The 57,671-nt window shown below is 41.4% G+C and carries 54 protein-coding genes and 3 pseudogenes (1 of these 57 running past the window's edge); 21 read left to right on the forward strand and 36 right to left on the reverse strand.

The window, feature by feature from the left end; genetic code table 11:
• Window positions 1-190: 190 nt before the first annotated feature.
• A pseudogene (locus SLS51_RS12780) lies at window positions 191-484 on the forward strand (Rpn/YhgA-type helix-turn-helix domain-containing protein); the annotation flags it as partial.
• A gap of 220 nt (window positions 485-704) precedes the next feature.
• On the opposite strand, the gene SLS51_RS12785 reads toward SLS51_RS12780, so the two are convergent.
• From SLS51_RS12785 to SLS51_RS12815, 7 genes are all read right to left on the reverse strand, one after another.
• Complete coding sequence (locus SLS51_RS12785; protein ID WP_323838987.1) at window positions 705-947, reverse strand: hypothetical protein; 243 nt, start codon at window positions 945-947, stop codon at window positions 705-707.
• A gap of 744 nt (window positions 948-1,691) precedes the next feature.
• Window positions 1,692-3,014 (reverse strand): MFS transporter, encoded by a 1,323-nt coding sequence (locus SLS51_RS12790; protein WP_323838989.1) that lies wholly within the window; start codon window positions 3,012-3,014, stop codon window positions 1,692-1,694.
• Between the two features lie 308 nt (window positions 3,015-3,322).
• Window positions 3,323-4,933, reverse strand: coding sequence for an AMP-binding protein (locus SLS51_RS12795; protein WP_323838991.1), 1,611 nt, complete (start codon window positions 4,931-4,933; stop codon window positions 3,323-3,325).
• Window positions 4,926-6,092: an MFS transporter gene (locus SLS51_RS12800; RefSeq protein WP_323838993.1), complete on the reverse strand. Its 1,167-nt coding sequence runs from the start codon at window positions 6,090-6,092 to the stop codon at window positions 4,926-4,928. The genes SLS51_RS12795 and SLS51_RS12800 overlap by 8 nt, the downstream gene beginning before the upstream one ends.
• 24 nt (window positions 6,093-6,116) lie before the next feature.
• Window positions 6,117-7,481 (reverse strand): Gfo/Idh/MocA family oxidoreductase, encoded by a 1,365-nt coding sequence (locus SLS51_RS12805; RefSeq protein ID WP_323838994.1) that lies wholly within the window; start codon window positions 7,479-7,481, stop codon window positions 6,117-6,119.
• Between the two features lie 369 nt (window positions 7,482-7,850).
• Window positions 7,851-9,317 carry a nucleotidyltransferase domain-containing protein gene (locus SLS51_RS12810; protein ID WP_323838996.1) on the reverse strand — a complete coding sequence of 489 codons (1,467 nt, stop codon included), beginning with the start codon at window positions 9,315-9,317 and terminating at the stop codon, window positions 7,851-7,853.
• Between the two features lie 47 nt (window positions 9,318-9,364).
• Window positions 9,365-9,901: a thiamine pyrophosphate-dependent enzyme gene (locus SLS51_RS12815; RefSeq protein WP_323838998.1), complete on the reverse strand. Its 537-nt coding sequence runs from the start codon at window positions 9,899-9,901 to the stop codon at window positions 9,365-9,367.
• Between the two features lie 903 nt (window positions 9,902-10,804).
• On the opposite strand from SLS51_RS12815, the gene SLS51_RS12820 reads away from it, so the two are divergent.
• The gene (locus SLS51_RS12820; protein WP_323839000.1) at window positions 10,805-11,062 is read left to right on the forward strand and encodes a type II toxin-antitoxin system ParD family antitoxin; all 258 of its coding nucleotides are present in this window, start codon (window positions 10,805-10,807) and stop codon (window positions 11,060-11,062) included.
• A complete protein-coding gene (locus SLS51_RS12825; RefSeq protein ID WP_323839002.1) occupies window positions 11,055-11,354 on the forward strand; it encodes a type II toxin-antitoxin system RelE/ParE family toxin in 300 nt (99 codons plus the stop codon). The genes SLS51_RS12820 and SLS51_RS12825 overlap by 8 nt, the downstream gene beginning before the upstream one ends.
• 478 nt (window positions 11,355-11,832) lie before the next feature.
• Here the strand turns inward: SLS51_RS12825 and lsrK are convergent, their stop codons facing one another.
• Window positions 11,833-13,425, reverse strand: coding sequence for an autoinducer-2 kinase (lsrK, locus tag SLS51_RS12830; protein ID WP_323839004.1), 1,593 nt, complete (start codon window positions 13,423-13,425; stop codon window positions 11,833-11,835).
• A 215-nt stretch (window positions 13,426-13,640) separates the two neighbouring features.
• Complete coding sequence (gene lsrR, locus SLS51_RS12835; protein ID WP_323839006.1) at window positions 13,641-14,606, reverse strand: transcriptional regulator LsrR; 966 nt, start codon at window positions 14,604-14,606, stop codon at window positions 13,641-13,643.
• Between the two features lie 392 nt (window positions 14,607-14,998).
• On the opposite strand from lsrR, the gene lsrA reads away from it, so the two are divergent.
• The 6 genes from lsrA to lsrG all read left to right on the forward strand — a co-directional run bounded on the left by lsrA (window position 14,999) and on the right by lsrG (window position 20,867).
• Complete coding sequence (gene lsrA, locus SLS51_RS12840; protein WP_323839008.1) at window positions 14,999-16,534, forward strand: autoinducer 2 ABC transporter ATP-binding protein LsrA; 1,536 nt, start codon at window positions 14,999-15,001, stop codon at window positions 16,532-16,534.
• Window positions 16,528-17,529: an autoinducer 2 ABC transporter permease LsrC gene (gene lsrC / locus SLS51_RS12845; protein WP_323839010.1), complete on the forward strand. Its 1,002-nt coding sequence runs from the start codon at window positions 16,528-16,530 to the stop codon at window positions 17,527-17,529. The genes lsrA and lsrC overlap by 7 nt, the downstream gene beginning before the upstream one ends.
• Window positions 17,529-18,530: an autoinducer 2 ABC transporter permease LsrD gene (gene lsrD, locus SLS51_RS12850; protein WP_323839012.1), complete on the forward strand. Its 1,002-nt coding sequence runs from the start codon at window positions 17,529-17,531 to the stop codon at window positions 18,528-18,530. The genes lsrC and lsrD overlap by 1 nt, the downstream gene beginning before the upstream one ends.
• Before the next feature lie 62 nt (window positions 18,531-18,592).
• Window positions 18,593-19,612, forward strand: coding sequence for an autoinducer 2 ABC transporter substrate-binding protein LsrB (gene lsrB, locus SLS51_RS12855; RefSeq protein ID WP_323839014.1), 1,020 nt, complete (start codon window positions 18,593-18,595; stop codon window positions 19,610-19,612).
• 68 nt (window positions 19,613-19,680) lie between these two features.
• Window positions 19,681-20,556, forward strand: a complete 876-nt coding sequence (gene lsrF / locus SLS51_RS12860; protein WP_323839016.1) for a 3-hydroxy-5-phosphonooxypentane-2,4-dione thiolase — start codon at window positions 19,681-19,683, stop codon at window positions 20,554-20,556.
• A gap of 11 nt (window positions 20,557-20,567) precedes the next feature.
• Window positions 20,568-20,867 carry a (4S)-4-hydroxy-5-phosphonooxypentane-2,3-dione isomerase gene (gene lsrG, locus SLS51_RS12865; protein ID WP_165578497.1) on the forward strand — a complete coding sequence of 100 codons (300 nt, stop codon included), beginning with the start codon at window positions 20,568-20,570 and terminating at the stop codon, window positions 20,865-20,867.
• Window positions 20,868-21,125: 258 nt separating this feature from the next.
• On the opposite strand, the gene SLS51_RS12870 is transcribed toward lsrG, so the two are convergent.
• Window positions 21,126-21,440 carry an antitoxin of toxin-antitoxin stability system gene (locus SLS51_RS12870; protein WP_323839018.1) on the reverse strand — a complete coding sequence of 105 codons (315 nt, stop codon included), beginning with the start codon at window positions 21,438-21,440 and terminating at the stop codon, window positions 21,126-21,128.
• A 661-nt stretch (window positions 21,441-22,101) separates the two neighbouring features.
• Here SLS51_RS12870 and SLS51_RS12875 point away from each other — a divergent pair.
• Window positions 22,102-22,581, forward strand: coding sequence for an Hcp family type VI secretion system effector (locus tag SLS51_RS12875; protein WP_011147363.1), 480 nt, complete (start codon window positions 22,102-22,104; stop codon window positions 22,579-22,581).
• A gap of 222 nt (window positions 22,582-22,803) precedes the next feature.
• Here SLS51_RS12875 and SLS51_RS12880 read toward each other — a convergent pair whose 3' ends face one another.
• From SLS51_RS12880 to SLS51_RS12895, 4 genes are read right to left on the reverse strand one after another with little or no spacing between them, the layout of a single operon-like run.
• The gene (locus SLS51_RS12880) at window positions 22,804-23,166 is read right to left on the reverse strand and encodes a hypothetical protein (protein ID WP_323839020.1); all 363 of its coding nucleotides are present in this window, start codon (window positions 23,164-23,166) and stop codon (window positions 22,804-22,806) included.
• Window positions 23,159-23,518 (reverse strand): hypothetical protein, encoded by a 360-nt coding sequence (locus SLS51_RS12885; protein ID WP_323839022.1) that lies wholly within the window; start codon window positions 23,516-23,518, stop codon window positions 23,159-23,161. Before SLS51_RS12885 ends, SLS51_RS12880 begins: the two co-directional genes overlap by 8 nt.
• Window positions 23,511-23,870, reverse strand: a complete 360-nt coding sequence (locus SLS51_RS12890) for a hypothetical protein (RefSeq protein WP_113041774.1) — start codon at window positions 23,868-23,870, stop codon at window positions 23,511-23,513. Before SLS51_RS12890 ends, SLS51_RS12885 begins: the two co-directional genes overlap by 8 nt.
• Window positions 23,863-24,642, reverse strand: coding sequence for a DUF4225 domain-containing protein (locus tag SLS51_RS12895; RefSeq protein WP_323839024.1), 780 nt, complete (start codon window positions 24,640-24,642; stop codon window positions 23,863-23,865). The genes SLS51_RS12890 and SLS51_RS12895 overlap by 8 nt, the downstream gene beginning before the upstream one ends.
• 583 nt (window positions 24,643-25,225) lie before the next feature.
• Here SLS51_RS12895 and SLS51_RS12900 point away from each other — a divergent pair.
• Window positions 25,226-25,435, forward strand: a pseudogene (locus tag SLS51_RS12900) (AraC family transcriptional regulator); the annotation flags it as partial.
• Between the two features lie 244 nt (window positions 25,436-25,679).
• On the opposite strand, the gene yfcD reads toward SLS51_RS12900, so the two are convergent.
• Together yfcD and SLS51_RS12910 are read right to left on the reverse strand one after the other, a co-directional pair.
• Entirely contained in the window at window positions 25,680-26,246 is a 567-nt protein-coding gene (yfcD, locus tag SLS51_RS12905; RefSeq protein WP_011147367.1) for an NUDIX hydrolase YfcD, read from the reverse strand.
• A gap of 481 nt (window positions 26,247-26,727) precedes the next feature.
• Window positions 26,728-28,605 carry a lipase family protein gene (locus SLS51_RS12910; protein ID WP_323839026.1) on the reverse strand — a complete coding sequence of 626 codons (1,878 nt, stop codon included), beginning with the start codon at window positions 28,603-28,605 and terminating at the stop codon, window positions 26,728-26,730.
• Window positions 28,606-29,502: 897 nt separating this feature from the next.
• Here SLS51_RS12910 and SLS51_RS12915 point away from each other — a divergent pair.
• The 4 genes from SLS51_RS12915 to SLS51_RS12930 all read left to right on the forward strand — a co-directional run bounded on the left by SLS51_RS12915 (window position 29,503) and on the right by SLS51_RS12930 (window position 33,375).
• Complete coding sequence (locus SLS51_RS12915; protein ID WP_323839028.1) at window positions 29,503-29,913, forward strand: type III secretion system chaperone; 411 nt, start codon at window positions 29,503-29,505, stop codon at window positions 29,911-29,913.
• Between the two features lie 69 nt (window positions 29,914-29,982).
• Entirely contained in the window at window positions 29,983-31,518 is a 1,536-nt protein-coding gene (locus tag SLS51_RS12920; RefSeq protein WP_323839030.1) for a hypothetical protein, read from the forward strand.
• A gap of 169 nt (window positions 31,519-31,687) precedes the next feature.
• Entirely contained in the window at window positions 31,688-32,308 is a 621-nt protein-coding gene (locus SLS51_RS12925; protein WP_323839032.1) for a glutathione binding-like protein, read from the forward strand.
• A 152-nt stretch (window positions 32,309-32,460) separates the two neighbouring features.
• Window positions 32,461-33,375, forward strand: a complete 915-nt coding sequence (locus SLS51_RS12930) for a TIGR01777 family oxidoreductase (protein ID WP_323839034.1) — start codon at window positions 32,461-32,463, stop codon at window positions 33,373-33,375.
• Here the strand turns inward: SLS51_RS12930 and SLS51_RS12935 are convergent.
• The 14 genes and pseudogenes from SLS51_RS12935 to SLS51_RS12995 form a co-directional block, all read right to left on the reverse strand.
• On the reverse strand, window positions 33,356-33,940 hold the full coding sequence (locus SLS51_RS12935; protein WP_113041765.1) for a UbiX family flavin prenyltransferase: 585 nt from the start codon (window positions 33,938-33,940) through the stop codon (window positions 33,356-33,358). The two genes, SLS51_RS12930 and SLS51_RS12935, sit on opposite strands and share 20 nt — an antisense overlap.
• A gap of 86 nt (window positions 33,941-34,026) precedes the next feature.
• Complete coding sequence (gene purF, locus SLS51_RS12940; protein WP_323839036.1) at window positions 34,027-35,544, reverse strand: amidophosphoribosyltransferase; 1,518 nt, start codon at window positions 35,542-35,544, stop codon at window positions 34,027-34,029.
• 14 nt (window positions 35,545-35,558) lie between these two features.
• Window positions 35,559-36,065, reverse strand: coding sequence for a colicin V production protein (gene cvpA, locus SLS51_RS12945; protein ID WP_118986360.1), 507 nt, complete (start codon window positions 36,063-36,065; stop codon window positions 35,559-35,561).
• Window positions 36,066-36,266: 201 nt separating this feature from the next.
• The gene (dedD, locus tag SLS51_RS12950) at window positions 36,267-36,950 is read right to left on the reverse strand and encodes a cell division protein DedD (protein ID WP_323839038.1); all 684 of its coding nucleotides are present in this window, start codon (window positions 36,948-36,950) and stop codon (window positions 36,267-36,269) included.
• Window positions 36,940-38,238 (reverse strand): bifunctional tetrahydrofolate synthase/dihydrofolate synthase, encoded by a 1,299-nt coding sequence (folC, locus tag SLS51_RS12955; protein ID WP_323839040.1) that lies wholly within the window; start codon window positions 38,236-38,238, stop codon window positions 36,940-36,942. The genes dedD and folC overlap by 11 nt, the downstream gene beginning before the upstream one ends.
• The gene (accD, locus tag SLS51_RS12960; RefSeq protein WP_323839042.1) at window positions 38,231-39,175 is read right to left on the reverse strand and encodes an acetyl-CoA carboxylase, carboxyltransferase subunit beta; all 945 of its coding nucleotides are present in this window, start codon (window positions 39,173-39,175) and stop codon (window positions 38,231-38,233) included. The genes folC and accD overlap by 8 nt, the downstream gene beginning before the upstream one ends.
• A 102-nt stretch (window positions 39,176-39,277) precedes the next feature.
• Window positions 39,278-39,967, reverse strand: coding sequence for a DedA family protein (locus SLS51_RS12965; protein ID WP_323839044.1), 690 nt, complete (start codon window positions 39,965-39,967; stop codon window positions 39,278-39,280).
• Window positions 39,968-40,013: 46 nt separating this feature from the next.
• Window positions 40,014-40,808 carry a tRNA pseudouridine(38-40) synthase TruA gene (gene truA / locus SLS51_RS12970; RefSeq protein WP_323839120.1) on the reverse strand — a complete coding sequence of 265 codons (795 nt, stop codon included), beginning with the start codon at window positions 40,806-40,808 and terminating at the stop codon, window positions 40,014-40,016.
• A 41-nt stretch (window positions 40,809-40,849) separates the two neighbouring features.
• Window positions 40,850-41,863: an aspartate-semialdehyde dehydrogenase gene (locus SLS51_RS12975; RefSeq protein ID WP_323839046.1), complete on the reverse strand. Its 1,014-nt coding sequence runs from the start codon at window positions 41,861-41,863 to the stop codon at window positions 40,850-40,852.
• A 51-nt stretch (window positions 41,864-41,914) separates the two neighbouring features.
• Window positions 41,915-43,042 (reverse strand): 4-phosphoerythronate dehydrogenase PdxB, encoded by a 1,128-nt coding sequence (gene pdxB / locus SLS51_RS12980; RefSeq protein WP_323839048.1) that lies wholly within the window; start codon window positions 43,040-43,042, stop codon window positions 41,915-41,917.
• A 90-nt stretch (window positions 43,043-43,132) separates the two neighbouring features.
• Window positions 43,133-43,222, reverse strand: a pseudogene (locus SLS51_RS12985) (AraC family transcriptional regulator); the annotation flags it as partial.
• A 132-nt stretch (window positions 43,223-43,354) separates the two neighbouring features.
• Complete coding sequence (locus tag SLS51_RS12990; protein ID WP_323839050.1) at window positions 43,355-43,750, reverse strand: hypothetical protein; 396 nt, start codon at window positions 43,748-43,750, stop codon at window positions 43,355-43,357.
• Window positions 43,751-43,841: 91 nt separating this feature from the next.
• The gene (locus SLS51_RS24135; protein ID WP_369293941.1) at window positions 43,842-44,096 is read right to left on the reverse strand and encodes a colicin Z C-terminal domain-related protein; all 255 of its coding nucleotides are present in this window, start codon (window positions 44,094-44,096) and stop codon (window positions 43,842-43,844) included.
• 8 nt (window positions 44,097-44,104) lie between these two features.
• A complete protein-coding gene (locus SLS51_RS12995; RefSeq protein ID WP_207631884.1) occupies window positions 44,105-44,254 on the reverse strand; it encodes a hypothetical protein in 150 nt (49 codons plus the stop codon).
• A 392-nt stretch (window positions 44,255-44,646) separates the two neighbouring features.
• Between SLS51_RS12995 and SLS51_RS13000 the strand changes: the two genes are divergently transcribed.
• Window positions 44,647-45,561 (forward strand): DMT family transporter, encoded by a 915-nt coding sequence (locus SLS51_RS13000; RefSeq protein WP_323839054.1) that lies wholly within the window; start codon window positions 44,647-44,649, stop codon window positions 45,559-45,561.
• Here the strand turns inward: SLS51_RS13000 and SLS51_RS13005 are convergent.
• From SLS51_RS13005 to SLS51_RS13015, 3 genes are all read right to left on the reverse strand, one after another.
• Window positions 45,542-46,963 carry a sensor histidine kinase gene (locus SLS51_RS13005; protein ID WP_323839056.1) on the reverse strand — a complete coding sequence of 474 codons (1,422 nt, stop codon included), beginning with the start codon at window positions 46,961-46,963 and terminating at the stop codon, window positions 45,542-45,544. The two genes, SLS51_RS13000 and SLS51_RS13005, sit on opposite strands and share 20 nt — an antisense overlap.
• Window positions 46,950-47,627 (reverse strand): transcriptional regulator TctD, encoded by a 678-nt coding sequence (gene tctD, locus SLS51_RS13010; protein ID WP_323839122.1) that lies wholly within the window; start codon window positions 47,625-47,627, stop codon window positions 46,950-46,952. The genes SLS51_RS13005 and tctD overlap by 14 nt, the downstream gene beginning before the upstream one ends.
• Window positions 47,628-47,963: 336 nt before the next feature.
• Window positions 47,964-48,620 (reverse strand): DUF7424 family protein, encoded by a 657-nt coding sequence (locus SLS51_RS13015; RefSeq protein WP_323839059.1) that lies wholly within the window; start codon window positions 48,618-48,620, stop codon window positions 47,964-47,966.
• Between the two features lie 376 nt (window positions 48,621-48,996).
• Between SLS51_RS13015 and SLS51_RS13020 the strand changes: the two genes are divergently transcribed.
• The 3 genes from SLS51_RS13020 to SLS51_RS13030 are packed head-to-tail and all read left to right on the forward strand — an operon-like array spanning window position 48,997 to window position 51,953.
• Window positions 48,997-49,977, forward strand: a complete 981-nt coding sequence (locus SLS51_RS13020) for a Bug family tripartite tricarboxylate transporter substrate binding protein (RefSeq protein ID WP_323839061.1) — start codon at window positions 48,997-48,999, stop codon at window positions 49,975-49,977.
• Between the two features lie 13 nt (window positions 49,978-49,990).
• Window positions 49,991-50,422: a tripartite tricarboxylate transporter TctB family protein gene (locus SLS51_RS13025; protein ID WP_323839064.1), complete on the forward strand. Its 432-nt coding sequence runs from the start codon at window positions 49,991-49,993 to the stop codon at window positions 50,420-50,422.
• Window positions 50,423-50,432: 10 nt separating this feature from the next.
• Entirely contained in the window at window positions 50,433-51,953 is a 1,521-nt protein-coding gene (locus SLS51_RS13030) for a tripartite tricarboxylate transporter permease (RefSeq protein ID WP_323839066.1), read from the forward strand.
• A 234-nt stretch (window positions 51,954-52,187) separates the two neighbouring features.
• Here the strand turns inward: SLS51_RS13030 and fabB are convergent, their stop codons facing one another.
• Window positions 52,188-53,402: a beta-ketoacyl-ACP synthase I gene (gene fabB / locus SLS51_RS13035; RefSeq protein WP_323839068.1), complete on the reverse strand. Its 1,215-nt coding sequence runs from the start codon at window positions 53,400-53,402 to the stop codon at window positions 52,188-52,190.
• 1,242 nt (window positions 53,403-54,644) lie between these two features.
• On the opposite strand from fabB, the gene SLS51_RS13040 reads away from it, so the two are divergent.
• Window positions 54,645-54,851, forward strand: coding sequence for a hypothetical protein (locus tag SLS51_RS13040; RefSeq protein WP_323839070.1), 207 nt, complete (start codon window positions 54,645-54,647; stop codon window positions 54,849-54,851).
• Window positions 54,808-56,850: a bifunctional tRNA (5-methylaminomethyl-2-thiouridine)(34)-methyltransferase MnmC2/FAD-dependent 5-carboxymethylaminomethyl-2-thiouridine(34) oxidoreductase MnmC1 gene (gene mnmC, locus SLS51_RS13045; RefSeq protein WP_323839071.1), complete on the forward strand. Its 2,043-nt coding sequence runs from the start codon at window positions 54,808-54,810 to the stop codon at window positions 56,848-56,850. Before SLS51_RS13040 ends, mnmC begins: the two co-directional genes overlap by 44 nt.
• 74 nt (window positions 56,851-56,924) lie before the next feature.
• On the opposite strand, the gene SLS51_RS13050 is transcribed toward mnmC, so the two are convergent.
• Both SLS51_RS13050 and SLS51_RS13055 read right to left on the reverse strand, forming a co-directional pair.
• Complete coding sequence (locus SLS51_RS13050) at window positions 56,925-57,203, reverse strand: YfcL family protein (protein ID WP_323839073.1); 279 nt, start codon at window positions 57,201-57,203, stop codon at window positions 56,925-56,927.
• Between the two features lie 24 nt (window positions 57,204-57,227).
• Window positions 57,228-57,671 carry the 3' portion of an elongation factor P hydroxylase gene (locus SLS51_RS13055; RefSeq protein WP_323839075.1) on the reverse strand. Its footprint extends 108 nt past the window's final position, so 444 of the gene's 552 nt are visible here — the last part of the coding sequence; the start codon falls outside the window, past its right edge — the gene reads right to left on this strand; its stop codon occupies window positions 57,228-57,230.

Below are 57,671 nucleotides of genomic sequence, written 5' to 3' on the forward strand. Positions count from 1 at the left end.
TTACGGCATGGCGTGAGTTTGGACATTATTGTTACCAGTACCGGACTGAGCCGAGATAAAATTGAAGCGTTAAATTAATCTTCTCTTTTACAGCAAAATGCCGATATTCAAGATCGGCATTTTTGTTCTTATTTAAAATGCTGGCTATACAAGGGACTTTTACGTTTGCCCGGCGAAGCTGAAACCGGTCAGACTGAAACAGCAATCTCCGGAGCATGAAACGATGTTGATGACTATTGCAGAACAGCTTGAACAAAAAGGGCTTGAGCAAGGTATCAAGCAAGGTATTGAGCTAGGTCGAGAGGAAGGTCGAGAAGAAGGTCGAGAAGAAGGCAGAGAGGAAGGCCGAGAGGAAGGTATTGAACTAGGCCGAGAGAAAGGTAAAGTGGAAACGGCTCGTGCCTTATTACGGCATGGCGTGAGTTTGGATATTATTGTCACCAGTACCGGACTGAGCCGGGATAAAATTGAAGCGTTAAATTAATCTTCTCTTTTACAGCAAAATGCCGATATTCAAGATCGGCATTTTTGTTCTTATTTAAAATGCTGGCTATACAAGGGACTTTTACGTTTGCCCGGCGAAGCTGAAACCGGTCAGACTGAAGCAACTTTATCGGGGGCGAAATGACACCCTAAAAATATGGGGAGCGCGGTTAGGTGAGTTGTTTGCAGAAACAAATGATTCGTTCTGTTTCGTTAAAACTTCAATGTTCATGCGCCTGATGTGACCGCTTATTACTGATTTTGACATCTGAACAGAATTCATGACACCCTTTATTGATGAGATCGGCGGTTATTTTATTAATGAAAGCTTGCCGAATACCCTGCTGTTGCCCCAGATCCCCTCCAGAAATGGAATGGGCTGAGGGTTGACCAGAAAAGCTATATATTGGATGATGAGCTATTGATAATTTCAATTTGGTGATGGGTAAGTCATTTGACTTCATTCTGAAATTTCATTCTTAAAATATTATCTGGCGGTAATCGATATTTTGATAAAGTGGTTATTATTATGCGAATACAAGTTAAAAACTCATTTAAATGAATGGCTTTCATTGAATAGTTGTTGTAAATAAATAACTTTCCAAAATAGTGCTCCACTTCGTACAACTCCTTGTGTAGCAAGGGTATATATAGCAGAGTTATGAGTTAGTACGGTCTATCAAGCATCAAATTTGCACTGTTCAGATATTAATCAAATAGACTAACTGTATCGGTATTATGAAATCCTATTTAAACACCCTCCAATTTAAATAATTTAATTTTAAGACACACTATATTTAATTCAAATTTAAAATATAAAAAATAACTTTTTCACTATATATATTTATAACTAAACACCTATAGCCAATTATTTATTAAAATCATAAAAACCAATAGCGGAATTAATTTAAAATTTATGATTGATATTATTTTAAAAATAACATAGATATTAATATTTACAATCCAACATAGTATCAAACATTCTTCACCAATTAATTAACAGCAAAGTATCCCCTCATATTTCAATTATTCAAGATTAACCATTTATACCCGTCATCTTTCAAGTTGCTTCTTTGTTGGCTGCACTCACTCACCCCGGTCACATAGTTTGCTATGCTCCCGGGGATTCGCTCCTTTGCCGCCGCGATGCATCTTGAAATCCATAGGGTATAGAATATATTAACCACTTGTTATTCTTATAAAATTATCTATTTATGCTTTCTATAACTCACATCCTTAAATGTTAATGATAAAGCCGCTAAAATAGCGGGAATGGATAAAATGGCAAAAATAGTGCTATAACTTAATTCAAGCCTAATCAATTCTGCGCCAAATAAAGTACCGAAAATCCCACCAAACCTTCCAAATCCTAACATCCAGGCAACACCCGTTGCCCTACAATGAGTCGGATAAAATTGTGCAGAGATTGCTCCCATCGACGCCTGAGCGCCATTCATCGTTATCCCGGCAAGAAATATAAGAATACTCAATAATAATACATTTTCTTCCTGACCAATAAAAAAGACAAAAATACCAGCCAAGGCATAATTAGTTGCAACTACTTTATGAGGATTAATTCGATCCATTAGCCAACCGGAAAAAACCGTGCTTATTGCGCCGCCCAAAGGAAATAATGCTGTCAATGTTGCCGCCATGCTAATACTGAAACCAACATCGTTCATTAAAAACGGCATCCAACTTGTCAGAACATAAAAAACCAATGCTCCCATGCAATAGGTCATCCATAACATTATCGTCCCAACTAAGAATCGATTGGATAAAACCGTTTTAATTGACGACTTATGTATAATTTCTTCTCCATCAAAGGTAAACTTATTTATATCATTTAAAGTATTGCCGGTCATTTTAGACAAAATTTTTCTTATATTACCTTCTGCCCCCCCTTTCGAAACCAAATACCTAAGTGATTCAGGTAATAGAGAAAAGAGAAATAGCGATAGAAATAACGGCAGAATACCCCCTAAAATCAAAACCCCTTGCCAACCAAAATGTGGAATAATCCATGCGGAAATTACCCCACCCACCGCTGCACCAAGAGGAAAACCACAAAAAACGATATTTATTAACAAAGATCGCCGATTCTCTGGGGCATATTCAGATATTAAAGTTATTGCATTTGACATTGCCGCACCAAGACCCAATCCAGTCAAAAAACGCAAAATAGTTAATGTCTGTATTGAATCTGCAACAGCGGTAGCAAGACTAAGCAGACCAAAAACAGTGACGGAAATTGTCAGCACTGATTTTCGACCAAACCGATCTGCAAGTGGACCGGCAAAAATTGAACCCAACGATAGCCCCAAAAGAGCGGCGCTCATAGCCGGCCCAAGAATAGCACCTTCTACTTTAAAATCATTGGCCACGGCTGGTGCAATATACCCCATTAATACCGTGTCAAAACCATCAATAACAACAATTAAGAAACATAAAATTAATACTTGCCATTGAACTTTCGAGAATTTTTGATTATTAATAACATGTTGGATACTGACTGTTTTAGTGCTATTCATCTTAAATCACCAATGTCATAAAATTCACTCCTCTTAACTATAAAGATAAATTATCAGTTTAATCATAGATGTAAAGAAATTTATTTTCAATGTTTCCTGCGTTAATTTTATTAATATCCACATTATCATCATGAAAAACATATTTGATGTTATTATTTTCAATTTATAATATTTTCCTGAGAGATTTCTATTGCCTGATAGTCATCTCTTTAATTTAAAATCTCTGTTCTCTGAATTCACAGATTAAAATCCATATTAGTAATAACGAAAAACTTGTGATGCTAAAAACCTATCCCACTTTTTGGATCTCAGCAATTCCTAATCAATTGCCTTAATTGCTCTTTTATGATTTTTCCACTCGCATTTCTAGGTAAAGCTAAAAAAGTATATCCTTTAGGGCGTTTATACCGCGCCATTATCGTACAAATATAATTATCCAGTTCATACTCTGTAACTGATGAAGTTTCTTCGAGCTCTATAAATGCATACGGTACTTCACCCCAATGTGAATCTGGCTTTGCTACAACGGCAGCAGCTAAAACACCGGGATAGTTTGACAGTACATTTTCCAATTCCAGACTGGAAATATTCTCACCACCAGAAATAATAATATCTCTCTTTCTATCTACAATTCTGACATAGCCATCATTTTCAACGACAGCCAGATCCCCTGTGAAAAGCCATTGACTTGCTGCATCAAGAGTCACATGCCGATCTGGATCATAAGATGCAACCATATTTCCACGAATTACGAGCTCACCAACAGTCTTTCCATCAAAAGGCACCTGTAATCCCGTATTTTCCTCAATAACACAAACTTGACCTTGTAAATTTGAGACAATGCCTTGACGCATCCTCTTGGATATTCTTGCAGATTTAGAGAGCTTCTCCCAATCACTCTTCTCTTCACACACAACGACCGGGCCATATGTCTCAGTCATACCATAGACTTGCGTTACTGCTATTCCAATGGAATCTAATAGAGAAAACATCATCTCTGTAGGCGGCGCACCTGCGACTAATCCATGAATTTTCTCCTTAAAATGCAGCCCTTGTTTCCGCGCAATAGTACCTAATGCGCAATGGACAATAGGCGCTCCACAATAGTGTGTTACCTTATGCTTCTGCATTAGCAATATCGCTTCTTCTGCGTCAAACTTGCGCATACAGATGTGTGTACCTCCCCGAGCAGTGATAGCCCACGGAAAACACCACCCATTACAGTGAAACATTGGTAACGTCCATAAGAACGTCGGTCGTTTTGGTATATCCCAATCCAGAACATTAGAAATAGAATTAAGAAACACGCCACGGTGAGAATAGACAATAAGTTTAGGTTGTCCACTTGTTCCTGAAGTTACATTTATGCTGATCGCCTCTTGTTCATCTCGTAGAGAAAAAGACAACTCTCCCGATTTATGCGTAGTTATCAGCGATTCATATTGAATAAATTCCCGGTAAGAAATTGATTCTGAAATGACTGCTCCATCCACATCAATAACGATGATCTTTACTTGTTTGTCTAGAGAAACATCATCCAACAGTGAAATAAAGGTTCTATCAATAAACAATACCTTAGGATTAAGTTTTTTAAATATAAAATTTAAAGTATTTGAGTCCGTTCGGGTACTGAGCACATTCAAGATACCGCCTGCCATTGGAACCGCAAAATGTAATTCAAGAAGCTCGTGTATATTGGGTAGAAGCGCGGACACAACTGTTTCTTTACAAACGCCCATTTTTTTCAAAGCTATTGCAAGCCTTTCACACCGAGATGCATATTGGCTCCAAGTCCAATGAGATTCTCCATCTATGACAGCAATATCATCTCCATTACTCAGTATTGCTCGTCTTAGAAATGAAATAGGCGAAAGCGCGACACCATCATATTCACTTAAGAAAAAATTAGAATCAGTCATATTTCTCACTCCCTTTTTTATATATGCTAAAAGCGATTGATATCATGATAAGAAGCAATATAGCGTCGATAATAATTGGTGCATCAACTCCACCAAATTGCTGAGCATATGGTGTTACAGCTTGGCCGACTGCTTGAGCTAAGAAAGTACTTGTTCCTAAGAATCCATAAATTGCAGGTATTTGTTCAACAGGATAAGTCTTCGATATAAACTGATGAAAGGCAGTGAAATAAATGGTACTGCCAAGACCACCCAATAGTAACATTACCCAAAAGCCTAAGTGAGCTGATATCAAAAGAGCACCGCTCGGTTGCAAAAACAAAAGTATAAGAGAGATGACGAATTGTGCCTTTAAAGCTATTTTTCGTAACAGCTTACGCAGTGGTAAAACAAAAAAACCTCCCGCAGCCGCAACAGCAAACGAATAGCCAACCTCTATTGGATTGAATCCACTAGCGTATACAGCAAAGATAGGCCATGAGGCTAACCATAAACCAAGACACATAAATTCCAGATGGTGAACCAGAAGTAACCTCCAATTACGACTAAGGAGTTGAGCTAACGTTATCCGAATATGTTCACGACTATGATTGTCAGTAGATGTAATAGCAGTTTTTTGGGGCAATATTATCAGACACAAGGAATACAGAATTGCTGAGAATAAGAAAACACTATAAAGGTCAAACTTCGCAACGATAATCCCACCTGCCATTGGGCCCGCTAAACGCCCAGCATTTTGGGAAATAACATAGCTATCATTCACCGACTCAAAATTCGGAGATTGGGAAAATCTATTAAGCTGCGTTCGCCAAGATATAATGAATCCTGAAAAAAAAGCCCCTTCCAGCAGTCTGGAACACAATAGTAAACTAACAGGGTTGCTAAAAAGGAATAAACAGATGCTACAAGACATAAGTCCAATTAATGCGCCGGTATATATCTGTAAACAATTTTTAGGTGAGATAAATTGCCCCATAATAGGCTGGAATACCATTCTTCCAATAGCAGTTCCCGATAGGAAGACGGCTGCTTGTGTTGTGGAAAAATCCGTTGTTTCTACAAACAAAGGTATATAACCCACGGCCGCGGTAGCTGCGGCCCAAAAAAGGAAACCTCGAACAAATGTAGTAAAAGGTAGCAGATCTAATTTTCCGTTCATAACTCGGCCTCTACTCTACTTGAACTATTGAGGAACTGTGTTTGTCTTAGAGACCTGTTCATAAACCGCAGCAAGCAATGCAACTGAATTTTCGTGAGTTGATAACTCTGAGTTCGCATCTCCACCACTTAAAAAATCGCGAAGCTGCTCTTTTCTTGCGTGGACATTCAAGCCCGCGCATAGAGGGAGGCTTGGGTTTAACTGTGATAGATCTTTGCGGTTGATTCGTAACACAGTTTGTTCTCCCCTCCGGGTAAACATTGGATGGGTAGCAATAGTTATACTAAAATCTTCCGGTATCGTGTCACCTTCTGTCAGTTTCCGAAAAGAATTCGATACGATGCTAATTGAGCAAAAATGCCCTAGATGAATATTTACGATTTCCTGTCGTATTCGTCCATCGCTTGGAATACTATTCGGCATTATCCTGCCAGTTAAGGTTGTTTCTATCAGATCCATGCTGAAAAACATTCGATGTTGAATACCTTTGGAATAATTTCCTATTACTGAGAAGTCTAACTCACCATAGTCCGACAATTGATGTGCAATTTGATCTTGATTTTTATCCTCTTCCTTAAGGGCATGTGAATAAGTCGTAAATGGTAGAGCTTCCGCTAGCGCATTTGGGCGGACTACCATTGTTTTGACATGTGGTTTCAGGAGGTCTATATCCTGTATTTTTTTATTGTAGAGTGCAAAGCGAGCAACCAGATCTAAATAATGATACCCAGAATAAAATAATACTCCATAACCGTATTTAAGTGGATGGTTTTCCAAATTGAGCATTTCCGATGGAATTACCCACCACCCGCCACCAAAATGAACATGCATTGATGTGATAGGTATTTGGAATGAGCTCATGAATTCAGTTAGAAACTTTTCCACATATCTATATCCAAATTGCATTCGACGTTCACAACTGATTACAAATCTACTGTTGGTTTTTCTCGAAGCAGTCAATAGTTCTGCAAAATCTATCATTAAATTTTCCGCGTTTGACGAATAAGGGGCGGTTATTGGTTTATCCATGAACACGTTCAGTCCATTTTCGGCTGCCCATAGAGCATATACTTTATGAGCTTTTGGTTCAGTGCTCACTATAACAGCATCAGCCTGATAGACTTCTGGAATTGCAGAAAGTAACCTGTAAATTTCGTCTGAATCTGGATAATTTCTGTATTTTTCATCAAGAAATAAGTATGCTCTGGGCTTTAATCCCTTCTCATTTAATGCACAGCGAATTTTCATTTCTCGGCATTTCAAATCAACTATAAGCATAACCTCAATGGTATCGCGGTACTCCAATAGAACATCTAAATATCTATTTAAAAAGTGAGGACCACATCCAAATACGATTAGTTTCCGTACTGGTTTATGCTTTGTTTTCATAAATATAGCTCCTGTGGTCGCAGAATTGGCGCTTTACTGTCAATACTGTCATAGTAATGAGCCAACCAACCAGCAGCACGACTAAAGCAAAGGAGAGCAGTATTCATGTGCGACTTGAATTTCGATTTGGCTTGAGAATAGTTTGGTCTGACAATTGTTGTACTTCAAAAAATTCGTTAATTGATCTTGCCAAAATTTTCGATGTCATGCTCTATTCCTCTTCATAATATATGTTCATTAAACTGACACATTGATTTAAATAGGATTACAATAATCAAATTATTACACTAGCTAATGACGATGTTTGGATACGAATCAATATCTTACTCATCGTAATATGTTTAGCTAAAAGAACTAGCATCATTCCGTCTATAAAATTGACTTCTCGACCTGTACCATATGTAATTTCTCTGCCACTATTTCACATGCGTCAAGTAATGAATAGAATAAATTTTCTAATTCCTCTCGACTTCCAATAAGCAATTTTTGCTTCAGCGTATTCTCACTTTCTTTTAGGTTTTGCGTATACTTAATAATGCCAGTAAGAATTTCGTTGTCTCTGTAATATTCCAAAACCTGAGTTTTCTTTGTTGGATAGAAACCACTTTTTAGGATTTGCAAAGGGCGTAAGCAACCGTGATCGGTAAGTTTCATCATCAGCCCAAGCATATAATGTGCTCGATGTCCATATGTACCAGAAATCAGATAAGAACGAGCTATTTGCCTTATAGTAAATAAATTATTAATAATGCCATATATATCGCTTTTCAATGACGGTTTCATTTCTAAAGCAAGATTCCCATAGACACGCTTAGTTCCATTAATGAGCGCATATGCTCTGAAACTAGGATACTGGTGAACATTCGATTCACTATATACAGAGATGGATAAATCCTTGAACCTAGATTGTGTTGAGCGAATTGCTTCAAGGATAACTGTATCGACCTTATCCACGATAACAATAGAGTCTATATCTGAACCACTTCTCATATCACCTCGGGCAGCACTACCGTGGAGATAAAAGGCTAATAATCTATCTCCAATAAACTGCCTTAAAAGAATAATCACTTGATCAATAATCGGTTGTAATGAAAGAAGATCGTCTACTTTACCCTGTGCTGAAACAATACGTGTCTCCGGGTAAAAGTGCTGCAACAACGTCGAATAGTACTCCGCGATTCCACTTAACCGTGCCGCTGCATCACGAAAAATATTAATATTGGATAAAAGTTCTTTTTCAAACTTTTGCCAAGATATATTGCAAGTGACCAGCCAATTAAGATCTTCTGTTGGTATTTTCAAAACATATGCACTATTTTTGTGAATACAAGATAGTTCCTCCGATTCGAGCAAACGATATAGCCCCAATTCGGCGTAACGCATTGCCCAACCAAGCTGGCGTACTCCCCAAACGTGAGTCTTTGGCGTCAAGTTTCTGAGGTAGTAAAGACGTGCAATATGAGCAACGCTAAAAACTGCTTGTCTATATATATCAAGATTTCTTTTGATATTAGGGAGTACCACATCACTTATTTTTTCCGACCGTAAGAGCCAAGGATTCTTAGTAAATTGCCACATACAATGAGGCGGATAACATGATAACTCACTAATCGTAAGATAATTTAGGGTGAACTCAAAAAACTCCGCCTGAAGGTATCTTAGCGATGTAATACAACCTGTGACGAAATTATCAGGTAAAATCACGTAGAAATGCCTCACACACCGAGAAGAATAATCGGGTTGACGGAGATATGAATCAGTTTCCACAATACCAAGGAGATTCTCTCCAAAAACTTCTAATGCGGACTGAATAAAATAGTCAGTTCTTGCGTCCATATAAATTTACTCTATAAGTATATCAAATCCATAAATCATGCATCGAATCAAGCTACATGCTTTAATAGGTTATAGTCGTAAGCAACAGGGATCTCAATTAAAAACGGTTCATTAAGAAGATATGCCTGTTCCAAGACTTTCGGAAGTTCTTCTGGATTCTTGAGTAAAACAGATTTCATTCCGTTAGCATTCGCCAATAAATGAAATTGAACCGGCCCTAGCTCTGTCATGCCTTTTACCGGTTCTTCACTATGTAAGCCTTGATAATACTTTATTAAACCGAAACAAGAATCTGACAGTACTATGATGATAACTGGCAATTTGTATCTAACAGCTGTTTCCAAGTCTTGACTTGTAGAATGAAAACCGCCATCGCCACAAATGGCTACAACTTTTTCTGAGGGATTACAAAGCTTCGCGGCTAACGCTGCGGGAAGGCCGAAACCAAAACTTCCACACACGTTGGAACAGATGAATCTATTAGGCATATGAGTACGGGTTAATAAACCAGCGTACTGTTTGTGCAAACCGACATCACTGCATAGAATACCACTATCCCCCAAATAGTTGCTGATTACCTTCATAATCCTAGGAATATCAGTCGTTCCAGGCTTAACACTAATTTAAAAATTCAGATATTTTTAATATGTACAGACCATACCAATATTAATCTTCAGCTCTAAAAAGGCTTTTTGTGTGATCCAGCTCATACAAGGAACTTAACTACATAAATATTGTGACAACTGCTCAATCGATTTTTTTGAATTAGCTTATACAAGGTAGCTATTAAAAAGTAGTTTAATTACTTATATCAGTCAAGAAAACTAATTTGATTACTGTCACAATAAGAAATAGTAATAAAGTAAATTTTCAAAACAGTGGACAGCTTAAGAAGAACCTAATCCAACTCCTACCACTTGATTAATAATCAAAAATCCTAAACTTAAATCTTGTTCCTACATGCTTATTCACCCTTGGTTGAATAAAACCAAACAGCTGTGCAATTTCTATATGAAACAGCAACATGCAACTATTTCTATCTAAACCAATCCACAATATGCAAACATCCAGCACCAATACCAAATACAGCAACGGATGATAAAAAACGATGCACAGATTGACCGGGATGAGAATATATTCCGTCTGCAACAGTTGCCGGGTATGGGCCTATTAGCACCTCAGCCCTGATAACTGAACAGTCTTTCCATCAAAAGGCACCTGTAATCCCGTATTTTCCTCAATAACACAAACTTGACCTTGTAAATTTGAGACAATGCCTTGACGCATCCTCTTGGATATTCTTACGGATTTAGAGAGCTTCTCCCAATCGCTCTTCTCTTCACACACAACGACAGGTCATACCATAGACTTGCGTTACTGTTATTCCAATGGAATCTAATAATGAACGTCCTACGTGATGAAATATTTTCGAAGTGTAAGAATATGTCTTATACTATAGAATATTAATTATCTGAATGAGGTGTATTATGGTATCGCGTACAATGACAGTAGATACCGGCGAAGAATTACGTGGTTTTGTAGAAAGCCTGGTTGAATCAGGTTATTACAAAACTAATAGTGAAGTCGTTCGGGAAGGATTACGGTTATTACAAGAAAAACAAGCTGAGTCCAAACTGGAAGCGCTTCGTCAGCTAATTGATGAAGGTGATAACAGTGGCGAAGTTGTAGCATGGGATCTCAATACTTTCCTCACACGTATGAAAAATAAAACACACAATGTCTAGTAAAATATTTTTTCTAAAGCCTAAAGCTGAACAGGATTTAGAAGCTATTTTTGAATACAGTTATCAAGAATTTGGCCTGGAAAAAGCGTATCAATATATCAAGAATATCGACAAGGCTTTTCATACACTTGCTGAAGCTCCCGGGCTGGCCCGGAATTACAACCATGTTCGACTTGGGCTAAAGGCATTCCCGGTTGCTTCACATATTATCTTTTTTCGTTTAATGGCAAATGGGATCACAATTGTAAGAGTCTTACATCAATCTATGGATTATCAACGGCACATGGAATGAATACTGAGGTTTCGCAAAAACCAGCCTGGCAGGAAGGAGGGGGAAGATCAGGATCTCTAATGATCGGGTTTTGAGATTCAATCGTGTAAAAAATCACTTAACGCATGCTGAACATTTGGCATTGGCATCTTGATCGTCATAGTTAAATATAGAGGCTGGCCTAGATAAGTCATTTGCTCTAGGATATCCAAATGAGAAAAAGCTGGATTATTAAGAAGATATGCTTGTTCCAAGACTTTCGGAAGTTCTTCTTTTTGAATTTGTTCCCATATTAAGAAATACAGTCGGTACCTTTCAATTCCAGATCCACATCACAGTATTATTGAAGCAGCCAGACCATGAATACCGGTAAATTCACTGTTATCACAAACCACTACCACGACATCACACAATTTCAGGTATTAAGGGAATACTTGGTGCACAAGTCGCCTATCAGCACGAGCGCACCCAGCAATACGGCAGATTAACTCATTGCAAGCTATAATCCCGGCGCCTTCCATAATGAAGTTGTCAAACCATGATCGACCAACGTTAATTGATCGGCGTATATCGCCTGCCAGTCCTGTTTAGCCTTTTGATACACTTCACAATGTTCAGGATTTGGCTGATATTCATGTTGCCAACGCACCAATTTTTCCCCCGTCGCCCCCATTGCATCATAAAGCCCAACCCCCACTCCGGCAGCAATGGCACACCCCAAAGCGGTCGATTCTTTAACCATCGGCACCCGAACCGGCAACCCTGTCACATCAGATAAAATCTGACTCCATAATTTTCCTTTTGAACCACCACCCGCGAATACCAGTGAATCCGGTTTCACTGCGGAAAAAGCAGAAATCAGATCCAAGTTACAGGCCGAGACAATCGCGGCATTCTCTTCCAATGCACGAAATAGAGTCGCTTTATTGCATTTCTCAGGATCAATGGAAAGGTTAATAAAGGAAGGTGCTGCGTGATACCAAGCTTTAAACCGCATCACATCAGAGAAAATGGGTATGACACCGTAAGCGCCCGCCGGAACTCTGGCCGCCATATCTTCCAGTAAGCTATAAGTATCAACGCCAAGACGCTCCGCCAACAGCTTTTCTTCCGCGCAAAATGCATCCCTAAACCAACGCATGGTTAAGCCAGTAAAGAAACTAATCGACTCCGCCTGAACCATGCCGGGAATAACATGAGGGTTTATCCGTGTATTCATATTTGGGTCAGTGACCGGTGCCGGCAAATTGACAACCTGCTGCCAGAAAGTACCACCGATAACGGCAGTCTGAGCTGGCTTAACAACACCTAAACCAAGACAACCAAGTTGTACATCACCACCGCCCATAATGACCGGTGTGCCAACATTCAGTCCACATTGAGCAGCGGCTTTCTCCGTGATGTAACCTAACAAGGTTCCCGTCTCTTTTACCGGCGAGAGAATATCAGAACGCAATCCGGCCATCTCAAGGAGATCGGGACGCCAGTCACGGCTCACCAGATCCAGCATACCTGTCGTACCCGCATTGGAGGGATCAACAGCCAATTCACCACTGAGCATATTTGCCAGCCAGTCGCTGATCATGGTTAAAGCGGCTGCCTGACGATAGATATCCGGGCGATGATGAGCAAGCCATAACAGACGAGGCATGGCACCCAACGCTAATGTTTGCCCTGAACATCGATACACATCATATTCAAAAGTGCTGTCATACAACGCCTTCAATTCACTCACTTCTTGACTGGAACGCGCATCCACATTAGCACAAGCCCAGATCGGCTCACCATTGCGGTTATAAAGCACGATACCTTCCCGCATAGAGCAAGAAGACACCCCCTGAATAGCACTGGCGGGCAATTGCGCTGTTTTCAGCGCCTGACGAATACATTGGCAAGCAAGTTGCCAGTTCGTCGCTAAATCAAACTCCATTGAACCCGGTACATCAGGTACAGGCTGATGTATCCATTCAGCCTGCCCTGCGGCGATCTGATTTCCTTCAAGATCAAATATCACTGCACGAACACTCCCTGTTCCTGCATCAAGCGCCATCAGATATTTTCCCGATGGATTAGCACTACGGCGTTGATTCATGATGCTATCCTCAGTTCAATTACTTTTTGAATTTATATACCCGTCATCTTTCAAGTTGCTTCTTTGTTGGCTGCACTCACTCACCCCGGTCACATCGTTATCTATGCTCCCGGGGATTCACTCCCTTGCCGCCGCGATCCCTCTTGAAATCCATAGGGTATAGCTTTACCTCAAATTTTTTCTGCTTACTTTCACGGATAGAATAAATACAGGGTTCAGCGCAGCAAATTCAGCATGGCTCTGGCAGTCTGCTCTTCCGTCACCAGTCCATTGATATATTGGCCATTCAGCGCAGCAATAATGGCTTCCGCTTTCTCTTCCCCTCCCGCAACACCAATCACTGTCGGGATGGTTTTCAGTTCTGGCATGGAGATACCAATCAGCTCCTGATGAATCTGCATATCCTCCACCAGTTCACCATTAGCGCGCATAAAATAGCCAAGGATATCGCCCACAGCGCCTTTCCGACCAAACATGAGCTGTTCACCACCACTGATATAACCAGAACGCATAATTGTCGCCTGCTGTTGCTGATTAACTGCACCAATACCAACGATAGCAATATCAGCCGCACAAGCCGCTAGCAAAACATCTCGGACGCTGCTCTCCTGACGAAATGTTTCAGCAACCTGAGCAGTGGAAGCACGTAATGGCGCGGGGATAATATTGATTGAGCAGGCGGCATCCAGTTGACCAATACCGGTCATATAAGGACCGACACCACCGGATAGTGTGACTAACCTAATTTGTTGTGATGAGATAAAACCACTTAAATGCTGCAATGCGCACATGGTGGTTTCACCAAATCCCACGGCCAATAATTGCTGCGGTTCAATCAATGCCATCAGCAAATGTGCCGCACCAACCCCTAATCTGGCACTAAGATTCATATTCGCCAGTGCAGGCAAAACGCGCACCTGTTTCAAAGAGAAATGTTTTTGCAGGGTATCTTCCAGCACCAAACACCCCTCGTAACGAGAGTTAATTTGTACCCGAATGACGCCTGATTGCCGCCCTTTCTCCAGTAATCTGGAGACTTTTAACCGGCTCAAACCAAGCAAATCGCCGATGTCACCTTGTGTCAGGCCATCGTGATAGTAAAACCATGCAATACGCGCAAGCAGCTCTTCTTCACTCATGCTATTACCCGGACTGGTGTCCTCAGACGATATACCCGTCATCTTTCAAGTTGCCTCTTTGTTGGCTGTACTCTCTCACCCCGGTCACATAGTTCCCTATGCTCCCGGGGATTCGCTCCCTTGCCGTCGCGATCCATCTTGAAATCCATAGGGTATATATTTTTCTCTTTAGCTGATTTTTCTTTCACTGATTTTATCGACATAACCACTTTCTTTTATCCGCACTCAACAGATAACCATTAAAACGTGTAACACGCCAGAGTTTTACCGCAAAAATTTGAACACAATTCAATGAATATATAAATTTTTCACAAAGTATGATTTAAATATTGCCAAGATCACAATTTAACAGCTACCATGTTGAACAATTGTTTTTTTAATACATAAATGTTCATTTTGTTTGCCTCCGCACCTGCATGTAAGAGGATGCCGCGATGTTACATAACAACACCGCAGTACCACCACTATTAGAAGTCAGTGGCATCAGTAAGCAATTTTCCGGCGTAATGGTACTGAAACATATTGATTTTACTCTGTTTCCAGGGCAAATACAGGCTCTGTTAGGGGGTAATGGCGCGGGCAAATCAACACTGATGAAGATTATTGCCGGTATCGAACAGCCGGATAAAGGCACGCTCAAGATTAGCGGTAATCATGTTAGCCATCTTAATCCCACGAAAGCCCATCAACTCGGTATTTATCTGATACCACAAGAACCATTGCTATTTCCGAATTTGTCTGTACAGGAAAACATCCTGTTTCGTTTGCCAAAGCATCAGGTAGATAAGTCGAAAATGAAACAGCTATTGGCATTACTTGGCTGTCAATTAGATCTACATGTCAGTGCTAGCAGCCTTAATGTTGCCGATCAGCAACTGGTAGAAATTATGCGTGGCCTGATGCGTAGTTCGAAAATCTTAATCCTTGATGAACCTACCGCCTCCCTGACACCAGCAGAAACCGAACGCCTATTTACCCAGCTCCGCGAGTTACAACAGCAAGGTGTCGGCATCATTTTTATTTCTCACAAAATCCCTGAAATTTACCAACTAGCGGATCAGGTCAGTGTCATGCGTGACGGCACGATTGCCTTAAGTGGCAAAATCCGCGATTACACAACGGATGACATTATTCAGGCCATTACACCAGCCGCGAAAGATCAGCCATTAAATGGCACGCCAAAATTGGGTCTGGATCTTAGCAATAACCAACGCCAGACAGTACCTGATCGACCAATATTGACAGTCACCAAACTGAGCGGCGAGGGTTTCAGCAATATCTCATTCTCAGTGAAACCTGGTGAAATTCTTGGTTTGGCCGGGGTTGTTGGTGCAGGCCGTACAGAACTGGCTGAAACACTTTATGGCCTGCGCCCTGCGGTATCCGGCGAAATCAAGTTAAAACAACATATTGTGAATGGACTAAAAACTGCTCAACGTCTGGCTCAGGGTTTGGTTTATTTGCCGGAAGATCGACAGTCATCAGGATTATTTCTGGATTCATCCCTCGGCTGGAATATCTGCTCACTAACCCACAACCGCAATACATTCTGGATACGTCCTGCCTATGACACAGCGGTACTTGAACACTATTGCCAAATCCTAAATATCAAATTCAGTCATATTAACCAACCGATCAAAACGCTGTCCGGCGGTAATCAACAAAAAATTCTAATTGCTAAATGTCTGGAAGCTCACCCCGCAGTCCTGATTATTGATGAACCTACACGTGGTGTGGATGTCTCGGCACGCAATGATATTTACCAACTGATTCGTCATATCGCCCAACAGCAAGTAGCCATTATTTTTATTTCATCGGATCTGGATGAAGTGGTTCGAATCGCTGATCGGGTATTAGTCATGCATCAGGGAGAAATCAATGGCGAATTAACTAAGCAACAGATGGATGTTGACACCATTATGCATATCGCCTTCGGCGAACATAAACCACAACAGGCGGCATCATGTTGAAACTTATCCAGAATAACCGCGAAATTACCGCATTGATTGCCATTCTCTGCCTATTTGGCTTACTCAGTGTTATCGACCACCTGTACTTTAGCTTACAAACTGTTACCCTCGTTTTTAGCAGTGCGCAGATCCTTATCTTGCTTGCAATGGGGGCAACACTGGTCATGCTGACTCGCAATATCGATGTCTCTGTCGGCTCGATTGCCGGCTTATGCGCGGTCATTATGGGAATGTCACTGAATGCCGGCTTTAACCTGCCCGTTTCCTGCCTGTTGACTCTTCTGCTCGGCATGTGTGCCGGATTCTTCAATGGCGCACTGGTCACTTGGTTGAAAATTCCCGCGATCGTTACCACCCTCGGCACGTTGGGGCTTTACCGTGGGCTGATGTTATTGCTTACTGACGGTAAATGGATTGAAGGCTTACCAGATGAATTAAAGCGCCTTTCCGCACCTTTATGGCTCAATATCTCACCGATCGGTTGGCTGTTAATAATCCTGATATTAGCAATGGCGTGGATACTAGCAAAAACCACATTTGGCCGGAGCTTTTACGCCACAGGAGACAACCTGCAAGGCGCTCGTCAACTGGGCGTTCGTACAGATAGCATTCAAATTATCGCCTTCTCCGTGAATGGTGTCATGGCCGCGCTGGCCGGAATTGTTTTTGCTTCCCAAATTGGTTTTATCCCAAATCAGACCGGCAGTGGGCTGGAAATGAGAGCTATCGCAGCTTGCGTGCTAGGCGGTATCAGTCTGCTTGGCGGCACCGGTACAGTGATCGGCGCTATTTTAGGCGCCTTTTTCCTGACGCAGATAAACAGCGGATTAGTACTGCTAAAACTCCCTGCTTGGTGGAATGATTTTATTGCCGGATTTGTTCTGCTGGCGGTATTGATTTTTGACGGACGCCTTCGTTGTGCCATCGAAAAAAATATCCGCCAACAAAAATATGCCCGTTTCCTCAAAAATGACAAAAGTAATCAGGTGACATAATGAATATCGGTCAACGTTATGGCTGGGAATTGGCCTTAGTCGCATTACTGATTATTGAAATACTGCTGTTTGGTATAGCCAACCCGCGCATGCTGGATATCAATATATTGTTGCTAAGTACCAGTGATTTTATCTGTATCGGGATTGTGGCCTTGCCACTGACTATGGTTATTGTCAGTGGCGGTATCGATATTTCATTCGGTTCAACCATTGGTTTATGCGCGATATCGCTCGGAGTGATGAATCAGGCCGGTATTCCAATGGCCGCCGCTATTCCTTTGACGCTACTGGTCGGTGCAATATGTGGAATAATCAATGCGGCGCTGATTTTATATACCGGCATTAACCCACTAGTTATCACACTCGGCACCCTATATCTGTTCGGTGGCAGTGCCCTGCTGCTTTCCGGCATCTCCGGGGCAACCGGTTACGAAGGTATTGGCGGCTTTCCACAAGCATTGACTGATTTCGCTAATTTGACTTTGTTTGGCCTGCCTATGCCATTGATGCTATTTCTACTCTGTGTCCTTATTTTCTGGCTGTTCATGCATCGTACCCACAGTGGACGCAATATTTTTCTGATTGGACAAAGCAGTAAAGTTGCCCGTTACGCGGCAATTCCTATTGCCCGAACCCTATATCTTCTCTATTCCCTGACCGGCATAGCTTCTGCTATTGCCGCCATTGTATTAGTTTCCTATTTTGGATCAGCGCGCTCTGACCTCGGCGCGTCATTTCTGATGCCAGCAATCACCGCGGTAGTATTGGGCGGAGCCAATATTTACGGTGGTTCAGGTTCAATCATCGGCACCGCGCTGGCTATATTATTAATTGGTTATTTACAACAGGGGTTACTGATGGCTGGCGTCCCCAATCAGGTCGCCAGTGCCCTCGCCGGTGCCCTGTTGATTATTGCCGTGGTAGGACGTTCCATCAGCCTGCACCACCACCAAATCCGTGACTGGATACAGCGATGGCGAAATCAGAGATTGTCTTCATAAACTTACAGATTGAATTTTATGACATTACAACCCCTCTGAAACCCAACAATATGGAGAGAGTAATGAAAACATTAATCCTGAAAAAACTGGCTCTAATTAGCCTGTTAAGTCTGGCTTGCGCCTCTTGGGTACACGCCGCCGAAAGAATCGCTTTCATCCCTAAACTGGTCGGTGTCGGCTTTTTTACCAGTGGCGGCCAAGGTGCGGTAGCCGCCGGGAAAACCTTGGGTGTCAATGTGACCTATGATGGGCCAACAGAACCCAGTGTTGCCGGGCAAGTTCAACTTATCAACAACTTTGTGAACCAAGGCTATAACGCTATTGTGGTCTCTGCGGTTTCACCGGATGGCCTATGCCCCGCGTTAAAACGGGCCATGCAACGAGGTGTGAAAATTCTAACCTGGGATTCAGACACTTCGCCGGAATGTCGTTCTATCTATATTAACCAAGGAACGCCAACCCAATTGGGCGGAATGCTGGTGGATATGGCGGCTAATCAGGTGCAAAAAGAGCAAGCCAAGGTCGCGTTTTTCTACTCCAGCCCAACGGTAACTGACCAGAACCAATGGGTAAAAGAAGCTAAAGATAAAATTGCCACGGAACATCCGGGTTGGGAAATTGTTACCACCCAGTTTGGTTATAACGATGCAACCAAATCCTTACAAACCGCAGAAGGGATCTTAAAAGCCTGGAGTGATCTGGACGCCATTATTGCCCCAGATGCCAATGCCCTGCCAGCCGCGGCACAAGCGGCGGAAAATCTGCAACGACAAGATGTTGCAATCGTGGGTTTCAGCACCCCCAATGTCATGCGCCCTTATGTTGAACGCGGAACCGTCAAGCAATTCGGGCTCTGGGATGTGGTCAACCAAGGCAAAATATCAATTCATGTCGCCAATGAATTACTCAAGAAAGGTGACTTAAATGTCGGCGATAAACTAGATATTCCCGATATTGGCATTGTTGAAGTGGTGCCAAACCGCGTTCAGGGTTACCGCTATGAAGCCAAAGGAAACGGTATTGTTGTTCTGCCTGAACGAGTTATTTTCACCAAAGACAATATCAACCAATACGATTTCTAATACGACTGTCCAGCAATCTCTGCCATGCATGATTGCTGGACCAATGTAAGTGAGTCAGGAGAAGAAAAATGGCAGATTTAGATGATATTAAAGATGGTAAAGATTTTGGTATTGATATTCCTCAGAAGAACAGCCTGTTTGAACTAAAAGGCTGTAGCGCACTGGATTGGGGAATGCAATCACGACTTTCACGCATTTTTAATCCCAGAACCAATCGAACGGTGATGTTGGCTTTCGACCACGGTTATTTTCAGGGGCCAACAACCGGGCTTGAACGCATCGATATCAATATTGCTCCGCTGTTTCCCCACACCGATGTCTTAATGTGCACCCGCGGTATCCTGCGTAGTCAAGTTCCACCCGCGACCAACAAACCGGTGGTCTTGCGTGCCTCCGGTGCCAACTCGATTCTGACGGAGCTGTCCAATGAGGCAGTCGCGGTTGCGATGGAAGATGCTTTACGCCTGAATGTCTGTGCAGTAGCCGCTCAGGTTTATATCGGCTCTGAATATGAGCATCAATCAATTAAGAACATTATCAAATTAGTCGATCAGGGAATGCGTTACGGTATGCCAACGATGGCAGTCACCGGCGTTGGGAAAGATATGGTTCGGGATCAACGTTATTTTTCTCTGGCGACGCGCATTGCGGCCGAAATGGGCGCGCAAATTATTAAAACTTACTATGTCGATACTGGCTTTGAGCGTATTGCCAGCGGATGTCCCGTTCCTATTGTGATTGCTGGTGGTAAAAAGTTACCAGAAAAAGAAGCTCTGGAGATGTGTTACCAGGCTATTGATCAAGGGGCTGCCGGTGTTGATATGGGACGTAATATTTTCCAATCCGAAGCACCGGTTGCCATGTTAAAAGCGGTTCAAGCCGTCGTACACCAGAATGAGAATGCCAGCAAAGCTTACGAGTTATTTTTAAGTGAAAAACAATAAGGAGAATCGAGATGCACGTAACTTTGGTTGAAATTAATGTTAAGCAAGACAAATTAGACGAATTTATTGAAGTTTTTCGCCTCAATCATCTGGGATCAATTAAAGAAGCAGGCAATTTACGTTTTGATGTATTACGGGATGAAAATATCCCTACCCGCTTTTATATTTATGAAGCCTATGTTGATGAAAACGCGGCTAACACACACAAGCAAACCCCTCATTATCTGAAATGTGTTGAACAACTTGAATCTCTGATATCTGAGCCAAGGAAAAAGAGATCGTTTATTGGTGTGATGCCAGAAATAAAATAAATATACCCGTCATTTTTCAAGCTGCCTCTTTGTTGGCTGCACTCACTCACCCCGGTCACATAGTTCTCTATGCTGCCGGGGATTCGTTCCCTTGCCGTCGCGACGCATCTTGAAATCCATAGGGTATAAAACGCTTCAATATAACGATAAAATACAACTTCGTTTAAATCACTAAATTACCCGGGACAGAATATTCTGCCCGAGGGTTTTGTTCTCGTATCACTCTTAATATTTCACAACCGATAATTTGTATGCTTTTTATGACCATTCCTCGTAGTCTCCAGTGGAACCATGTTTGAGTTTCGTTGCCATCTCAGTAGCAACCTGATTCATATCTAAACCTTCACCAGTAAAATTAGCAGGAATGTTTTTTAACTCAGTTGTTCCCCGTTGAGCAAACTCAACAAAATTAATAATCTCTTCATACATATGTGCAGGCACAGCATAGAACTGGATCTGATTGTTTGATGAGACAGCAATAGCATCTCCTTGGGCTTCCGCCAATGCCGCGCTAGGATTGGCTTTGAACTTGCTTATCGGTATGGTGTAACCACACATAACCTTCTGTAACATATAGAATACCTCCACTTAACACTGCCATATATAGCTCAAAATTCAGCTCTAAATATAGAGCTATATTTGGATACCACTAATATCTCGTAGATTAATAAATTATTAATTTACAGGGTTCTCATAATAAACCAGTACACTCTGATCATGTTTTTACTTCTCAAGACTATACTGTGAAGTAGTATATATTTGCAACCAGCGGGACTCACGCGGCATCAATATTCCTTATTCCCCTCCACGTTCTTTCTCTATAAACCTCTATTCATATTTATCCCCCCAAGAATAACGCTACATTCTCCTTGCCTATCACTAAAATCAACAAGTAATAATTCCCAACAAAATCTCTCAAAGTCAAAATCTGCATTACTGAATGTCGTGTTAATAATACCGATATCGTCAATAAACAATTGCTTTAAAACCAACCAAAAAGATTGACTTTTAATCAAATTTCGCTATTTTTGAGGAATGGAAAGAGCCTTGATTAGCATTCTTCTCTTTAATACTAACTTAGGATATTTCAAAATGCTCTCCAAACAGGCAAGCATACTTACGTTTTACCTTCTTGGCAGCATGACGAAAGTTAGAAGAAAAAGAGACGAGTCTGAAAACCAAACTACTTTCTTATCTACATCATTCATACCAATGACATAGGAGTAAATATATTTTGGCTGACTTAATCTATTTGACGATAAAAGGGAAAAATCAGGGACTCATCTCCGCGGGTTGTTCATCAATTGACTCGATTGGTAATAAATACCAAGTTAACCATCAAGATGAAATTCTGGTTTACGGTTTGAGCCACTCAATGTTACGTAAGAAAAACGTTAAACATCAACCGGTGATAATTAGAAAACCCATTGATAAATCAACGCCTCTGTTAGGGGTTGCAATTTCCAATAATGAAGTAATGGATTGTTTTATTAACCATTATCGGACAAGTTTAAATGGAGGATTAGAATTATATTTTAATTTAAAGCTAATCGGAGCTCAAATATTGGAATACAGTGTACTCCATCCTAACTCTTTAGAAAATAATGACCAGCAACCTCAAGAAACTCTATCGTTAATATATAAAAGTATAACGTGGAACCATATTATCGCAGGGACCGGCGGTTATAGTATATGGGAAGATACGGTATATTAGCTTCCAATAAGATACCACCTCCCAAACGGGAGGTATTTATACCCGTCATCTTTCAAGTTGCCTCTTTGTTGGCTGCACTCGTTCACCCCAGTCACATAGTTATCTATGCTCCCGGGGATTCACTCCCTTGCCGTCGCGATGCATCTTGAAATCCATAAGGTATAGATAAACCTCAAAACAAACTTCAAAATAAATTTCACTCTATAAGCTATTAAATAAATATCAATCATTTTCTTTTTCTTTTTCTTTTTCTTTTTCTTTTTCTTTTTCTTCACTATCAGGTTTATTCATAGTAAGAAGACAAGAATATGCAATTGCAAAAAACAAAGCACCAAACCGGATTGATCTATAATCATAAATACTAAAATAATGTGGGAATATATATATCAGAATACCACCATTTGCCAAAATATTATATTGAACAGCATTAACAATCAAAAGAAAAATAGAAAAAATCACCTCTCGGATATGGGTCTTTAAATACCCCCTTAGCTTAAGAAGCATAATAAACATGAAAATAGAAGTTGCGTAATAAATAATTACAAAAAAGACATTGTAATAGGATAACGTCACATCATCATTCATTTTTTTTACCACTATCTCCGCTTTGCTTTTCTCTTTCCTCACGATAAAATTTGCTCACAGGCATCAGGCAGCAATATACAATAAAGAAAAACAAAGCACCAAACCGAATTGAGCTATAATCATAAATACTGAAATAATGTGGATATATATATATCAGAACACCGCCATTTAATAAAATATTATATTGGATAACAGTAAAAACCAAAAGAAAAATAGTAAAAACAACCGCTTGAATATAAATTTTTACGTACCCTCTCAACTTAAAAAGTACAATAAACACGAAAATAGATATTGCGTAGTAAATAATTACAAAAAAGACATTGTAATAGGATAACGTCACATCATCATTCATTTTTTTTACCATTATTTCCGCTTTGCTTTTCTTCCTCCTCACTATAAGATTTACTCACAGGCATTAGAAAACAATATGCAATCAGAAAAAACAAAGCACCAAACCGGATTGATCTATAATCATAAATACTAAAATAATGTGGGAATATATATATCAGAATACCACCATTTGCCAAAATATTATATTGAACAGCATTAACAATCAAAAGAAAAATAGAAAAAATCACCTCTCGGATATGGGTCTTTAAATACCCCCTTAGCTTAAGAAGTATAATAAACATGAAAATAGAAGTTGCGTAATAAATAATTACAAAAAAGACATTGTAATAGGATAACGTCACATCATCATTCATTTTTTTCACCATTAGAAATCGAATAAATACTGAAACCAGTCGCAGCATCACCAAAAAACTCAGCAATCAAAGGTATCCTCCCCATCTCCTGCCATCCTCTGATGTAATCAGTTTTTATATACCGAAATAAACGAAACGTTCCGGGCCTCACAATAGATCTTGCCATTCCGTACCCAGACAACGCCAGATCTACATAGCCGTAAACTCTATCACCATCAGCTCCACTATAACCAAGCGTTTTAGCTGCATCACGATAAACATCCCTTACCGGACCTGAAACCTCTTTCCTTAATAACAGGTAATATCCATTCTCATAAACATTATTTTCTCCCTGTATCAGTAGAGGTACACCAAAACCGGCACAAGCTGCGCCAAGAGAGGCCACACACACGCCAAGACCAGCAAAGATTTGAGAACCACCGCTAACAAAACCAATTCCTTTCAAAGTTAAATTGATTGTTTCATCCTCTTCTTCTTTTTTTTCTTTTTGAACAATCATATATATCTGGCTATCATTCATTAACAGGTCAAATTCCTGTCTCTTTAGGTTATCTATTTCATCTTGCAGGATTGCAATACCACCATCAGCAGATAAGCAATTTGTACCTATCTCATGATTAACCGTTCTGATGAGTTCATTTATTTCAAAAAGGAAACGACTTCCGCTTCTAACATCAGAAAGATATCTAAAATTAAGCTTGGATGATATCTCATGTAATTCTTGGATTTTGGGCTCTAAATAATGCCAACTCTGTCTTGATGAAAATACCATGTTAAACCTCTATAACTCGTTAATTTTGACTCATGCGATCCCCAAACAATGTGATAACCATTCCATGATCCTGTCCAAAAGAACATTGTAAGCCCTTAACCTTAGAATGCTGATTCTAAACTCCAATGGATAACCGTTATATAAAAAGGTCCTCATCCACGGCTGAATCAGATAGCTATGATTTGGTCCCACATGATCCTAATTCCTGACAATACCTATTAAGGCACTCCAATATCGAGAAATGCTTTTCCATAACGAATACCCAGATTATCTGGGCCATACAATATCTTTCACTACTTCTACCAAACCCATTAAATCACAACAATAGAACAACAAACAGTCTTTTTTCCCCGAATATTCTATTTCCTAAACACTAACCATTATTCAAACCTAATTTTTCTCTAAACGCTATCTATTATTCAAACCTAACCATTCCCTGCTATATGCTATTATTTTCTTCCTTACACGATTAGAGTTTCATTTGAAATAACATTTTCCACATCGGCTTAATGCCAAAATCAACAATAATCAGTCAGGCAATGTCTCTTATGCTCAGGCATAGTGCTCTCAATTGGAGGATACAATGCACAATGATAAAACTGACGCCTACGTCAAACGATTCAATCAGGTATTTAATTATATTGAGCGTCATTTGGATGAACCGCTCACATTGGAACAACTGAGTGAGGTAGCGAATTTTTCGCGTTATCACTTTCACAGGCAGTTTGCCAATTACTGCGGTATACCGGTAGGACGCTATATCCAATTAATGCGATTAAAGCGTGCTTCCTACCTTCATTACCTTAATTTTGTGCATGAAGTCGCTACACACGAATTACTGACGGATATTTACTTACCGCTTAAATAGAGTGGTGCTTGTGCCGCCAAGCACATATTTTACGGCACGTTATTAACAGTTTGTTCAAAACCACGAAAAGACAGTACAGTCGTATTGGAGGATGGCTAACAGCCCCCTCCAGCTCTTCATCAATAATCAATAAGAATGTACAACCTCATTAATTTCTACTCAGATTACTTTAGATAACTCTTTTTGGACTATTCTCATTTTTTTTATAAACAATAATTTCATCAAAATCGTTATTACGTGTCAGCCACAGAGAAAGTGCTTTCAGCGAATCAGGGGTGAATTCATCACAGCGAGCGGTTATCTCCTCCGGTGTCAACCAGCATACATCATCAATTTCCGCTTCCTGTAAAGCAAACGGGCCATGACTGATGCAACTGAATAATGCGCCACAAATACGGCAGTCCTCTGCTTCATAATAAAAACTACCATGTTCTGCAAAAGGCACACCGGCAATACCTAACTCCTCTTCCGCTTCGCGCCGGGCAGAATCCAGCATATTTTCACCCGTCAGCACCACACCACCTGCGGTCGCGTCCAGATTTCCCGGATAAAAATCTTTAGTCACTGTACGATGTTGAACCAAAATCTTTCCCATGCCGTTGTGAACGACAATATAAGTCGCACGGTGTCGTAAACGTTGGGCACGCATTTGCCGACGCGTAGCCTGAGCGATGACTTCATTATTTTCATTAACGATATCAATCCACTCAATATTCACTACATTCTCTTGTTCCATCTTCAAAAAACCTTTTTTATTAGCAAAAAATTGCAAATCTACAAGACGTTTATTTTACTCAAAACAACCAAATCGATAGAGGCTCTACGAAGTTATTCGTTTCAGACGGCTCATGCAACCTTTTCGCTAAACTTGAAATAGAATGACAACAAAATTGTAGTCCGATAAGATTTTTACTGGTAATGATAACAGGGTTGATAGCTTCATCTTATCAACCCTGCAAATTAAAAAAGAAAATCTCAACCATCATCCGCCTATATTCCTCATTATGGCGGCATTATTTTCTAGCATTCTATTATTCGGTTATATACCCGTCATCTTTCAAGTTGCCTCTTTGTTGGCTGCACTCACTCACCCCGGTCACATAGTTTTCTATGCTCCCGGGGATTCGCTCCCTTGCCGTCGCGATCCATCTTGAAATCCATAGGGTATAAATATCAATTCACTAATCTTAATATTTAATTTATTCACCTTTATTTCATCATAACTCTTTCTCAATCCGTGTGGCAATATTGGTATAACGCGTTAAGGCCAAAATACTCTGTTTATCTTGCAAAGTATCAATAAGTGCTTGCTCTAACTGGTTATCCATATTTAAAAATAGTGTATTACGTTGCCGAATATCAGGAACAATATCACTCCTTTCATTCATTGTATTTTCAAATAATTTCTTCTGATCTTGATAAAAATAATATTTTTCTGGCACAAACAACTCTGCAATCCGATCGCCAATGTAATGAATATATTTAAGCATACGATGATCAGGCACCCCCAAGGCATATTTCAAAGTCGGGTTTGCATTACGTGGAAACCACTTATTCTTATCAGCGTCGCTTATCTGTTTAAAAAATTCTTTCTGAATCTCCAATGCCATCTTCATATTATCTTTCGTTTCATTATTCAATGACGGAATCAAATACAATTTTGCCATGACAGGTAATATTTCTGTGAGCCGTATAAGATCGTCTGAATCACTCTTTTTTAAAGTCTCAATAATGAGATCAGCTTTATAAAAGTGAACTATTTCCCCATGATGTAAGAAAACTTCCTGACCGTTTGTTAAACCTAACAATTCAATAGTACTAAATAGATAACCCAAAGGCCCCCAATAATTATAAAGCCAGTTATCTAAGTCTCTTTCCGGGGGCATAGAAGGAACTAGATCATTTTCATTCACATGACGGTAATGTGTAATTTCTTCTAATTCTTGTACTGCACTACGGGTTAATGTCCGCGGCATCCCATAACTATATAAGCAAGGATGATATTTTTTCAGTTGGGCACTATGTAATAACCCTAAAGCGCCCCCCAAACTGTGTCCACAAATAAATAAGTTTCGGCTTCTAGCTAAATCAATAACTTTATCAAACACATTTTCATCATAACCGGGAACTTTTAACTGACCAATAAGATTAAATGCCTCCCAAAAACCCCGATGAACCTTACCATTATTAATAAAACCACTGCATACACCATCTGGCTCACAACCCAATTTCAATGGTTGATACATAATATCAGTGAGGGCGTCATTGACACTCGCCGTTCCCCGCCAGCTAACAATAATTTCCTGTTGATTAGCGACATAAAATAACTCCGTATCTCCTATCCCACTTTCACCCGCTTTTGAATCAATAAATACAACATCAGTATAACGTTCACTAAATGGCACATCATAAACAATGGGCGTACGTGATATTTTTTCCACCTTACTCGGTAATTGGGATATATCCAGCATTTGTCGGTTAAAAAAATGAGTAATAGAACCGGCTATATCAACATTATCATCAAAATATGACAGCAATCCCATTAATGCCAAATTATAAGCATTCACCAGGGAATAATCTTTCTGATGATGTAACAATAGTACCCATGCACGAAACGGGCAGACTTCCAAAACATACCGGCAGTTTGTTGATAGAACACGAAAACCTTTCGGTACCGGGTCTGGGAAATGATAACGTGGCGGTTTCTCCTCTATCCATTTATCAATGACAGGCAAGCCATCACTTATCTGTCCAATTGTCACATAACGGTGTTGATGACCTTCCGTTTCTGCTTTTGGTTTGACAACTGACGCCCTAATACTGCGTTTTTCCCGTAATGGACGCTGTTCCATTTCATCAGCTAATGGTTGAGCACTGATATATAACGTTACCGCATCAGGTGATAAGTTTTCTTCCCTAAGTAATCCTTGATTATTAGTCACACCTTTGCGCTCATCTCGCAACCTCCCACTACTTATCAGACGATAAGGCATATTCAATAATGGATTACCTTGTTCATCAACTAATTGAAATTCCACCCAATTTTCTGTCATTTTTTGGCTATTAATAGTGCCGCTTGGGCATAATTCGCTCATAATTATTATCTTCCTTTTTTTATTCTGGAATATTAGTTCGACACTTATTATCAGGTCGATACACTAATAATAGTGGGAGAGAAAATTCATTCACTCAAGTCTGTAATTGTAATAAAATTCAATAAATGCAAAACGAATATAATTATGAAAAATATAAAGTTAAAAATGGCAACAAAATAACAATACAGATCATTGATTTATTTAATTTCACAAATACTAAATCCACAAAAAATAAAAAACCCAAACGTATTCACCTGACATAGAGTTATAATCACCACAAAAACAAAAAAATAATATTTTGATTTACATGATAAAAATATTATCCTTACTAACTATCATGATTAATCATTAAATTTTATTTTTGATGAATTAAATAATGAAAAAATTCCATCTATGCTCAACTAGAACAGCAATAATAAATTCATTAATAATATACCCGTCATCTTTCAAGTTGCTTCTTTGTTGGCTGCACTCACTCACCCCGGTCACATCGTTATCTATGCTCCCGGGGATTCGCTCCCTTGCCGCCGCGATCCATCTTGAAATCCATAGGGTATATATTTTCATTTTAATATTATTAAATAATATGCAGATTACTGTCGCGGTCATATAAAGCAATATATTCGTTCTACCCCCTCAGTCTAAAATGACCCAAAAATTATCACCGAGGACCGTATTGAAATTGGCAATATCACCTTATCCCGCTAAGTTTATCGCCAAATTCTTCATAAAAGCTAACCGTCACTATACGTTGACGATATTATTTGGTTACCACCCATAATCCATCTATCTGATTAATTCTTACAATATTTTTGTCTATTTTTGATAGACTACCTTGTGTTTCAACTGCATAATTAGGCAATATTTTACTGTTGATTTTTTTGATGAGATTTATTTATGTCCAAATTAGAAAAATTATGCGCAGATTTTGCCGCTCAAACCAACATTATGTTGAATCTTTCTACCGGTGCAGTGCAATTGAACATTGGTGATTATGGCCCCTGGTGGTTAGAAGTCGATTCAACGGGATCAATGCTGACTTTTCATCATACAGTAGCTTCATTTATTAATAGTGATGCGGAATTTTGGCTCTCATTAAACAGTAATATAAATATACTTGGCGGAGCATGGCTCGCATTACATCAGCCAACACAAACTATTCGTCTCTGTTTATTACAAGATATAGAGCGAATCGATGCTACTGACTTGGCTAATATTCTGGGGAACCTGCAAAAAATAAGAGCTGAACTTCCTTTTCCAGAAACTAAGCCCACCACTTCAGCTTCATCCCACAATATTTTGGTTTGACCTGTTTTCTCAAGCGGTAAATTTAAAAAGTTCACAGCAAAAAATACAATAACATAATGGAGAAAAAATATGCCAGACTTTTCAATACAGAGAGCTAATACCAGGATTGATATTCCTCAAAATGAGTTGCATCAAACAACTACAACAGATAAAACTTGCCACTGCTGCGAGCCATTATTAAATAATACCATTGATAATCCACTTACAGCACCGACCTCTATTATCACACGATGGAATGAAAAGTCCGTCGTGACCAATAAACAAATTGAAGCTAATATTTCTCACCTAGCCAGTAAAAGCACCGCTGCCCACAAAACAGTTGATTCTCTCTTATCTAATTTGGTAAAACTTTTCGTTCGGGCGGAGGGTAATGAATTAACCGCAATCACTAAGATGCTTAATGCCTATACCGGTGATAAACCCGGTTTTAGTATTATCGGTCAGCTTGGCGCAGGTGGATTTACTCGAATCATTAGCGAAGCACAACAGAATGGCGCCAGATCTGATAGGGCTGATACAGAACCGCTGACATTGAGGGAGAAAGCCACTGCTTATTATGATCTCACCAACTCAGCTTATTTCAGGGACACTCTGGAGAAGATCTATTCATCACCCGAATTGAAATCAGAATTCAAAGATATAATTGATATTGGTTACTTGGAAAGTAAAAACTTTGCACCTGCCCGCGGTTCCACTAAGGAAAAGCCCTTACCTGATCAATTAGCACTCTACACTTTTAAAAATGAAAATAAATTTAATGCCTCTGAAAATCCTGAATTATATCAGGTGACTAAACAGGTAAATGGGCAAGAAGTTATCAGTAACCCTGCTCTGGCTGGCAATAGCCTTACAAAAGTTCAGAATGATTTCAGAGCACCAGCTCCTGATAAGGATAGTGTCTGGTCATCCGCCGCTTCACTTGAGGCCAATAATCGTTTGACCAACCGGGAATTGGCGTTTGCCAGTTTAAATCCTCGCAACCGACTGGATAGAACTGACTATCAATTTAGTCGGTCAGAACCTATCAAAGCACATCAAGAATTAGCTAAGAAAAACATTATCGTACAACGTGGCAATGGCTTTTCTGTCTGGAATGTGAAAGAAAATACCGGATTTTCCAAGGATGCAGCTTTACACAATTTGCCAACTGTCGCTGCACCTTCCGGTACTACAGACCGTTTTATTACTGCGGCTAGGTTGCTGAGTGCGGGCCTGAAAAATGATCTTGCTTTAGGTGCGCCTACTAACGGGGAATCACCAGAGCAATCAATTCAACGTGGGGATCGGGAAATGAAAGAACTCACTCGATGGCTGGCAACAGGTTATCTGGTTGATGATAATCATCATTCTATGATTGAAGTTAATTTAGGTGCAGCTAACCACGGTTTAGCGCCTCAGTGGGGATTGAATCTCTATACCGAACCTTTCTCTTCTCCTATACATGCCAAAGGATTTAGCGTATCTAGCCAGGAAATATTGGCACAATTAGAAGTAGAAGGCCGCGATGATGTCCACACAGATTACTCTACTTTCAGGAAAGATCTGTACGGCGGAAGTCGGGCAACAGTTAACGCGGATGGCAGCATAAAAACAAGCTCCAGATAAGTATGCTTTTCTCCAGAAGAAAAGCTGATCACCTCTTTTATTAATAGATCTTCCTGTCGTGCTGTTCAGGAAGATCATTATTCATGCCAAGAAGGGTATCAACATACCTTACACGCTATACCAATTAATGATAATGTGTGATGCCATTACGTGTTCCACTGGAGGTTCCATGATCGATCTGTATTATGCTCCAACGCCAAACGGCCATAAAATCACACTCTTCCTGGAAGAAGCTGGCCTTCCCTATACTATTCACCGAATTGATATTAGCGCAGGAGATCAATTCAAACCTGAATTTCTCGCCATTTCGCCTAATAATAAGATTCCCGCGATTGTTGATCAGCAACCAATCGATGGTGGCAAACCTATCGCTATTTTTGAATCTGGCGCTATTCTTACTTATCTGGCAGAAAAAACGGGCAAGTTACTTAGCAAAGATGTGCGTGAGCGTGTCCAAAGCTTGCAATGGCTGTTTTGGCAGGTCGGTGGCTTTGGCCCGATGCTAGGACAAAATCACCATTTTAGTCATTTCGCGCCGGAAAAAGTCCCTTACGCGATTAATCGTTATCAGGAAGAGACAAAGCGCTTGTATCAAGTCCTGAATACCCAATTGGAAAAAACACCCTATCTGAGCGGTCAGGAATACAGTATTGCTGATATCTCAACTTATCCGTGGGTTCGTGCTTATGAACGTCAGAGTATTGATCTGAATGATTATCCGACAGTGAAAAAGTGGTTTGACACGATCAGTCAGCGCCCCGCTACTCAAATTGCCTACAGTAAAATCTAATATGTCTGCGGGGTAACTATTTCCCCGCAAAACTTGATCAGGCTGACAGATAGCTATATCTTTAACTACCAACCCTTATATCTCTGCTATATGCTATAGTTTTTATATCAACAACAGTTCTTATATCAACAATTTAGGTTATAGGAGTGGTTATGCGTATTTTAATCACTGGAGGAACAGGTTTGATTGGTAGCCGTCTGGTTTGCCAACTTCTTTCCCTATCCCATTCCATTACTATTCTAAGCCGCTCACCTCAAAAAGTTTATTCTCTATTCAGCAATCAAGCTGAATGCTGGACCAGTCTGAAAGATAAAACCGATCTCAACGATTTTGATGCCGTAATCAATCTTGCTGGCGAGCCCATAGCAAACAAACTATGGACTTCAACGCAAAAAGAGAAGCTGTGCCAGAGTCGCTGGACATTAACGGAGCAACTCAGCAAGCTTATTAATGCCAGCCAGACACCACCAGAAGTCTTTATTTCCGGCTCTGCGGTAGGCTATTACGGGGATCAGAATCAAACAGTTGTCACAGAGCATGAGCCACCTCATGATGAATTTACTCATCAGCTCTGTAAGCAGTGGGAACAACTTGCATTACAGGCAGCCAGTGATAAAACCCGTGTTTGTCTTTTACGTACTGGTGTTGTACTGGCAAAAAACGGCGGAGCACTGAAAAAAATGCTTCCCTTGTTCCGTCTTGGGCTTGGTGGCCCAATGGGAAGCGGAAAACAGTATCTGCCCTGGATTCATATTGACGATATGGTGAATGGTATCTATTACCTGTTAATGACGCCCGGTTTAAGTGGTCCTTTTAATATGACCGCCCCTTATCCAGTACATAATGATCAATTTGCCGCAACACTGGGAGAAGTATTGCACCGTCCTGCCATTATCCGAACGCCTGCTTTTGTGCTGAAATTACTGATGGGAGAAGCTGCGGCTCTGGTATTGGGCGGACAACAGGCAATACCACATAACTTGGAACAAGCGGGTTTTGGCTTCCGCTATTTTCAGCTAAAAGAGGCATTTCAAGACTTACTGGATGCTAAATTTCAACACTTTTAGCCCCTTGCCAGCGGGTAAATAGATCATGAGGTAGCTCAATATCAAACTGATCAAGCACTCGGTTAACCGTCTGGTCAATAATATCCTGAATCTGTTGAGGCTGATGATAAAATGCAGGCACAGGCGGCATAATCACCGCGCCAATTTCTGCCGCTTGAGTCATCAGCCTGAGATGCCCCAAATGCAATGGCGTTTCCCTCACCCCAAGCACTAACTTGCGACTTTCTTTCAATACAACATCTGCCGCTCTGGTCACTAATCCATCAGTATAACTGTGGACAATACCTGAAAGGGTTTTCATTGAGCATGGTAGAATTACCATGCCCGAAGTTTTGAATGAACCTGAAGAGATGGCAGCAGCGATATCTCTGTTGTCATACACAACATCAGCCAGCGCCTGTACATCCCGTAAACTATAATCTGTTTCAAGTGCCAGTGTCTGGCGAGCGGAATGACTGATAACCAGATGTGTTTCTACCCCTTCAACTGGTTGTAAAACTTGCAGTAGCCTTATGCCATAAATGGCCCCACTTGCTCCTGTAAGCCCTACTATCAATCTTTTCATTTTTTCCTCATACAAACACTGAACAACTATGTGACTACTCCCCGCCGTAAAGGGTTTACGGCGGTTTTTGCTAAACCCGAAGGCCATCAACCTTCATTATAGATATCCAGATTTTCGATTTCATTCTGATTATTCAGTTTTACTTCATCGTCTTTACGCAGATTCTCCAGATAATAGAGATAAGTCTGGTCAACGTCTTTGGTAACATAAACACCATTGAATACTGAACTCTCAAACCCATCAACATCCGGGTTTTCTTCACGAACCGCGTCGATCAGATCGGTTAAATCCTGAAATATCAATGCATCTGCACCAATAAGTTGGCGAATTTCATCCACTTCACGCCCATGAGCAATCAGTTCATTTGCATTGGGCATATCAATGCCATAAACATTCGGGAAACGTACTTCCGGTGCTGCCGAAGCAAGATAAACTCTCTTCGCGCCAGCTTCACGAGCCATATCAACAATCTGTTCTGACGTTGTACCACGTACGATAGAATCATCCACCAATAGCACATTTTTATCACGGAATTCTGCGCGATTAGCATTCAGTTTACGGCGGACTGATTTCCGGCGTTCCTGTTGCCCAGGCATGATAAATGTCCGGCCAACATAACGGTTTTTCACAAATCCCTGACGATAGGGTTTACCAAGTATACGCGCAATTTCTAGCGCAACATCGCAAGATGTTTCGGGGATTGGAATAACCACATCAATATGCAAATCTTCCCATTCACGGGCAATTTTCGCCCCTAGCTTATGCCCCATCCGTATGCGGGCGTTATAAACCGAAATTTTATCAATAAAGGAATCTGGGCGAGCCAAATAGACAAATTCAAATAAACAGGGAGTCAGAGAAGGATTTTCAGCACATTGACGAGTAAATAACTGACCTTGTTCAGTAATATAAATCGCTTCACCTGATGCAACATCCCGCAGGAATTCAAAGCCTAGTGTATCCAATGCAACGCTTTCAGAAGCAACCATATACTCATTACGGCCATCATCCAAAGTACGCTTACCTAAAACCAACGGACGAATACCATGCGGATCACGGAAAGCCACTAATCCATGACCAATAATCATCGCAATGCAGGCATAAGCACCACTCACCTGTTTATGCATTGCCGCTACTGCCGCAAAAATATTGTCAGGCTCCAATGGATAATGCTGGAAGCAATCCAGTTCACTCGCAAAAACATTGAGCAAAATCTCAGAATCTGACGTGGTATTCACATGGCGACGGGCATTCTCAAACAAATTTTTCTTCAACTGATGAGCATTCGTCAAATTACCATTGTGTGTCAATGTAATACCAAATGGAGAGTTCACATAAAACGGTTGAGCCTCCGATGCACTGGAACTGCCCGCTGTCGGGTAGCGAACATGACCAATCCCGATCGTTCCCTGTAAACGCAGCATATGCCGGGCTTCAAACACATCTCTCACTAAGCCATTGGCTTTGCGTAAACGAAACCCATTGTTACCATCAATAGTGGCAATGCCCGCAGCATCTTGCCCACGGTGCTGAAGCACCGTCAACGCATCATAAATCGACTGGTTAACCGGTGTAAAACCGACGATACCAACAATACCGCACATGTAGTTCTTCCTCATCAGCCAAACGGAGAGGTATATTTCTCCGGCAAGAAACTTGACGCATTTTGCAGGTAGTCAAAGAACCACCTTATGATATGACTGAACTGCGGGATCAGTTGTGACTGTTTCCAATCCTCACTTCGAGCCAATGGTGTAAATGTATCCAGAAAAAACAGAATAGCAGCGACAATCAGCACACCACGTAATGCCCCAAAGCAGATCCCCAGTACCCGATCAGTACCTGACAATCCAGTCCGTTGCACAAGAGAACCTATCACATAGTTCACCACGGAACCGACAATCAAAGTAGCAATAAACAGCAACGCAATAGCAATCCCGTTACGCACCAATTCATCTTCAAAACGGGTGAAATAAACCGCTAAGTAAGTATAGAAATGGCTTGCCACAAAGAAAGCACATCCCCAAGTGACCAGTGATAATGCCTCACGAATAAACCCACGAATCAGGCTAACTAATGCCGAGAAGCCAATAATGGCGATAATAACGTAATCAATCCAAACCATGTTTTAATTCCAAAATAGACACCTCGGCATCCGTTTCAGGTGCATTCTAACAGAAAACGAAAACGTTTGCGTAGCAGATTTCCTATCCCGCTGAAAATAATTAAGGCGACGAATTTGAATCATCATCATCGCCGCAGTCACTTAATATTTACTTCTTCATGATAGTTGTCCTATTTGTCACATAGGCATCACCCACTTTTATTACGGCCTGTAACTCCTTACCTGCCCTTGTAACCCAGTCAAACTTTTCAATTCTGATAATGCCGAGTCAAGTTGGTGCTTAGAAGCATTCGGACCGACATATATTCTCGTTAATTGCCCCTGAACCGGAGAGGAAGGAACCGTATAAACCTGATAACCAGACAAACGTAGTCTGGCAACGATTTCATCTACCTTTCCGGCATTTTTCAAAGCACCCAGCTGTACGATATAAGCCTGCCCTTGCGGGGCGGCTTCAACCGGTTTAACTTCAGGTTTCGGCTCTGGCTTAATGTTTGGTTTAGGTTTAAGCGCCGGTGCTGGCAGCTTCGTATCTGGTTTTGGTTCAAGCTTAATCTGTGGTTGAGGCTTCATTTCTGGCTGAACAGCAGGAGGGACTATCGGCGCAGGCTGAGGAGTGGTAACCAATGGTATTTCCTGCTGCTCCAGTGTTTCTGGCTGCAATGCCTCTGTCTCATCTTCCAGAGGCACTGATAATATTGGTGGATTAAGAGGAGGTATAGAGTCAATTTCTTGCTCATCCCCTGGCTTTGGAACCAAGGGAATTGATGCAAATTTATCTTCGTTATATTTCTTGTTGCCGTCTAACAACGCAGGCAGCACAATGACACCCAATGCTACCAACACAATTGTACCCACCAAACGATTCTGAAATTTACTTGCCACTTCCTTTCTCCCTGTCCAGAGCCTCCATGACATATGCTACCGTGTGGAATGAGCCACAAACGACAACAATATCTTGCTCATCAGCATCAGCCATCGCCTGATGCCAAGCACTTTCCACATCAGTAAATACTCGTGGCTGTCCAAGATGCTGAGCCAGTGTCTGTGCATCTGCACCACGCTGCTCAGTCAACGGAGCGCAATACCACTCATTTATTTGCTGTGACAGGCAAGTCAGCGTACCGGCAATATCTTTATCACCTAGCATACCCACTACACCAAGGATTCTACTGCCCGGCTGACAGGGCAACTGGGCCAATTTCTGTACCAGATAAGCCGCCGCATGGGGATTATGAGCCACATCCAAGATCAACAATGGATTTTCACGAACTATCTGGAAACGCCCAGGCAACTGCGCTTTCTGTAGCCCTTGATGGATTGCACTCTCATTAATAGCTCGACTGACTTTATCATCTTGTCGTAACAAGCAACAAATAACACCCATCGCCGTTGCAGCATTCATCAGAGGAACATTTGGCAAAGGTAGGTTGCTAAATAGCCTATCATCAGATTGCCAGTGCCAATTTTTATCCTGTTGAGAGAAACGCCAGTCAACGCCACAACGGAACAACTTGGCTCCTAATTCACCCGCAACTTCCGCAATAGAAGATGGCATATCCGGCTCACCAACCACGGCAAAGCGATCTTTACGGAAAATACCTGCTTTCTCACGACCAATATGTTCGCGATCGGCACCCAACCAATCAATATGATCAATTGCAATACTGGTAATAGCGGCAATATCGGCGTCCACAATATTTGTCGCATCCAGTCGCCCACCTAAGCCGACTTCTAAGATGACCACATCCAGACAAGCTTGTTTAAACAGTTGCAAAGCCGCTAATGTGCCATATTCAAAATAAGTCAGCGAAATATCACCGCGACGAGATTCAATATCCGCAAATACACGACAGAATTCCTGTTCAGGTAACTCTTTACCCTGAATACGAACTCTTTCGGTATAACGTACAAGATGCGGAGAGCTGTAAACACCCACTCTCAGCCCAGCCGCCAACAGAATAGATTCTATCGTGCAACAGGTAGTACCTTTACCATTAGTACCAGATACGGTTATCACTTTAGGTGCAGGATTAACCAACGCCAAAGTTCGGGCAAGTTTCCCCACACGCTCAAGCCCCATATCAATGGCCGTAGCATGCAGGTTCCCAAGGTAGGAAAGCCACGTCATCAATGGCGACGTGGCTTGAGGAATTTGTAAAGTGTCAGACATCTTCTTTATTGGTACTTATTTGAATATCCGCCTCAACATCAGCGGGTTCGGCCACAAATTCAGCAACAATTGGCTTAGTACCTGGCTGCGACTGATGAGTTAGTTTAGAAAGTAAACTGGCAAGTGTGTCACGCATTTCAGGGCGACGAACAATCATGTCAATTGCCCCCTTTTCCAGCAAAAACTCACTACGCTGGAAACCGGACGGTAATTTTTCACGAACAGTCTGCTCAATCACTCGTGGCCCGGCAAAACCAATCAATGCCTTTGGTTCAGCAATATTGATATCACCCAACATCGCCAGACTTGCTGAAACACCGCCCATTGTTGGATCGGTCATGACAGAGATATAAGGCAAACCGCGTTCCTGCATTTTTGCTAAAGCAGCACTGGTTTTCGCCATCTGCATCAGTGACATCAATGCCTCTTGCATACGAGCGCCACCACTGGAAGAAAAACAAATCAGAGGACAATTGTCTGCCAACGCCTGTTCTACGGCACGGACAAAACGGGCACCAACAACCGAAGCCATGGAACCGCCCATAAATGCAAATTCAAAAGCAGCAACAACAACTGGCATACCACTCAGGGTACCTTTCATCACGACTAGCGCATCTTTTTCTTGGGTTTGCTTCTGCGCTGCTGATATACGATCTTTATACTTTTTGGAATCGCGGAATTTAAGAATATCTTTTGGCTCTAATTCCCCTCCTAATTCCGCCGTTGCCCCTTCATCAAGGAATGTAGCCAAGCGGGTACGCGCCGAAATACGCATGTGATGATCACATTTAGGGCAAACCTCAAGATTGCGCTCTAGCTCAGCACGGTAGAGCACCTGACTGCAACTATCACATTTAGTCCAAACCCCTTCTGGGATATTCGCTTTACGCGTTTGGGTAATGTTGCTTTTATTAAGAATTTTTTCAATCCAGCTCATTGAATGATCTTTCCGTCTGAATCTGGCTTATGCCAGTTTTGTTATTGTGTGCCATTAAACCACAATGCTATTACAGTGTGGATAAAAAACTGCTCAAACCTGTTACCGGTTATCACTCTTCTGCTTCATCACCGCACGACGATGACGCCAGATTTCAATCACTCCGGGCAGGATTGAAATAAAGATGATAGCGACAATCAACAGTTTCAAATTCTGTTGTACCATTGGCATATCACCGAATATATAACCAGAATAGGTGAATAACAGTACCCAAACTAGTGCGCCAATCACGTTATAAGCAGCAAAACGACGATAAGACATTTTCCCCATACCTGCAACAAATGGTGCAAATGTTCTAATAATGGGTACAAATCGCGCCAAAATAATTGCTTTCCCACCATGTTTTTCATAAAACTCATGTGTTTTATCTAAATAACTGCGGCGGAAAATTTTTGAATTTGGGTTAGTAAATAACCTTTCGCCAAAAATGCGACCAATAGCATAGTTCACCGCATCACCAATAATAGCCGCAGTAATCATCAATACCACCATGATATGCACATTCAGATCATTTGAGCCCAGAGCCGCTAAAGCGCCGGCAACAAATAACAGCGAATCTCCCGGCAGAAACGGAGTAATCACCAATCCTGTTTCACAAAATAAAATCAGAAACAGAATGCCATATACCCAATCACCATATTGTGCAACCAGCTCGGCTAAATGAATGTCAATATGGAGAATGAAATCAATAATAAATTTGGCAAAATCAACAAAATGAGTCAGAAATTCCATAATATTCCCCGCTATGCCAAAACATCCGTGTCGGCAACTAGAAATGTTAAATCAGATCATCTGCCAAAAACAGAGGCCCCATAACAGCGCCAGGCAAATCAAATTGCACCGGATAATCAACAGCAACCAGATACAACCCTGCTGCTTTTGCCGTCGCAGCGGCTTTCGTCCGATCTTTTAAAGCAAGCAACTGGGCCATCCAGTTAATATCCTGATTCCCACAGCCAATTTCCATCAGACTACCCGCAATATTACGCACCATATGATGCACAAAAGCATTGGCTTTAATATCTATGACGACGTAATGTCCGTAACGATTGATATTAATATGCATCACATTACGCCAAGGCGTTTTAGATTGGCATTGAACTGCACGGAAAGAGGTAAAATCATTTTCCCCTAATAAACATTGCGCAGCTTGATGCATCCGCTTTTCATCCAGTGGATAGTGAAAATGGGTCACACCATTGGCCAGCACTGCTGGACGATAACGATGATTAAAAATAATGTAACGATATCGCCGAGCAGTTGCACTAAAACGGGCATGGAAACCGTCATCCACGGTTTTCACCCAACGAACAGCAATATCCGGCGGTAAATATACGTTCACGCCCATTGTCCACGCCGCATCCTTGCGCTGAACAGACGTTTCAAAATGCACAACCTGCCCTGTTGCATGTACTCCAGCATCGGTCCGACCAGCACAAAATACCGATATGGGTTCATCGGCAACTTTTGATAGTGCTTCCTCAAGGCATCCCTGAACACTTTTTACTTCCTGCTGACGCTGCCAGCCATAATATCGGCTGCCATCGTACTCAATTCCCAATGCAATTTTCATCTTTGAATCTGGCACAGATCCTGTTTGTTCTGTACCGAACATCAGTAAAATTGCTCCTGAATCAGTTTTTCCGCTGTCTCAACAGCCATTAATGCACCACCAAACCGGATGTTATCGGCCACAGACCAGAATTGTAATATTTCCGGCATACCATAATCATGGCGCAAACAACCAATACTCAGCACATCATTACCCGATGCTTCTGTCACTGGAGTTGGATAATCGCCTTCATCTGATGCAACGTTAATATCAACCATCCGCTCTAATTCTTCTCGTGCTTCTTCCACCCCAACCGGACGCAATGTTTCCAAATGGACTACTTGAGCATTGCCATAAAAAACGGAAGACTGAACGCAACTCACTGAAATGGGTAATCCCTCATCCTGTAAAATTTTGCGTATCTGATCCACAAGGAGACGCTCTTCACGCACAGAACCTTCAGCATCTGTTGGCAACGGCAAAAGATTAAATGCCAGTTGTTTACTGAAACGACCGGGCTCCGAAGGGATGCCATTAAGCAAACGAGCACTCTGCCCGGCTAATTCATCAACTGCCGCTTTGCCGTGAACAGAAACAGAAAACAGATTAGTCAAATGCAAACGTGCAATTCCAGCCGCATCCACCAGCGGTTTAATGGCTGTCAGTACCTGACTGGTCATACTATCTGCCAAGGCAATAATATTTCGGTTACGATAATCCGCCAAAACATGAGGATTCACCCCCGGAACAACTAAAGGTACATCAGGTTCCATAGCAAACAACCCACTGCTATCGATAACCAAACAACCTTCTTCTGTCGCTTTTTCAATATATTGTGTCGTGGCCTCTAACCCAGCCACAAAAAAAGCGAGCTGTACCTGTGACCAGTCAAAATCAGCAGCATCACCAACAACAAAATTTTTGCCATTAAAACGCAGGCTTTCACCGGCACTGCGCTCACTGGCGAGAGGGTACAATTCACTAACGGGAAACTGACGCTCTTGTAATAACGCCAATATCGCTTTACCTACTGCCCCTGTCGCACCCAATAGGGCAATATTCCAACCTTCTGACATGTTGGTTTTCTCCATCTATCTTTCTGACATGCAGATATATTTCTGCACGGATTAAATCAGTTCTGTACTGAAACCAAGAGCAGCTAGCAACTCAGCACTCTCTCTATTATCACAACATACAGTTAGGGATGACCATTCCCGGCGTTCTAAATAGTTTTTACGCAAATAATCAAATTGCCCTTTTTGATCAGCAACTTGCCGTAACGGGGTATCATCGCGGCGTACATCATACACTAAATGCATCAACCGCTTCAGTGTACTTTGAGTGACATTTCCATGCAGGGTAACCCGGCTGAAATCTGGCTCTGGCAAGAGATCAGATAAAGCCACTTTACGGGGTTGACCAAGGAATTCACAGTAAGCTTCAAATACCTGTGTGGTACCACGCGCTTTACCTTCGAGGGTATAACCCGCGATATGCGGTGTACCAATATCAACTAATTCCAGTAATGGTAGGGATAAATCAGGTTCCGGCTCCCAAACATCCAGAACAACACTCAGTTTCTTGCCGCGTTTCAATGCAGCAAGCAGCGCTTGATTATCAATAACTTCACCGCGACTGGCGTTAATCAATATGCGGTTATCCGGCAAAGCCGACAATAATTCAGCATCTACCAAATGGTGTGTTTTGTAGGGGCCCGATAGATTCAATGGAGTATGGAATGTCAGAATATCCGCCTCTTTGACCAATTTTTCCAGTGGACAAAATTCACCGATATCCCCTCTGGCAGCTCTTGGCGGATCACATAAAAGTGTCTGGATACCAAGAACGGCTAACCGTTCCGCCAGTCTACTTCCGACATTACCGACACCGACGATTCCGACAACTTTATCCTTAAGCTCAAAATTATCACGTTCAGCTAGCAACATTAACGCTGAGAAAACATATTCAACCACAGCAATGGCATTACATCCCGGCGCCGCTGAAAACCCGATTCCAGCCTGAGATAACCACGACTGATCCACATGATCAGTCCCTGCGGTAGCCGTACCGATAAATTTTACCGCGCGGCCTTTCAGTAATTCTTCATTAACTTTAGTCACTGAGCGGACCATAAATGCATCAGCATGATCCAGTACACCTTCCGGTACCGCACGCCCCGGAATAGCTTGTACATCCCCCAATTGCTGAAATAGTTGATCAGCATAAGGCATATTTTCATCAACCAGAATCTTCACTTAATTCCATCCTGTGGCATTAAAACGGACGTAGCGAACTATTCTGCCATTTAATTATAACAAAACCCATAATAACGGTTTCTTTTGTTGCTAACTTTTCCTGAAACGTTCCGGTGTCGTGCCTGCCAATTGCTGAAACATAGCGATAAAAGCAGAAGATGAGCTATAACCCACATCAAAAAAGTTGGCTGTATTCACGCCCCCCCGATCACATAGTGATCTATGCTCCCGGGGATTCGTTTCCTTACCGTCGCGATGCATCTTGAAATCCATAGGGTATAATTGATTTTTTAGCAAGGAACTGATTACTATTTAGTTTTTCAATATATCAACGATATTCATGGCTTGTTGTGTATCTTTTACCGCCATTCTGAATGAAGGGCCTAAAGCAGTTTGGATGGTATTCAATATAATAGGTATACCTTTGAATGATATTGTCACTTGGGAGCCGATATTTTTATTGATTAATGTATCAAGGTAGGGAAAACAGGGCTTATTTTTTTTTACCACTATTGCTAATTGGTTATTACCGCCTTCATCTACCCCTATATAATCGATTTGATCTGTACAGGCTCGGGTTAAGATAAATTTATCACCGGATGAGAATGTAAATTTCAATCCATCTTCTCTTTGTACTTGTTTATCTGGATTACTAGAACACCCTGTTATGGCCGATATAAGTAACATAATAACCAATAAATTTCTCATAATTTTGATCCTACTATACTGAACGATTTTACAGAATATAGCCCTACTTAAAGTTCGGGTAGGGCTGCAATTAACAGTATATTAAAATAAATTACCAAGTAATTCTAATGTTTTGTCCTATAGAATGACTTTTACACCTGATTCTATCTGTTCCTATTCCGCCGTTACTACGGACCAGATAATCACCAGGGCCTATAGTTTGTATCGTTTTTAGTGTTGGTTCATCTACATATTGTATTTCAACGGAAAAAGTGGATGGAGCCTGTGATTCTGTATCGAAAGTATATCTATACCCGTTATCCTTCAAGTTGCCTCTTTGTTGGCTGCACTCGCTCACCCCGGTCACATAGTTACCTATGCTCCCGGGGATTCACTCCCTTGCCGCCGCGAAGCATCTTGAAATCCATAGGGTATAACACCGTGGCTGTTACTACCAAACCATCCTTGTAAATCAATCCAAGGCCCCCAAAAACCGGGTGGAGCATAAGCTTGAGCTGCTGGCATATTTAACTCCTTAAATATAAAAAGTTAGTTATGTTGGCAAAAAAACGATATCTCTGTCTGGTTTAATCTGATTGATCAGCGCCGGTGATCCCATATCATTATTGCAACACGGTTTAGTACTACAGCCGTAGATACCAGAAAGTTGCATTTTCTTTGATGCTCACAATTCTGAGAAACCGCATGAATTAAGCTTTTCTATGAGTGTCTTTTCTGTTAAGAGAAATAAGTACGGCTGTCGTATTAGGCCACGGCGAATTGATGATGTTACTTGCTTCCATCTCCTACGCACTCTTTGGCGTATTAACCAAACATAAATCCATAGGATATGTATATAATAAATCAGACACCATTAGACTAAACACACTCATTTTTATCTCAATGCGACTATCTATATGAATATAATTTTCCCGTTTCTAGCAGTCCTGATTTGGTCAATTAATGCCGTAGTAAGTAAAGCCTCCGCTACAGCTATTGATCCGGCGGCAATTTCTTTTTATCGCTGGTTCCTAGCCTTTCTCACATTAACACCCTTTGTTGTACTCTCTGTCATTCGTCGATGGAAAACAGTCTGTCAATATTGGTGGAAATTATTAATTCTTGGCGCACTTGGCATGGTACTTTATCAAAGCCTAGCCTATTACGCTGCACAGAGTATCAGTGCAACATTTATGGGAATTCTTAGCTCATTGATTCCTCTTTTGACTGTTGTCATCAGTATATTTGTTTTACGTGCTATCCCCACTGTCGGTATTGCTCTTGGTACCATTCTATCTCTGTCTGGTTTAGTCTGGTTGGTCAGCGCCGGTGATCCCATATCATTATTGCAACACGGTTTAGGCCGCGGTGAATTGATGATGTTGATTGCTTCCATCTCCTACGCACTCTATGGCGTGTTAACCAAACACTGGTCTATTCCATTACCCAACTGGCAATCCCTGTATGTGCAGATTGCTTTTGGCGTCCTGCTATTGCTGCCAAATTTCCTGTTGACCAAAGATGTTCAATTGAATGCCGACAATATCTCGTTAGTCTTATTTGCCAGTATTCCAGCCTCGATCATTGCTCCCTATTTATGGATACAAGGTGTCATAAAACTTGGCGCTAATACTGCTGCCATATTTATGAATTTAACACCGATATTTACAGCTATTATCGCTATTCTGGTGCTACATGAAAAAATGCATAGTTACCATCTGATTGGTGGCAGCATAACACTGCTAGGGGTCATACTGGCACAACAATTACGCATTCCTCTTTTTAATCGTAAAACAAAAAAACCTCAGAAAATTAATCATCAGAAAGCCTGAAAGGAATTCTTACTAATAAACCGCCCAGTGTTTCACTGGGCAATAATTGGGGATGAGTACCATGATAAATACCGATATCTTTTACCAGAGCTAATCCTAATCCTGCCCCTTCATGCCCCGCAGCATTATCAAGGCGATTAAAAGCCATCAGAGACAAATTAACTTCTTCTTTAGCAATCCCTGGCCCACTGTCATCCACTTCCAAATAACAGTATGTCTTACAAGAGTTCAGAATCACTCTAGTCGTAACAATGCCACCTTCCGGTGTATATTTAATTGCATTGTCCAATAAGTTAGCACACATTTCCGTCAGTAATACAGCTTCCCCCTTGATCCATTGAGCATTTTCGCCTTCATAACCCAAATCGATATTCTTACTTTCAGCCTGTTGCAAACGAGAAAAACATGCCTGTTGCAACAATTCGACTAGATTAACCGGCCTATAATCCCGAACGGCTTCCTTTTCATGCGCTTTCAAACGAGAGAGTTGTAATAAACGATCCGTCAGAGAGATAGTGTTATCCAATGTACTATCAATGGCCTGTAAGCTTTCTTTCCATTGCATTGGATCTTTGCTGGCAAGCGCTACCGCTACTTGCGTTTTTAATACTGTTAATGGTGTTCTAAGTTGGTGAGAAGCATCCGCACTGAACCTCTCCTGCCGACTCACCATCAATTTTAGTCGCTCTATATAACGATTAAATGCATATAACAATGGGGAAAGTTCCGACCAAGGCAACATATCCGGTAACGGAGTCAGATCATTAGCGGGACGACGGACCATGACGCCAGAAAGTTTATGTAGTGGTTTAAGTAACTGCTTCAACAGAAAATAAGCCAGAATCAGAGTCAACACAACCACGGTTCCTTGGCTCATCAAAGAAGATATTAATAATTGTTGAGCAAGATAATGACGGGAAGCCACTGTTTCAGCAACTAGTATCAACGCCATTCCCATCATTCCCCCTTCATTGATCGGCTGATAAAGAGCAGCAACCCTAATAGGATGTCCGTGATATTCAGCATCATAGAAATAAACTAAAGCCGTGTATAAATTGGAGCGAACCGTATCTTTAGGGATCAAAGGCAGATCATCATAACCGGAAATGATTTCCCCTTCGGGTGATAACACCTGATAAAACAGCCTATCATTCATATTTCGCTCAAAACTATCCAGAACCACATAAGGTACATCGACAATTAATTGGTTATTCTTAACAGTCAGCCGTTCTGCCACAGTTCGAGCAGATGCCAATAAAGTACGGTCATAAGCCAATGTCGCCGCATTCTCTGCACTAAAATAATGGGTGCCAACCGATAAACAACCCAACACAAACAGTGGAACACCAAAAAACAAGAGTAACTGATGAAACAATGAGTTCGGTACTTTAAACCATGTCATCTTTTTGGCGCTCCAGACGATAACCTAATCCCCGTAATGTACTGATCCCCACATTACTGCCTGACAATTTTTTCCGAATCCGGTGTACATAAAGTTCAATACTTTGTGGGTTTGCTTCATCTGACAGTGCAAATACCTGTTCAAAGAGCTGTTGTTTAGAAACAGGCCTCCCCCGACGATGGAACAATGTTGTCAAAACCGAAAGTTCCCTTGGTGTCAAAGCCAATGGCTCATCGTTCAGAACAAAGTAACCATCATCCTGATAAATAAGGGAGCCGAATGTCAGCGTCTCCTGTAGAACACTTGCACTACGCCGAAGTAATGCCCGGATACGTGCTTCCAATTCCTGTAAATCAAAAGGTTTCGTCAGGTAATCATCGGCACCAGAATTAAGCCCTTTCACTCGATCAGAAACATCGGCTTTCGCCGTTAATAATAATACCGGCAAATTTTGCCCACGCTTACGCAAACGAACTAACAGAGAAAGCCCATCCAACCTAGGCAAAGAAACATCCAGAATCAATAATGCATAGTTTTCTGTCTGTAATAATTGATCAGCAACTATGCCATCACTAGCAACATCTACAGCAAATCCTGAACTACTCAGTGCTTTTTGCAGCCAATGCAATAATTCAGGGTGGTCTTCCACTAAAAGTAAGCGCATATATTCAATATCTAATCGATTAATATAAATATACCCATCATCTTTCAAGTTGCCTCTTTGTTAGCTGCACTCGCTCACCCCGGTCACATAGTTCGCTATGCTCCCGGGGATTCACTCCCTTGCCGCCGCGATGCATCTTGAAATCCATAAGGTATAAATATAATTACAGACATAACTATATTTCCAGTTTATATCGCCACACCTATTTTTCTGAAAAATAGTCAGACACTAACTCAATTCAACTCAATTCCATTTTCATACCCCAATACCTCGCTATAAATAACAGGATATTTTGTCATACCGAATTAAGTAATAGCTCTCTATTACCGTTTCCATTTATTCAGATATTGCCATGAGCACAGGAGTAAAATCAAAACGTTCATCCAATGCAGACGCCACAGAGACATTAGACAAAGTGAGTTTTATTTCACTACCTACTTTTAAACTAAAATCCGATATCACCATCGGCTCTTTATCATTAAGAAATGCAGATAACCCCGTCATTTTTAAAACTTTATCGGTATCATTCTTAATATTAATTGAGATTTTGGTCTTTGATGCCATTGAACTATCTATCTGGTTAATTTTCTTCTTCATCTCTTTTGGCACGCTTATCACCAAGATATCTGCGCCATTACCGTAAAGATGAATGCCCTTAGTAGAACCAGTTATACTTGAACGCCCTACACTCACAGGAACTTTAAAGTAAGCAAACGAATCCATACTTTTTCTAAAACATTCCACGTATTCCGCATTGGCAAAAATAGCCGGCACTTTTTCTTGAGTGTCTAACAATGATTTTGATGGTTGTCTGGAGTCTTTATAATCACCACAGGCACTGACTTCAACTAACAAATCAGATGTCACCGTTTTAACTTGTTCAGATAACAGTTGGTTAACAGATACCGAAGTACTGAGTCCTGTTTTACATCCCGCCAAAGCAAAAGCCATAGCACTACCCATAGCACTACAAAGAATCAATTTTCTCATCATTTCCTCAATTCAGATTTCCTCAAGATAAAGTCTGATTATATTCAATAAATTTTCCATTTAATTTGACACATTGCATAAATAAATAATTACCATTTGCATAATACCTCCTTAGTCGAATGTAAAGTTACCGCGAGTAAAACAGAGCAACATCAAAGCTACGAGAAACTTACAACAAACCAAAACAAAAAAGGAAGCCTGTAGCCATTTGTAAACTCATTAATGCGAAACGCTACGCAAATTTAAGCGATTGAAATCACATATCAACAACTTTTCTTGTTAATGAAAGGTAAATGAAAGGTTTTGTTATTACTAATTAAGTCAACCAGGTCTGTTTGTAGTGATTATATCTTACAAGCGTATTGATGAGAGCAAACAAATGAAAATTATAACGATCAAAATGTTAGCCGCAACCGCTTTACTATTTAGCACAAGCAGTGTTTTTTCTGCCAGTGCACCTAACCGGACCGAATGTATTGCCCCTGCAAAACCGGGGGGCGGGTTCGACCTGACTTGCAAGCTGGTCCAAGTTTCACTACTGGATACGAAAGAGATCAGCAAACCTATGCGTGTCACTTTTATGCCTGGTGGTGTCGGTGCTGTCGCTTACAATGCTATCGTCGCACAACGACCTACTGAAGCGGGAACCATTGTCGCCTTTTCTGGCGGCTCTCTGCTCAATTTGTCTCAGGGGAAATTTGGTCGCTATAACGTTAACGATGTTCGCTGGCTGGCAAGTGTTGGTACTGACTATGGAATGATCGCTGTCCGTGCCGATTCACCTTACCGTACCCTGAACGATTTGATGAATGCTTTTAAGGATAATCCCAACAGCATTGTATTTGGTGCCGGCGCTTCTATCGGTAGTCAGGACTGGATGAAAACCGCACTGCTGGCAAAAGAGGTTGGAATTGATCCTCACAAAATGCGTTATGTCGCTTTTGAGGGAGGTGGTGAACCTGTTACCGCCCTGCTGGGTAATCATATTCAGGCGGTTTCCGGTGATCTGAGCGAGATGGTACCTTATCTGAATGGAGACAAAATCCGGGTTCTGGCTGTTTATGCAGATAAACGACTGGATGGTGATTTAGCCAATATTCCTACTGCCAAAGAGCAAGGTTATGACTTGGTATGGCCGATTATCCGCGGATTTTACATGGGACCAAAAGTTTCTGACGAAGAGTATCAATGGTGGGTTGATACTTTTAATAAACTACAACAAACAGATGCTTTTAAAAAACAACGCGATATCCGTGGGTTGTTCGAATTCAACATGACCGGCAAAGAATTGGACAGCTATGTGAAAAAACAGGTTGAACAATATCGTGAACAAGCCAGAGCTTTTGGCTTAGCCAAATAATAGAGTTATCATCATGAGCGATCGTATCTTTGCTACTATCTGGTTAGTACTCTGTGCCATTGGGATGGTTATTGGTTGGGGAATTCAGAGCGAATACACTTATGAACCTCTAGGGCCCAGACCTTTCCCAATGATCATTCTGTCTCTGATGGCACTCTGTGCTTTACTACTACTTTTCAAAAAACCAGAGCAGAGCAATTGGCCTAGTGCCCCCGTTATCCGTCGCCTAATGCTGTTGATTCTCTCTTTGGTTATTTATGGTTGGTCATTCGAGTGGCTTGGTTTTCCTCTGGCTACAGCGCTGCTGACATTCAGTGTCGCGCTGTTGTTTAACGCAACACTGCCTGCCGCAATCATTTCTGGGGTGTTCCTTGGCGTCACGTTATATTTCGCCTTTGATCGCTTACTTGACGTAACCCTGCCTCTCGGTAGCTGGCTCAACTGACGGAGAATTTATGGAAACCTGGATGTATCTCAGTCAAGGTTTTGAAGTTGCAATGGTACCGCAAAACCTGATTATTGCTTTAATTGGCTGTTTTGTCGGTACGATTGTTGGGCTGCTACCGGGGCTTGGGCCGATTAATGGTGTCGCGATTCTGCTGCCACTGGCTTTCGCTTTAAAACTGCCTGCTGAATCTGCCCTGATCTTATTGGCAACTGTTTATATCGGTTGTGAGTATGGTGGGCGTATATCATCGATTCTGCTGAATGTTCCCGGTGATGCCGCTGCCATTATGACCGCATTAGATGGTTATCCGATGGCCAAACAGGGCCGTGCAGGTGTGGCGCTGTCTATTTCCGCGGTGAGTTCTTTCTGTGGTTCTTTGCTGGCAATTTTCGGCATTATTTTGTTTGCACCATTACTGGCGCAGTGGTCACTGGCTTTCGGCCCTGCTGAATATTTTGCACTTATGGTTTTTGCTATTGCTTGTCTGGGTAGCATGATGAGCCAGAATCCGCTGAAATCACTATTAGCAGCATTAATAGGATTGGGTCTGGCAACTGTCGGAGTAGACGCCAACACCGGGGTTTATCGTTTTACCTTCGACAATGTTCATCTGTCAGATGGCATTCAATTTATTGTTGTGGTAATAGGTCTGTTTTCTGTCAGCGAAATTTTGCTGATGTTAGAGAGTACCTCCGCCGGCAAAACCATTATCCGCAAAACAGGCCGTCTGCTGTTCAATCGCAAGGAAGCGGCTGAATGCGCCATACCAACGCTTAGGTCATCCTTTATCGGTTTCTTTGTCGGTATTTTGCCTGGCGCAGGAGCGACTATTGCCAGCGCAATTACCTACATGACTGAGAAGAAGCTCAGTGGGAATAGCGATTCATTTGGTAAAGGTGATATTCGCGGCGTAGCAGCACCAGAAGCGGCTAATAATGCCTCGGCCTGTGGCTCCTTTATTCCAATGCTAACATTAGGAGTACCAGGTTCAGGCACCACTGCCGTTATGATGGGGGCATTAACGCTCTATAATATTACGCCTGGGCCGGGAATGTTCACTGAACAGCCGGATATCGTCTGGGGGTTAATTGCGGCTTTATTGATTGCCAATATTATCCTACTGATTATGAATATCCCAATGATAGGTCTATTTACACGGATGCTCACTATCCCACTCTGGTTTCTTGTTCCAGCTATTGCTACTGTTTCAGCGGTTGGTGTATACGCCATACACAGTACGACATTTGATCTTCTGTTGATGGTAGGGTTGGGTATTTTTGGCTACATTCTGAGGAAGATGAATTTCCCGATGTCGCCATTAATCCTCGGTTTCGTATTGGGAGAAATGCTGGAACAAAATTTACGTCGCGCACTTTCTATTAGTAACGGAGAATTTAGCATTCTGTGGAGCAGCACAATTACTCAGAGTTTATTGATACTAGCAGCTCTGGTTCTGATTATTCCACCAATATTACGAATTATCCGCAAGCGCCGTATTCAGCAAATGGCTACTGAAAACAAAACGTAATAAATAAAAGCCTATACCCTATGGATTTCAAGATGCATCGCGACGGCAAGGGAGTGAATCCCCGGGAGCATAGATAACGATGTAACCGGGGTGAGCGAGTGCAGCCAATAAAGAGGCAACTTGGAAGATGACGGGTATACACAAAGGTGACTCGCTGTACGCGGTCACCTAAGATGCATCAAATAACGACCCTTGTTGTTTGGACACGATCGAAATAGCCTGTGATGAGGGAAATTAAGCTGAATACTTACTCATCACCAAAGAAGCATTAGTACCACCGAAACCAAAACTATTGGACATTACCGTATTCAACTTTTGCTCAGTAGGTTTAGTGATGATATTCATGCCTACCGCTTTATCATCAAGATCTTCAATGTTAATACTTGGTGCAATAAAACCATGCTCTAACATTAGTAGGCTATAAATCGCTTCGTGTACACCAGCAGCACCCAGTGAATGGCCGGTCATCGCTTTTGTTGCAGAAATTGCCGGTGTTGTATCACCAAAGACTTCACTGATCGCTTCCAACTCTTTCACATCACCCGCAGGAGTAGATGTACCATGCGTGTTCACATAATCAATGGAACCTTTCACACCTTGCAGTGCCATATTCATACACCGAACCGCACCTTCGCCAGATGGAACAACCATATCCGCACCATCAGAGGTTGCTCCATAACCAACAATTTCAGCGTATATGTGCGCGCCGCGTGCCAATGCATGCTCCAATTCTTCCACAACAACAATACCGCCGCCGCCAGCAATAACAAAACCATCACGGCTCTTATCGTAAGTACGGGACGCTTTTTCTGGCGTTTCGTTGTATTTCGTTGAAAGTGCACCCATTGCATCAAATTCACAACTCATTTCCCAACAGAGTTCTTCACCACCACCGGCAAAAACAATATCCTGTTTTCCTAACTGAATAAGTTCAGCTGCATGACCTATGCAATGGGCAGAAGTAGAACATGCAGAACTGATAGAGTAGTTTACCCCTTTGATTTTAAAGGGAGTTGCAAGGCAAGCTGACACACCGGAAGCCATTGAGCGGGTTACCATATAAGGTCCCACACCACGCAAACCACGAGTACGCATCCCATCAGCACCCGCAACCTGGTTATGCGGGGAACCACCACCAGAACCGACTACCAATCCGCTACGAATATTGGAAACCTGATCATCAGCCAGACCAGAATCTTTAATTGCCTCTTCCATCGCCAGATAAGCATAAACAGAGGCATCGCTCATGAAACGCTGAATTTTTCGGTCTATCAATCCGGAGGTATCCAGTTTTACATTACCCCATACATGGCTTCTCATTCCTATCTCTTTGAATTTTTCAGAAAAAGTTATCCCGGAACGACCTTCTTTCAGAGATGCCAGTACTTCTTTCTGATTATTACCAATGCTGGAAACAATACCCAAGCCAGTGATCACTACACGCTTCATTAAATACCTCATTAAATATGTTTATCTGCTGGATTTCCATCTATGCTATGTAGCACTTTAGCGTACACTTGTACGCTGAACAAGTCCGATCAGGATAAAATTACGAAGAAAAATTCACCTCTCTAAAAATCCCAAATATGTTTTCACGTCAAAATAACTGTTAACTTTCATAGAATACAGTAAAAAAGATTTAGATTTTAATAGATAAAAATAAATTTCAGATAGGAATTATTTTGGTAAACAATAAGATCAAAAACACTCATAATTTCCATCAAAAACTTAGGTTAAGGATAATAATATCAATGCAATACACATAAATTTGTCAAGCATCCGAATAATGATTAGTAGGCTTATATTTATATAGAGGTTGCTATACTTGCTATTTTTATTAAATTTCTTGCTAATTAGAAACAAATTTAATAACTGAGAATAATAAGGATGAATAAAATTTTCATGAAATGAATCAATCCCTATGTTATATTACTCACTGAATTACGTAAAATACTCAAGCTTACAGTAACAAATGTTTTAGAACAGAAAATTTTCTGACTTTATCAACTGATAAAGCCATTATTCACACAAAAAATGATGGTAATTATGCTATGTCATATGCAAATGGTCGGTTCATTGTAAGACCTAGGTAACTTTACCTAATAATCCTAATGGGGGTTAATAATGAGAGGACTTGGTTATCTTCTACTGAGCGTTGGTATCATATGGATCTTAGTGGCTTTTAATATGGACATAAATATTTTATCACAATACAGCAACAAATTTAACAAAATTGAACCAATTGCCTCACAACAAAATCATATCCTAATTGGCGCATTCATCACGCTTTACGGATTAATTATGATTATATCCAGTAAAAATCAGCGGTTATTAGAGTCTATACCCAATAGATTTCAAGATGCATCGCGACGGCAAGGGAGAGAATCCCCGGGAGCATAGATAACTATATGACCGGAGTGAATGCAGTCAACAAAAAGGTAACTTGAAAGATAACGGGTACAGCAAAAAATCAGAAACAAACATCTATTTTTTTCTAATCCTTATGCTCCTCAAGGAAAGAGAAATAAATGAGAATATCAATGGACTAATCAGTCAATACTTTCCAATAAATAAACTTTTATAATAAGGGAATGGGCTTGTAATTTATATTAGCAACATATGAGTCAGCTTCGCCGTTTCCACCTCCGTCTTAACACGTTGAATACTGTCTATCCGGATTAGGTGTTCAGCATGGAAACAGCAATATTAATGCTTAATGCCCCTGCTTCTTCCAATAACCGCACATACCGCAAGCAAGGCTCAGCACTTTTCCACCCTTTTCTTCTGCCAGGTGGTACATCAACCCCAACCTCGCTAAAATCGCATTATTATCAGCAATATTACAGGCATTACCGTGAAAAATTCTGCTATTTGTACCGCAACCCTAAGTTGGAATGATCAAGGTACTCCAGTTTCAACACAGTTTGATGACGTTTACTTCTCAAATCAGGATGGGCTGGAAGAAACCCGTTATGTATTTCTCAACGGTAACCACTTTCCCCAACGATTCTGCACCCATTCCCGTTCTAGTTGTGTAATCGCGGAAACCGGCTTCGGAACGGGATTAAATTTTCTGACACTCTGGCAAGCATTTGATGCATTTCGACAGCAAAATCCTGATGCGCCATTGAAACGTCTACATTTCATCAGTTTTGAGAAATATCCACTGAAAACCAATGACTTAAAAGCCGCTCATCAACGTTGGCCTGAGCTTGCAATTTTTTCACAGCAACTTTGTCAACAATGGCCTCAACCACTGGCTGGTTGCCACCGATTGATTATGGCGAATGGCGCTGTCACATTGGATTTATGGTTTAGTGACGTCAATGATCTGTTACCAACAATGGATTCCAGTCTTAACGGCAAAATAGATGCCTGGTTTTTAGATGGCTTTGCGCCTGCCAAAAACCCGCAAATGTGGAGTGAACAGTTGTTTGCTGCAATGGCACAATTTGCCCATCCAGAAGGCACCTTTGCAACCTTTACTTCTGCTGGTATCGTCCGTCGCGGTTTACAACAAGCTGGTTTTAATGTCAGTAAAATCAAAGGATTCGGACGCAAAAGAGAAATGCTTACTGGGGTTCTGGCAACTCAAAAGTATCAGCCACTACTAGCACCTTGGTTTGCCCGGCCGCCAGCAAGCCACACCGATGATATCGCTATTATCGGCGGAGGAATTGCCGGTATTCTTACCGCACTTGCGCTATTGCGTCGTGGAGCACAGGTGACTCTTTATTGTCAGGATGCAGCCCCGGCACAAGGTGCATCTGGTAATCGCCAAGGAGCACTTTACCCGCTACTGAACGGTAGTAATAACGAACTCGAAAAATTCTTTATCTCCGCATTTACCTTTGCTCGCCGCCAATATGAGCAGTTATCAGCGCAGGGAATTAATTTCGACCATCAATGGTGTGGTGTCAGCCAGCTTGCTTATGACGAAAAAAGTAGCAAGAAAATTGAGAAAATGCTGGCAACAGAATGGCCGAATGAACTCGCTATCGGTATGAATTGTCACCAGTTGAGTGAAAAATGTGGGCTAGATATTCATCACCACGGCATTCACTATCCACAAGGCGGATGGCTATGCCCGGCTGAACTCACTAAAGCAGCAACAAAGTTGGCACAACAGCAAGGAATGCTCTGTTGCTTCAATCATCAAGTTACTGCGCTTAACCACAACCAACATGGCTGGCAACTGCATCTTATGGATCAAGGACAACCATTAAACGCACAACACAAAACGGTGGTGATTGCCAACGGTCATCATCTACCTCAATTTGAACAAACCGAGAAACTACCGGTAACTGCTGTGCGTGGTCAAGTCAGTCACATCCCAACCACAACTGATTTGAGCCAATTGCAAAATGTGCTTTGCTACGATGGTTATATGACACCGGCTAATCCAACCAATCAACACCACTGTATCGGCGCCAGTTATCAGCGTCATCGGCTTGATAGTGAATATTCTGAAACAGAACAACAGGAGAACCGTGATCGATTGCTGAAATGTTTACCTGATGCCGAATGGACAAATCAGGTTGATATTTCTGCTAAACAATCCCGCCAAGGTATTCGCTGCGTTATTCGCGACCATATGCCAATGGTGGGAAATGTGCCGGATCTCAATAAAATAATGACAGATTATCAAGATTTACCAGAAAAAATCCGCACAGGGAGCCCCATTACAGATGCACCCTGTTATTCCAATCTATTTGTTATCGGGGCATTAGGTTCTCGTGGATTATGCTCTGCGCCACTCAGTGCAGAAATTCTTGCCGGGCAGATCTTTGATGAGCCATTACCACTGGATAATGAAACACTAGCGGCTCTTCACCCAAACCGTTTTTGGATCAGAAAACTACTGAAAGGCCGTAAAGTGAAAATTGAAAAGCCATAAGGAACTGCACCACCAACTATCAGATATTCATATGAATTTGGCTAGTACAGTTCGTTTTCTGCCTGTTAATAAAATTATTGAGTTTTAGCGTTATCCAATAGGCGCTGCCAGGTATTAAGAACCAAAATCTGATCCGGTGGTGCCAATTCTCCCGCTTTAATCGCATTTTGGATACTTTCTTCAACACGGTCATGAAGCTGTTCAGCCGTATGCGCACCTTCCTGCTCCAATTCTGCTACCGCTAAAGTGAGATGCCCGCGGAGATAACCACCAGCAAACAATTCATCATCACTGGCATGATCTACCATGTCATCAATTTGCGCCAAAATACGCGTTTCAAACTTAGCGAGCATTATTTTTCCTCAAATTCAGTATTCTCAATCTGCGAATATATTTTCCGGATAGGGAAAATGTTCCGCTTTCAATGGGGGCGTATTGTAGAACGAGTGCAACCCCTGAATAAAGCACTCCGCTCTTGCAGGTATCCCCTGCGCTAAATAATCCATGATCTGAGCATGAACTTTACGCTGAAAAGCTAATCTGTCAGGTTCAAAATCCCCTTCAAGGTTGTCACAACTGACATTAAACGGAAAACCCGCCGCAGTACAAAACAACCAATCAAGTGCTTGTGGTTTAATTTCTACTTTTTCAAATTCACTTTGCGTCTGTGCGTCACGCCCATCCGGGCAATACCAGTAACCAAAATCCACTAGTTTACGGCGTTCTTTACCTGCAATGCACCAATGAGCAATTTCATGTAATGCACTGGCGTAGAAACCATGAGCAAACACAATCCGGTTATAGGAGACCTCTTCATCTGC

This window comes from Photorhabdus africana (assembly GCF_035181445.1).
In the GTDB taxonomy this organism is placed as follows: domain Bacteria; phylum Pseudomonadota; class Gammaproteobacteria; order Enterobacterales; family Enterobacteriaceae; genus Photorhabdus; species Photorhabdus laumondii.

Excerpts from the sequence above, each read along its gene's own strand:
- SLS51_RS12930 (WP_323839034.1), top strand. The coding sequence starts at position 32,461 with ATGCGTATTTTAATCACTGGAGGAACAGGTTTGATTGGTAGCCGTCTG.
- cvpA (WP_118986360.1), bottom strand. The coding sequence starts at position 36,065 with ATGGTTTGGATTGATTACGTTATTATCGCCATTATTGGCTTCTCGGCA.
- SLS51_RS12895 (WP_323839024.1), bottom strand. The coding sequence starts at position 24,642 with ATGGTATTTTCATCAAGACAGAGTTGGCATTATTTAGAGCCCAAAATC.
- lsrG (WP_165578497.1), top strand. The coding sequence starts at position 20,568 with ATGCACGTAACTTTGGTTGAAATTAATGTTAAGCAAGACAAATTAGAC.
- SLS51_RS12925 (WP_323839032.1), top strand. The coding sequence starts at position 31,688 with ATGATCGATCTGTATTATGCTCCAACGCCAAACGGCCATAAAATCACA.
- SLS51_RS12825 (WP_323839002.1), top strand. The coding sequence starts at position 11,055 with ATGTCTAGTAAAATATTTTTTCTAAAGCCTAAAGCTGAACAGGATTTA.
- SLS51_RS13040 (WP_323839070.1), top strand. The coding sequence starts at position 54,645 with ATGGAAACAGCAATATTAATGCTTAATGCCCCTGCTTCTTCCAATAAC.
- truA (WP_323839120.1), bottom strand. The coding sequence starts at position 40,808 with ATGAAAATTGCATTGGGAATTGAGTACGATGGCAGCCGATATTATGGC.
- SLS51_RS12915 (WP_323839028.1), top strand. The coding sequence starts at position 29,503 with ATGTCCAAATTAGAAAAATTATGCGCAGATTTTGCCGCTCAAACCAAC.
- purF (WP_323839036.1), bottom strand. The coding sequence starts at position 35,544 with ATGTGCGGTATTGTTGGTATCGTCGGTTTTACACCGGTTAACCAGTCG.
- accD (WP_323839042.1), bottom strand. The coding sequence starts at position 39,175 with ATGAGCTGGATTGAAAAAATTCTTAATAAAAGCAACATTACCCAAACG.
- SLS51_RS13020 (WP_323839061.1), top strand. The coding sequence starts at position 48,997 with ATGAAAATTATAACGATCAAAATGTTAGCCGCAACCGCTTTACTATTT.
- SLS51_RS13015 (WP_323839059.1), bottom strand. The coding sequence starts at position 48,620 with ATGATGAGAAAATTGATTCTTTGTAGTGCTATGGGTAGTGCTATGGCT.
- lsrK (WP_323839004.1), bottom strand. The coding sequence starts at position 13,425 with ATGAATCAACGCCGTAGTGCTAATCCATCGGGAAAATATCTGATGGCG.
- lsrA (WP_323839008.1), top strand. The coding sequence starts at position 14,999 with ATGTTACATAACAACACCGCAGTACCACCACTATTAGAAGTCAGTGGC.
- lsrB (WP_323839014.1), top strand. The coding sequence starts at position 18,593 with ATGAAAACATTAATCCTGAAAAAACTGGCTCTAATTAGCCTGTTAAGT.
- SLS51_RS13005 (WP_323839056.1), bottom strand. The coding sequence starts at position 46,963 with ATGACATGGTTTAAAGTACCGAACTCATTGTTTCATCAGTTACTCTTG.
- SLS51_RS12820 (WP_323839000.1), top strand. The coding sequence starts at position 10,805 with ATGGTATCGCGTACAATGACAGTAGATACCGGCGAAGAATTACGTGGT.
- SLS51_RS12965 (WP_323839044.1), bottom strand. The coding sequence starts at position 39,967 with ATGGAATTTCTGACTCATTTTGTTGATTTTGCCAAATTTATTATTGAT.
- SLS51_RS12995 (WP_207631884.1), bottom strand. The coding sequence starts at position 44,254 with ATGCCAGCAGCTCAAGCTTATGCTCCACCCGGTTTTTGGGGGCCTTGG.
- SLS51_RS12975 (WP_323839046.1), bottom strand. The coding sequence starts at position 41,863 with ATGTCAGAAGGTTGGAATATTGCCCTATTGGGTGCGACAGGGGCAGTA.
- SLS51_RS12990 (WP_323839050.1), bottom strand. The coding sequence starts at position 43,750 with ATGAGAAATTTATTGGTTATTATGTTACTTATATCGGCCATAACAGGG.
- folC (WP_323839040.1), bottom strand. The coding sequence starts at position 38,238 with ATGTCTGACACTTTACAAATTCCTCAAGCCACGTCGCCATTGATGACG.
- SLS51_RS12910 (WP_323839026.1), bottom strand. The coding sequence starts at position 28,605 with ATGAGCGAATTATGCCCAAGCGGCACTATTAATAGCCAAAAAATGACA.
- SLS51_RS12810 (WP_323838996.1), bottom strand. The coding sequence starts at position 9,317 with ATGGACGCAAGAACTGACTATTTTATTCAGTCCGCATTAGAAGTTTTT.
- SLS51_RS12920 (WP_323839030.1), top strand. The coding sequence starts at position 29,983 with ATGCCAGACTTTTCAATACAGAGAGCTAATACCAGGATTGATATTCCT.
- SLS51_RS13025 (WP_323839064.1), top strand. The coding sequence starts at position 49,991 with ATGAGCGATCGTATCTTTGCTACTATCTGGTTAGTACTCTGTGCCATT.
- SLS51_RS12880 (WP_323839020.1), bottom strand. The coding sequence starts at position 23,166 with ATGAATGATGATGTGACGTTATCCTATTACAATGTCTTTTTTGTAATT.
- SLS51_RS12805 (WP_323838994.1), bottom strand. The coding sequence starts at position 7,481 with ATGAAAACAAAGCATAAACCAGTACGGAAACTAATCGTATTTGGATGT.
- SLS51_RS13030 (WP_323839066.1), top strand. The coding sequence starts at position 50,433 with ATGGAAACCTGGATGTATCTCAGTCAAGGTTTTGAAGTTGCAATGGTA.
- SLS51_RS12785 (WP_323838987.1), bottom strand. The coding sequence starts at position 947 with ATGAAGTCAAATGACTTACCCATCACCAAATTGAAATTATCAATAGCT.
- SLS51_RS13000 (WP_323839054.1), top strand. The coding sequence starts at position 44,647 with ATGAATATAATTTTCCCGTTTCTAGCAGTCCTGATTTGGTCAATTAAT.
- SLS51_RS12870 (WP_323839018.1), bottom strand. The coding sequence starts at position 21,440 with ATGTTACAGAAGGTTATGTGTGGTTACACCATACCGATAAGCAAGTTC.
- lsrD (WP_323839012.1), top strand. The coding sequence starts at position 17,529 with ATGAATATCGGTCAACGTTATGGCTGGGAATTGGCCTTAGTCGCATTA.
- fabB (WP_323839068.1), bottom strand. The coding sequence starts at position 53,402 with ATGAAGCGTGTAGTGATCACTGGCTTGGGTATTGTTTCCAGCATTGGT.
- SLS51_RS12890 (WP_113041774.1), bottom strand. The coding sequence starts at position 23,870 with ATGAATGATGATGTGACGTTATCCTATTACAATGTCTTTTTTGTAATT.
- SLS51_RS12885 (WP_323839022.1), bottom strand. The coding sequence starts at position 23,518 with ATGAATGATGATGTGACGTTATCCTATTACAATGTCTTTTTTGTAATT.
- SLS51_RS12815 (WP_323838998.1), bottom strand. The coding sequence starts at position 9,901 with ATGAAGGTAATCAGCAACTATTTGGGGGATAGTGGTATTCTATGCAGT.
- SLS51_RS12795 (WP_323838991.1), bottom strand. The coding sequence starts at position 4,933 with ATGACTGATTCTAATTTTTTCTTAAGTGAATATGATGGTGTCGCGCTT.
- lsrC (WP_323839010.1), top strand. The coding sequence starts at position 16,528 with ATGTTGAAACTTATCCAGAATAACCGCGAAATTACCGCATTGATTGCC.
- SLS51_RS12935 (WP_113041765.1), bottom strand. The coding sequence starts at position 33,940 with ATGAAAAGATTGATAGTAGGGCTTACAGGAGCAAGTGGGGCCATTTAT.
- tctD (WP_323839122.1), bottom strand. The coding sequence starts at position 47,627 with ATGCGCTTACTTTTAGTGGAAGACCACCCTGAATTATTGCATTGGCTG.
- SLS51_RS12800 (WP_323838993.1), bottom strand. The coding sequence starts at position 6,092 with ATGAACGGAAAATTAGATCTGCTACCTTTTACTACATTTGTTCGAGGT.
- SLS51_RS13050 (WP_323839073.1), bottom strand. The coding sequence starts at position 57,203 with ATGCTCGCTAAGTTTGAAACGCGTATTTTGGCGCAAATTGATGACATG.
- lsrF (WP_323839016.1), top strand. The coding sequence starts at position 19,681 with ATGGCAGATTTAGATGATATTAAAGATGGTAAAGATTTTGGTATTGAT.
- SLS51_RS12790 (WP_323838989.1), bottom strand. The coding sequence starts at position 3,014 with ATGAATAGCACTAAAACAGTCAGTATCCAACATGTTATTAATAATCAA.
- yfcD (WP_011147367.1), bottom strand. The coding sequence starts at position 26,246 with ATGGAACAAGAGAATGTAGTGAATATTGAGTGGATTGATATCGTTAAT.
- lsrR (WP_323839006.1), bottom strand. The coding sequence starts at position 14,606 with ATGACGGGTATATCGTCTGAGGACACCAGTCCGGGTAATAGCATGAGT.